This window comes from Planococcus sp. APC 3900 (genome assembly GCF_030407735.1).
Classification (GTDB): domain Bacteria; phylum Bacillota; class Bacilli; order Bacillales_A; family Planococcaceae; genus Planococcus; species Planococcus notacanthi.
The window spans coordinates 403,701-446,326 of the sequence record NZ_JASDCT010000004.1; the positions used below are offsets into that span (position 1 = coordinate 403,701).

The following is a 42,626-nucleotide window of genomic DNA, read 5'->3' on the forward strand; positions in this document are numbered from 1 at the left end:
CGCGCTGTTATTGCCGGACATGTGGATGGTGTCGAAGGGCCCGCAATTTTCTGGGACCTTTCCGAGCTCCAATTAGGGGACGAGGTATTGGTGCAGGATGAAGACCGAACCTTGACTTTTAAGGTTCACACAATGGAATCCGTACCGTTGGACTTGGCGGATGTTTCGGCAGTCTTCGGTTATACATCATCTCCGGAACTGGTTCTGATCACTTGTTCAGGCACCTACGATTTTGACCGGGGGACACGGGAAGAGCGTTTGATCGTTTATGCCAGCCTTATAGAAAATGAATAGAAAAGATGCTCCGCTTTCCTGGTTAGGGAAAGCGGAGCATCTTTACATTAAAATGGGTTTTCCAGTTTAAAGATGGAATCCGTTTCTGCTCTTGATGTCTGGTAAAACAGGATGTGAATCAGCTGGTCTGCCATCTCTTGAGGAGTGAACTTGAAATCGCCATTCACCCATTCAATGATCAAGCCGAAAAGGGCGTAGGCATTATAGCTGCTTAGCAAGCTCGGATCAATATCAGGATTCGGCAGGGGGGTGAGCAGGTCTTTCTGGACTAGTTCCTTCAATACCTGGCATATCCGGTTTTGAAATCCGGGAAGAACATTGGAGTTGATGATGATGGTATAGAAACGGGAATAGCGTTCGACATGATCAAAAATTTTGATCGAAGAGGAGGAAAGTTTGCCAACTTTGAAGTCTTTTATTTTTGCGTACGGTTCGCGGTAGGAATGGATCAGGTCGATTAAGACATCGTCAATCAATTCATTCAGAAGTTCTTCCTGTGTCTGGTAATGCTTATAGAAAGTTCCGCGATTCAGATTAGCGGACTGGACAATTTCTGTAATGGTGATGCTTTTGAATTCTTTTTCATCCATTAAGAAAATCAATGCTTCTTTCAAAGCAGATTTTGACTTGTCGATTCTTCGGTCTTTTTTCATCGAGCATGACCTCACTTTCGTCATTTGTTTTGCAATACTGCACAAAATCAAACGCGGATGTTCGTTAATCAACATTTAGAGGTTGATTTGCTGATTGCTAACTAAATTATAGGACAATATACTGTGACTGTATAGGTGAGGACATCTGTTCATGCCAGAAAATAATCGATGAAAAGAGGAACTGAAAAATGAAACTTGAAGGAAAAGTAGCTATCGTAACAGGAGCAGCATCCGGTATGGGGAAAGCAATTGCAGAACTTTACGCGAAAGAAGGCGCAAAAGTAATCGTTTCCGATATTAACGAAGAAGGTGCACAAACAGTAGTTGCCGGCATCAAAGAAAATGGTGGTACTGCAGTATCGGTGAAAACCAATGTAGGAGATCTTCATGAAATCGAAGCGATGATCGACTTGGCAGTAAGCGAATATGGAACTTTGGATATTCTCGTAAACAATGCAGGCATCATGGATAATTTTGAGCCTGCTGGAGAAATTGAAGATGAAAAATGGGAACGGATTTTTTCTATCAATACAACGAGTGTCATGCGTGCAACACGTAAAGCATTGCCAATTTTCCTTGAGAAAAATAAAGGCATCATCATTAATGTCGCTTCAGCAGGCGGATTGTATGGCGCTCGTGCAGGCGCTGCTTACACAGCTTCTAAGCATGCTGTTGTCGGCTTTACGAAAAACACTGGTTTCATGTATGCAAATGAAGGAATCCGTTGTAACGCCATCGCACCAGGCGGCGTAGAAACCAACATCAGCTCATCGATGACTTCCATCAGCGAAATGGGAATGGGACGCATAAGAAATGGATTGGCTTTAAACCCACGCAACGGAAAATCCGAAGAAATCGCAAAAGTAGCTTTGTTCTTGGCTTCTGATGATTCAAGTTTCGTCAATGGTACAGTAATTACGGCTGATGCCGGATGGACGGCTTACTAATCAATAGAAACCACTCAGCCCGCTGCATGAAAATGCAGCGGGTATTTTTATTGCATGCATGATGGCTGTTGTGCAATATGTGTTTAAGGTGGGGGCGTTTAGGCTATAATGAGGTGGAAGTGAAACAAGAAAGAACGGCTGGAACCACCAATTCACTGAAAGGGCGTGCGTTTGATGAAAGTGGCAATTATTGGAGCAAACGGAAAAGTGGGCAGCAAGTTAGGGAGGATTTTGGCAGAAAACGGCGATGAGCCTATCGGGTTCATCCGTAAGGCAGAGCAGGCGAAGCAATTGGAAGCACAAGGGATTCAAACGGTAATAGCTGATTTGATCGAGACGGATATTGAGGAGTTTACTCGTCTGCTGAAAGCATGCGACGCTGTAGTGTTCACTGCAGGTGCCGGTGGGGCAGGAGACGAGCTGACCACTGCTATTGATGGGGAAGGCTTAGTGAAAGTCGCCAAGGCTGCTGAAATGGCAGATGTCCGCCGGTTTTTACTCGTATCGGCATTTCCAGACGCAGGACGGGGAAAAGACATGCCGGCTAGTTTTGAACATTATATGAAAATCAAACGCCAGTCGGAAGTCGATTTAGTGAAAACAGCTTTGGATTGGACGATTTTGCGGCCGGGCACTTTAACGGATGATGCTGGGAACGGAAAAGTGAATCTAGGCTATACATTGATGTATGACACGATTGCCCGTGAGGATGTGGCCGCAGTATTGGTGGAATTGCTCAATTACCCGGAAACAGCTGGGCAGATTCTGGAAGTGGTGCAAGGTGACGAGCCGATTGCATCTGCTGTAAAAATAAAAGCAGGCAAATAAATAGGAGGAGGCAGCCGGTCTAAGCGAAATGGCTGCAACCTTTTGGCTAACAGAGCGTTCTAGTAGATTCAGGACTTATTTTATTATAGAAAGCAGGATTAATGGACATGGATTGGTTTGATTTGCTTAAGGCATTAATTTTAGGGTTTGTAGAAGGCATGACAGAATTTGCACCGGTTTCTTCTACGGGTCACTTGATCATCGTTGATGATATGTGGTTAAAATCGCAGGAATTTCTAGGGAAATACCCTGCTAATACATTTAAGATTGTCATCCAGCTGGGGTCGATTCTGGCGGTTGTCGTAGTATTTTGGAAACGATTGTTTAGTTTGGTCGGACTTTATAAAATTGAAGGGCAGCAGGCAAGCTCAAGCTTTAATCTCCTGCATGTCATCATTGGAATGTTGCCGGCAGTGGTTTTTGGATTTGCTTTCAAGGACTTGATAGATGACCATTTGTTTGGTGTAGAGACCGTTATCTATGCATTGGTGGCCGGAGCAATCTTAATGATCGTTGCAGATAAGTTCGGACCTAAAAAACCGACCGTCAACTCGTTGGATGAAATTACATATTTTCAGGCGTTGAAGATCGGCCTCGTGCAATGCCTTTCCCTATGGCCTGGATTTTCACGCTCAGGTGCAACCATTTCAGGTGGGGTGCTCTTCGGCTTGAACCACCGGGTTGCAGCTGATTTTACCTTTATTATGGCGGTTCCGATCATGTTCGGAGCGAGTCTCGTCTCGGTATTGAAGAACTGGGATACCTTGTCAATGGACTATCTATCTTTCTACATTGTGGGATTCGTATCCGCCTTTGTGTTTGCATTGATCTCCATCCGATTCTTCCTGAAACTGATCTCACGCATCAAGCTGATGCCGTTTGCCATATACAGACTAGTATTGGCAGCTGTGCTGGCAATTATTGTTTTCCTATAATCAGTAAAAGGAGCTTCCATTGGAGGCTCCTTTTGCATTACACGAATTTATTGTTTTTAATGAGTTCAAGTGCGATATCCGCTTTTTTAAGATCATGTTCAATTTGCTCATCGACATTATAGGCATGGTACATTTCATTTTTGATCATGTATTGGGCAATTTTATCATGTGTATCGATGGCGGTATCCAATTCGCGGCGCAATAATTTTTTCACTTCGGGAGTTGCGGTTTCCGTGATGGCAACGGCAAGATTTCGCACAGCTGCTTTTGCTGTTATCAGGAAATCTGTGGCAATGGCCATATCATCAAGCATCGATCCGGGAATCGCTAAATTATCCTTTTTGGCTTTTTTCTTTATCGCGCTATTCTTATCCGTTGCTTTCTTTGTTTTGGTGTCATTTTTCTTTGCCATGAGATCCATCCTTCCACATTGAATGCTGTCTGTTATTTCTCTGAATCGGCCAATAGTTTGCGGAAATCTTTAATGGCTTTTTTGGATAGTTCCAAATCTTCTTCCAGAATCGCTTTTAATTCCGGATCTTTTACAAGTCCACTGAATACTTTATTTTTAGCCACACAGGCTGTTTTAAAGGTCAATACTTCATGGACTTCCAGTTTTTCGTGCATTGCCAATTGCTTCGCCATGTTTTTCCTCCTCCATAAATGGATAATGGTAAATGCTAATTACCCTTTACCCGTTTACTCATTTTTAAATCATCAGAAGCCGTCTTGTGAAACCGGAGCTTTTGACATGATCTATTCGAGAAAGTTGTCTACAACTGCAAGAAACAACTGGGCTTGTTCTACATTTGGGCCATGCCCGGATCGCTTAAATTCCATAAAAGTGGCATCAGGTATGGCGACCGCTGTTTCACGCCCTTTTTCGGGCGGATTCAACCCGTCAAATTTCCCGCTGATGACTAAGGTTTCAGCAGTAATTTGAGAAAGCTGATTGCGGAAGTCGAATTCCTTCAACGCTTCAGAAGCGGTGATCTGCTCCTGCATCGTCAGTTGGCGGCTTTGTTCAGCTGTTTTGCTGAGCCACTCATCAATCAGCGGTTGGTTATGGTAAATGTAACTGGAGGAAGCAGCGAATTTCTCCAACATGCTCAATCCTTCGAAAATCTCCTTGTGGCGTTCAAAAAGCTCAGCCATGGATGATTGCCTTCCGTGGGATTTTGTGGCGACCAGTATCAGTTTACTTACTTTTTCTGCATATTTGATAGCTAACCCCTGTGCGATATAGCTGCCCATCGAAACCCCTAAAACGTCAACAGTCTCCAGTTTTAAATAAGACATGAGGGCGTAGGCATCTTCTATATGATCTTGTAATGTATAAGAGTCTTGGCGGCTCGAATTTCCATGGCCACGCGAATCCATTGCTATGATGCGTTGCTTATCTTTGAAAAATTCAATTTCACGGTAAAACATCGCAGAGTTGCTGGTCAATCCATGCAGCAGCAAAAGCGGCCGTCCTTCACCAATATCTTCATAATATAATTCAATCCCCTTACGTGTGAATGTAGGCATAAATAATCCTCTTTTCCTCAAACAGTTTGAACTTCTCTTGTAACGTTATACCCTGTACTGAAAGAAATTAACTTTAGGGAAAAATAAAAAGCACAACAAAGAGTTGTGCTAAAAATTTTCGGGGGTTCAGTAACAGTTCGTTGACATGAACGCTTTTTATTCAATTGGACTGTGTCCTGGAATTTTGCCATTTCTCGATAAAGCTGAAGATGGCGGCAAGCAATAGGAACATGCTGACAGTCGTGTACCAGGGGAATTCCGAGATGGCTTGGCCGAAAGCCGTGTAAAGTATGGCTGGGGCGATCAGCCCTAAAGCAGAGATTGCCATATATTCTTTCCGAGATTTGGTCATTTCAATCAAATACAAGGACAGCAAGTGAAAGTGAACAAACGGCATGATGCGCAAAATCATGACTTGCGCGACCGACAAAGTGCGGTCAGGAAAAATCTTCTCTTTCAGCCGTGACATTTTCCCGCGGAATTTCGGGAATTTATTGACCAGCAGGTAAGAGATCCAGCTCATTAATGTCAATCCGATAAAGGATAAGAAAGCGCCTTCGAGAAAACCGAAAAGGTAGCCGCCTGCAATACACACAGCAATAACCGGCAAAAACAACAAGGGACGCAATAAATGCAAGAGAATAAAGAGAAACGGTGCCAGCCAGCCGACATTGTCCATAAATACTTCGAGGGATTGATCGAATTGCTCCATACGGTTCCGACCTCTCTAAATGTGATTACTAATAAGGAAGGATAAGCCAAAAAGACTTTAAAAGCAAGGAGTATGACAGACATCTCTTGAATTTTGGGTTTATGCTTTAAACAGACGGGGAAAGAGAAGAAGTGGCTTTATTTGAAAATAAGGAAATAGCTTGAATGAGAGCGATTAGAAACGCGCTATTAAAAATGAAAGGAAGAGATGATGAATAGAAGTTTAAAGATTGCAAGTGCTTTTATCGGTATTGTAGTAGGAGCAGGTTTTGCTTCCGGGCAGGAAATCCTTCAGTACTTCACAAGCTTTGGTTATTGGGGATTGGCCGCAGTTTTGGTTGCCGGAGCCCTGTTCGGTTATATAGGAATGATTTTGACGCGCCTTGGCAGCCGGATGAATACAAAATCCCATGAAGATGTAATCTATGCCATAAGCGGAAAAACACTTGGAAAAGTGATTGATTATACCTTGATTCTTACCTTATTCGGAATCCTTGTTGTGATGATAGCCGGAGCAGGTTCGATTTTCTCCCAGCAATTTGGTCTCGCACCAGCATTTGGCCGAAGCATTATGATCACCCTCGTTGTTCTCACCATCATGCTGAATGTCAAAAAAGTTATTACAATCATCAGCAGCATCACCCCATTTTTGGTCTTATTGGTCGTTGGAATTACCATCTACAGTTTGTTTACTATGAATTCAAGTTTTGCCGAGCTTGAACCGGTTGCCAGAGAACAATTGTCTTCAACACCTCATTGGCTGCTATCTGCCATCAACTACGTTGCATTAGCCATCGCGCTTGGCGCTCCCATGGCCTTGGTAATGGGCGGGGCAGAGAAAGACGAAAAAGTAGCGGCACGCGGCGGCTTGCTCGGCGGACTTGGCTTTGGAGCTTTGCTGCTGCTGAGTTATTACGCGATTTTCTCAAAAGTCGATGTGATCGGCAGTTCGGACTTGCCGATGCTGGCGCTGGCAGATACTATTTCACCGATTTTAGGGATCGTTATGGCAATTGTCATATTCGCGATGATCTACAATACGGCCGTTAGTTTATTGCTGTCATTTTCAGCTCGTTTCATGAAGATGGGCACAGGTCGTTTCCGTCTATTTGTCATCATTACAGGAGCTGCCGCATTTTTGTTGAGCTTTCTCGGATTTACCGCACTTGTCAACTGGTTCTATCCGGTCGTCGGCTACTTGGGCTTATTGTTAGTGGGAGCCCTGATAGTCGCAAATATCCGCGAAGTCGGAAAGAAGTAAGTTTCTAAACCAGCTGCTCGGCTATGGAGGCAGCTGGTTTTTATTGTGCTCGCCATCAGAAGAGATGATGAAAAACCCCCTGATAGTATGGTATATTCAAGCTAACCGGCAGTAGTGAAACTGCCTGAAAAGAGGGGTTCTATGAAAATACTGGTGATTGGTGCAGGGGCCATGGGTTGTTTGTTTGCTGGCCGCTTGAAAGCACAACAAGCCGACGTTCTTCTATATAATAGGTACAACACGCATGTGGAGCAGATCAATCAAAGCGGATTGGTGATTGTCGAGCGCGACGACAAGGAAACAACCATACCCTTAAAAGTTGTACAAGCTGTTGCCAAAGAAGATGGCTATGATGTTGTCTTGGTGCTGGTGAAAGCACATGCCAATAAAGCCGTATTAGAACCTATGAGAGAGTCCTTTTCTCCGGATGCCTTGTTTATTACGATGCAAAACGGCCTTGGAAATCTGGAAACGATCAAAGAACTTTTCCCGAATAATCCATCGGCGGCAGGGACGATGGGCTGTGGTGCCAGTGTTGAAAGTGACGGACGAATCCTTCATCGGGGCTGGGGGAAAAACTACATCGGCCCGGTTGAAGAGACGGCTGCACAGGAAAAGCTGTTGGACTTTATTGCCTTGCTGAATCGTTCAGGGCTGCAGACAGATGTAGCAGAAGATGTCCAAACCGTCATCTGGAATAAATTATTCGTAAACCTTGCTTATAATTCGCTGACCGCATTGACACGGTTGCGAAACGGTGACATCCTCAATACCGATGAAGGACAGGACTTGTTGCGGAATGTCGTGAGAGAAGCGGCACAAGTAGCGGAAAGGATAGGCGTTACGGTGGATGCAGAACAAACTATCGCCAATTGCCTGCGGATGGGCAGGGAAGATATTGGCGCCAATAAATCGTCGATGCTGATGGACGTCCTGCATAAACGGAAAACGGAAATCGATGCCATCAACGGAGCTGTAGCAAAACTAGGCAAGCGGCATGGCGTTGAAACGCCTTACAATGATTTGATAACAGGAATCATAAAAGTCATTGAAGCGAATTATGATCTTCAAGTCGACTAACTGCCAACAAATTCTGCTATACTTAAGGGATATTGTCCTGCACAAAAGGGCAGATAAGGACGGGATGAATTGAATCGATTAACTGCAACAGGTGATTATCTTTATACGTATGCCTACACAAATGATGAAGAAGCTTTATGCCAATTGGAAATGCGGTCTTTTTTCGGAAAAGACACGACTGAAAAAATCATCAAAAGCGGAGTGGCCATCAATCCCAGCCGAAGCCCGTTCATTAAAGAACGCATCGAATTGTTTTTTGAAGCCGATAGTCTTCAGGCGATCATTGAAAAATCCACGGAAATAGACATGAGCGAAACGACGTTCAAAGTGATTTTTCTAAAGATCAATGGATTGTCTGAACAGGACCAAGTCGATTATTCAGGGAAACGGGATGTTGAACGGCAGATCGGTTCGGCTATTACAGGAGAGGCGGATGTTCACAATCCGGATGTGACATTCGGTTTGATTCCTTTTGAAGGGCGTTGGTATTTCGGGCGTTATCTTCAAAGTGAACCGATTTGGTTTAAGCATATGAAAAAGCCAAGGGAATATTCAACGGCACTCAGTACACGGGTTGCCAGGGCTGTGGCAAATATTGCAGTGCCGGAACCGAAAGGCGTTAAAGCGATCGATCCATGCTGCGGCATCGGCACGGTTTTGGTGGAGGCATTATCGATGGGCATTGACATTGTTGGTCGTGACATCAATCCGCTGGTGGTTGAAGGATCACGTGAAAATATCGCTCATTTCGGTTTGTCAGGCGACGTCAATCTCGGTCCGATCGCGGAAGTCGAAGAGCGGTACGATGTAGCTATCATCGATATGCCCTATAATTTATACACACATGCAACCCCTGCAGACCAATTGGCGATCTTGAAAGATGCCCATCCGTTTACGGAGAAACTGCTGGTCGTCACGATTGAGACGATGGACCATATGGTGGAAGCGGCTGGATTTGTGGTCACAGACCGCTGCATCGCAAAAAAAGGGATGTTCCTGCGTGAAATTCTGGTCTGCCAGAAAGCAGTTTAACGGAATGAAGGCAACGCCGCGATTTGCGGCGTTTTTTTGTTGACTGAATGGTGATGGAATCAGCTGTTATATGCATTGGACTGTATTTAAGCTTAAACGGACTGTATTTCAGGCCCGATGGATCGTATTTGGTATCGAATCGATTGTATTTCATCCTGAATGGATCGTATTCTGTAAATCATCCAAAAATAAAGGAGATTCGAATGGAAAATTGAATACGTTAACAGTAACTTAATCAAAAAGGAGCTGCAAACAATGAAATCCACCAAAACGACTTTTCCAATCACCAAAGTTCGGGAACAATTCCCGGCTTTGTCCAGAACGTATAAAGGGAGACCCGTAGCTTATTTTGATGGCCCAGGAGGATCACAGGTCGTCAAGTCAGCAATCGAGGCAATTGCCGGCTATATGGAAAGAGGGGGCGGCAATCTTCATGGTACATTCCCATCCAGCTGGGAAACCGAGGAAATCATTTCAGAGGCAAGGTCGGCGGTCGCTGATTTTCTCAATGTCCAAGCAAAGGAAGTGGCCTTCGGTGCCAACATGACGACTTTGACGATTGCCATTGCCAATGCACTCGGCAAAAAATTCAAAGCGGGTGACGAAATCGTCGTCACCGAAATGGATCACCGTGCCAATGTAGATCCGTGGATTATGATGGCAGAAGACCGCGGATTAACCGTTCGTTGGGTCAAAGTCGATACCGAAACAAAAACCTTGGACCTGACGGACTTGGATAATTTGATTAATGAAAAAACGAAAGTTATTGCGGTCGGAATGGCTTCCAACGCCATTGGCACGGTCGTCGATCTCCAGCCTTTCGCTGAACGGGCGAAAAAAGTCGGTGCCTTGATGGTAGCGGATGCTGTACATGCGGCTCCGCATCTGCCGATTGACCGGGACCAGCAGGCGATTGATATCTTATTGTGCTCCGCCTATAAGTTCTTCGGTCCGCATATCGGCATTGCAGCCATCAAAGAAGAAGTTTTCGAGGACCTCGAACCTTCTAAACTGACTACTTCGCCGAGCTATTATCCGGACAAATTGGAAACCGGTACGCAAAACCACGAAGGCATCGCAGGTATCCGTCCGGCCATTGAATTTTTTGCAGGATTCGGTGAAGGTGAAACCCGCAGAGAACGAATCTTAAGTGGAATGGAGCACATTGAAGCTTATGAAAATCGGTTGGCGAATCAGTTGAGGCACGGATTGGCAGCGATTCAAGGGGTGACGGTCACCCAAGCGGGAGCCGATGTGCCAAAAACACCGACAGTCGCTTTCCAGGTAACCGGCATTGAACCTGGAGAAGTTTGCAGGAAGTTAGCTGAAGAGTACAGTATTTTTGTTGCGTCCGGCCATTTTTATGCCTCGACTTTGGGGGATGTACTGGGCGTCCATGACAGCGGCGGTTGGGTACGGGCTGGACTTGCACCTTACAGTACAGAAGAGGAAGTGGAGCGGTTGATTACTGGAGTTGAAGAACTAGTCAAACTGTAGTATGAATAGTCGACCTTTTTCTTTTTGCCTCAATTGGTGGTATACTGGTGGGAACTTGTTCCGTCAACGGAGAGCATTACACCATTTCCCGCAAAGGGAGATGAACAAAGGAGAATGAAATTTTTGAAACAACCGAACAAAAACACACCGAATTTACCACCGAATTACGACGAATTGAAAAAAGCGGCGAACCGGACAGCCAACTGGAAAGAGCGTTTGGCTGCGGTTGAAGAGCTTGGCAACTGGAAAAGCGATCCAACGATCGACCTTTTGACACATCGCATGAACCATGACCCTGTCTATCAGGTGCAAGAAGCAGCTTATGCGAAATTAAAAGGCTTCGGCGAAAATGTCCATATGCCGGAACGAAAGAAATTTGATTTGATCAAAGATACTTCCAAAGTGCTTGTACGCATCAAAAAAAGCTTGCCTGCAGACCACAGCTATGAAGACTTCAAAGTGAAACTGCAAAAAATGCGTGTGGATATCTACGACACGTATAAAGGCGATAAAGGCGAAGATTTCGAAAAATGGTTGGAAGACCAGTGGAAATCTGCACCAACTAAATAAACAATAAAAAACCGGAGGCCTCAAGGGCCTCCGGTTTTTTCTATCGATATTTTTGGATGATCGGCCGTAAGCGGTAGCCAAATAATCCAGCGAGTACTGCCAGTATCAAATCTTTTGGAAGCGGCACGGCCATCCAGGCCCAAGCCAGTTGATACGTGAAGCCTTCAGGAGCAGCAAACCAGAGCTTATAGGCTGCATACATCCAATTGGTGCCAAATAAATAATTGATGGCTGTTCCGGTCAGCGCCGCAATAATGAAGCCTTTTTTGGAAGGCCATTTCTCCACAATCAATCCGACAACAAAAGCGGCGAAAATATAAGAAAGAATAAAGCCGAATGTCGGGCTGATCAAGGTATCCATGCCGCCTGAGAATTTTGCGAAGACGGGAACGCCGGCAAGGCCGATAAATGCATACACAATCATAGAGATGGCACCAATCCGGCTGCCGAGCAAAATACCTGCCAAAATGGCAAAGAAAGTTTGAAGCGTAATCGGAACGCCGCCAATAACTAAGAATGAAGCGATATTTGCGCCAATAGCCATCAAGGCTGCGAACATGGCGATATGTACCAATTGCAAAGTACGGGAATGGTTGGCTGATCGGACTGTTGTGGTTGTCATCAATTTGCCTCCTGCTATTTATTATAAATTGAGTATAATCAGATAAAATATTTAAGTCAACCTATTTTTTATTTTAGTTAACACAAATCAAACACAAAAAAAGCTGACCCCTTGAGGTCAGCTTTTATTTATTACATTAAAATCCAGGTTTGTTCAATAGTTTGAAGATGTTGTTCTTGTAATCTTCTACTCCTGGCTGATCGAACGGGTTGATATCGAGCAGATAGGCACTGTAGGCACATGCCAGCATATAGAAATACAGCAAGTGGCCTAGGTGATATTCGTTGATTTTAGGAATCGTCAGACTGAGTTGAGGGACGCCGCCGTCCAAATGTGCGCTTGATGTGCCTTTGTAGGCTACATGATTGAATTCCTGCAAGGAAAGTCCAGCCATATAATTCAATTCGTCATCATCATTTTCAGCTTCAAAAATTGTGAGGTCTTCATTTGCTTCCTGGACCAGCAGGAAAGTTTCAAACAAATTGCGTTTGCCATCTTGGATGTACTGTCCCATAGAATGAAGATCTGTTGTAAAGGAGACGGAGGCAGGGAAAATCCCTTTGCCTTCTTTGCCTTCACTTTCACCGAACAATTGCTTCCACCATTCCTGAACGAAAGAAAGTTTTGGTTCGAAAGTTGCCATCACTTCAGTGGTATAGCCTTCCACGTAAAGCTGGTGACGGATGGCTGCGTATTGCAGTGCAGGATTTTCATCCGCATCCGTGTTGTTGTACAGTTCTTCAGCATTGGCAGCTCCTGCGATCAACTCGCGGATGGAATAGCCAGCCGCCGCAATCGGCACCAATCCGACAGCGGTGAAAACAGAATAGCGGCCGCCCACATCTGCAGGTACCACAAAACGTTCATAGCCATTTTCTTCAGCAAGTGTCAGCAATGCGCCTTTTTCCGCATCAGTTGTGACGATGATCCGTTCAGCTGCTTCCTGGCCGTAACGTTTTTCCATATAATCCTTCAGGAAACGGAACGCAATAGCGGGCTCTGTCGTTTTTCCTGACTTGGAAATGACATTCACCATGACGCGTTTGCCTTCAAGATGTGCAAGCAATTGTTTTAAGTATTCACCGCTGACCTGATGTCCCGCAAATACGACGTCCAGCCCCGATTCCTTCTTGAAATAAGGATCCAAAGCTGATAACACGGCTTTGGCGCCGAGGTACGAACCGCCGATGCCGATAACAACGAGTACATCCGCATTGTCACGGATTTGGGCAGCTGTTTTCTCGACTTTTGCCAAGAATTCCTCATCGAGTGTACTTGGCCAATCCAGCCAGCCAAGGAAATCTGAACCTTTTCCTTCTTTCTTATAAAGGTTTTCATGAATCTGTTTTAATTGCGCTCTTTTTTCAAGTGTCAGTACAGAGCCGATAGACTCTGAAAATGTAACTTTAACCATATTCACCCTCCTGTCTTTTGTTAATCAGTTTACCATATTAAAACCGGAAATAGCGGAAGTTTTATGCTATGAAAAGCGCGTTCAAAGATCTCTTTAAGAAAAATCGACTGCCCAGTACTCAGATGGATTGGCAAATAATCTGCTTTTTCTTCTTCCACTTTTGAATTAAAGCTTTTATTCTTTCACCTTGCTGTTGTTTATTGGTAAAATAAAGAAAACAACTGGGGGTTATTGTATGGCGAAGAAATTTTCAATCATCCTGGCGTTAGCTGTCCTGCTTTTTTTGGCTGGTTGCCAGCAGCAGGCGACACCTGAAGACAGGCTGAAGGAATACATAGAGCATTGGAACAATGGAGAGTTTTCGGAGATGTACACCGCTTATTTAAATAGCGGTACGAAAGAAGCCTATGCTTCAGAAGATTTTGTCGAACGGCAGCAAAAGCTTTATGAAGATCTGGCAATTGAGAATGTTGAAGTGACTTATACAAAACCGGATGAGGATGCAAAATGGGATACGGAAAAACCAGCAGACTTTCCTGTGCAAGTGAAGATGGATACACTGGCAGGGCCGGTTGAATTTGAGAAGTCGATGACATTGTTATTTGAAACGAAAGAAGAAACTGAAGATTGGTTTGTTGAATGGGATCCGTCCTTTATCTTTGAGCAGTTGGAAAAAGGAGATGAGGTTCAAGTATCTACAACAAAATCGGTGCGCGGAGAAATACTGGACCGCAACAAGCAGCCGATTGCCATCAACGGAACCGGCTTTAATATCGGGGTGGTTCCTGAGAACTTTACGGAAGCCTCTGCCAAAGAAGACCTGGCAAATGTACTAGGGGTTTCGGTGGCTTCTATCGATGAGAAACTGGGGCAAAGCTGGGTTCAGGACAATCAGTTTGTTCCGATTTCGAAAGCAGCTAAAAACGATACGGAGTTATTGGAAAAAGCTACAGCGATTCCAGGCGCCACTTATCAGGAAACCGCGATGCGTGAATACCCATACGGGGAAGCTCTCGGCCATTTAAGTGGTTACATTGGACCTATCACTGCTGAAAAGTTAGAGGAATTGAAAGAGCAAGGGTATACAGATACTGACTCGATCGGCAGAAGAGGCCTCGAGCAAATCTTGGAAGAGCGTCTTCATGGGGCCAACGGCGTAAAAATCGTCATTGCCAAGCAAGGGGAGAACGGGGAAGAGGTGACGGTCGCTGAAACGCCGGCTGAAAACGGGGAAACAATCATCTTGACGATTGATGCCGAACTCCAGAAATCGACCTATGAGTCGATGAAAGGGGAAGCAGGCACCAGTGCAGCGGTCAATCCGGAAACGGGAGAAACGCTTGTATTGGTCAGCTCACCGGCTTATGATCCGAACGAATACATGTTGGGCATCAGTGAAAGCCGCTTCAAGGAATTGAGCGAAGATCCCTTGAATCCGCTTTTCAACCGTTTTGGAGCAGCATATGCCCCAGGTTCGACCATCAAACCCGTGACAGCCGCTATCGGCATGGAAGCGGGGGCGCTTGATCCGGCGCAAGGTCTGCAGATTGACGGAGCAACCTGGCAAAAAGATGGTTCTTGGGGAGATTACCGGGTATCCCGACTGCATCCGGAAGCACCGAATCCCATCGATTTGAATAAAGCATTGGTGTATTCGGACAATATCTATTTTGCCCGCCAAGCGCTCGAAATGGGCAATGAAACATTTGTAGCAGGTTTGAAGAACTTCGGGTTTGGTGAGGAAATTCCCTTTGCCCTGGAATTGCAGCCTTCACAGATTTCCAATGAAGGCACTTTAGGATCTGAAGGCCAACTGGCCGATACTTCTTTCGGCCAAGGACAGATGCTGACGAATATTCTTCATCTGGCTACGATGTATCAGCCCTTCCTGACAGACGGCATCATGTATAAGCCGCTGCTGTATATGGAAGAGGAGAAAGGGCAGGTATGGAAAGAGGGAGTGCTGAGTGCAGAAAATGCTGCGATACTGCGCAAAGGGATGCGTAATGTTGTAGTGGACGGCTACGCCCAGTCAGCCAATAGTTCTTCTGTTAAAATTGCCGGTAAAACCGGTACTGCTGAATTGAAAGGTGCAATCGGAGAAGAAGGTCAGGAAAACGGCTTTTTCGTTGCGTATGATTCCGATCAGCCGGACTTTATTCTCGCAATGATGATTGAATCTATTGAAGACAATGGCGGAAGTGATTATGTCGCCGGATTTGCAGCGAAAGTCTTTGAAGAGTATAAGCAGAATCGATAACCGCAGCAGCTACCCTTTCTTCAGGTAGCTGTTTTTATTTTACGAAGCAAAGTATTTGGAATTATCCGATAAATAAAAGGGTTAATTGCAGGAATTCCCATATGAATATTGAATAGAAAAGGTAAAGGAATTGCTGCGGAATTACGGACCATATTCGTTAGGGGGGATTGGGTGGAATACAGACATTTAGGGGAAACGGGAATGAAGGTTTCAGCGATAAGTTTGGGCACCATGGCTTTTGGGCGTTGGATAGATGAACAGGCTTCATTTGAAATCATGGACGTAGCGATGGATCGAGGAATCAATGTAATCGATACCGCCAATTTTTACGGCAAGGGACAGGATGAACCGTTTAAATATGGGACAGGAGAATGCGAAGAAATCGTCGGCAAGTACTTGAAAGGAAAACGGAATCAGACAATTCTAGCCACAAAAGTCGGGTTGCCGATGGGCCAAAGCCCGAACCAACAAGGGCTTTCAAAGCTTCATATCATGCAGCAGGCAGAAGAGTCGTTGAGGCGTCTACAAACCGATTGGATTGATTTGTACCAAGTGCACCGCTTTGATGAAACGACTCCATTGGAAGAAACCTTGTCTGCGATGACGGATTTGGTTAGACAGGGCAAAGTCCGCTATATCGGCTGTTCGAATTTTGCTGCCTGGCAAATGGCGAAAGCAAAAGGAATCAGTGATTTTCATGGTCTCGAGCATTTCGTTTCGAGCCAGTCCGAATATAATTTATTATCGCGCGAATTGGAAAGAGAGGTAGTTCCTTATTGCGCAGCTGAGAAAACGGGTCTGCTGGTCTACAGCCCTATGGCACGCGGCATGCTGTCCGGAAAATATAAAGCAAAAGGCGATATGCCTGAAGGCAGCCGTGCAGCAAAAGGAGAAGATCTTATTCAGCGTTATTTTACGGAAGCTAATTTTGAACGGGTAGCTGCCTATAAAGAATTGGCAGCTGAGCAGAATTGTCAATTGTCTCAGTTTGCATTGGCATGGACGCTGAACCAGCCGGCAGTTACTTCTGCAATCGTAGGTGCAAGCAAGTCGCATCATGTCTCAGAGGCGGCGGACATCAGTGGTTGGAAATGGCCGGAAAATTTGAAAGCACAAGTGGCAAAAGTAAATTAGAAGCTGATCAGGAAAAATGAACCGATAATAGCGATTTCCAATGTTAGGAAGAGGGAGAGGAACTTGAAAAAAACCTGGTGGAAAGAAGCCGTAGTCTATCAAATTTATCCACGGAGCTTTAATGATTCAAATGGGGATGGCATCGGGGATTTAAATGGCGTGACAGAAAAACTGGATTATTTAAACGACTTGGGCATCAGCATCATCTGGATTTGTCCAATGTATAAATCCCCAAATGTAGATAATGGGTATGATATCAGTGATTATCAGGCCATCATGGAAGAAATGGGAACAATGGAGGATTTTGAACGCCTGCTCGAGGAAGTCCATAAAAGAGGAATGCGGCTTATCATTGATCTGGTCATTAATCATACAAGTGACCAGCACCCGTGGTTTGTGGAATCGCGCTCTTCTAAAGACAGCACAAAACGCGATTGGTATGTCTGGCGGGACCAGCAAACCAATTGGGAATGTATTTTCGGGGGACCAGCATGGACTTTTGACCCGAAATCCAATCAATACTATCTCCATATCTTCACCAAAAACCAAGTGGATTTGAATTGGGAAAATGAAGATATGCGCAAAGCCGTCTATGAAATGATCCGCTGGTGGCTGGATAAAGGAGTTGATGGTTTCCGTGTAGATGCTATCAACCATATAAAGAAAGAATACAGCGATATGCCAAATCCTAAAAACCTTCCGTATGTTCCAGCTTGGGAAAAATTCACGGAAGTGGAAGGTCTGCAGGAAATGCTGGCAGAATTGAAAGAGAAAGCTTTTTCGGGTTATGATATTGTCACAGTTGGCGAAGCAAACAGCGTTAAATCACATGACATGGAACAATGGATCAGTGAGCATGAGGGAAAATTCAATATGATTTTCCATCGAGAAGCCTTGGAAGCAGCCAGTGATGAAGTTAATGGCGGATTGGACGTAGAAGATTTAAGAGAAGTTCTGGACCGCTGGCAAAAAGCAGCCCACGGTGTCGCGTGGAACTCCCTGTACCTTGAAAACCATGACCGCCCAAGAACGGTTTCCATTTGGGGGAATGATCGGGATTATTGGTTTGAAAGCGCAACGGCATTGGGATGCATGTACTTTTTCATGCAGGGCACGCCATTCATCTATCAAGGGCAGGAAATCGGGATGACCAATGCGCCGTTTGATGATATTGATATGTACAATGACATTGAAACCAAAAATATGTACCGGTACAACCGCAAAGAAGGCGTTCCCCATGAAGATTTGATGAAAATCATCAAAACAATCAGCCGGGACCATGCCCGTACGCCGATGCAATGGAACAGCAGGAAATACGGTGGCTTCTCAACTGCCGAACCATGGCTGGCAGTAAACCCAAATTATAAATGGCTGAATGTAGAAGCTCAGAAAGACGACCCGAAATCCATTTGGTCTTATTATAAAAAGATGATTCACCTGCGGCAAAACTGGGATGTGCTGGTCTACGGAACGACCAATTTGACGGATTCCGGTTGCCCCGATGTCTATGCTTATGTACGGGAAGACCGCTATACCAAAATGCTGATTGCTTCCAATTTAAGCGAACGCCCTTGCACATGGAATACGCCGTATGATGCTGAACTTCTTCTGACCAATTACGAAAAACGGGTTAAAGGGGTGCTTCAACCTTATGAAGCATGCATCTATTTTATGAAAAAAGAAATTTATGGATAGCATAGCAGGTAAATTAAGCCTCCTCATTGTTTTACTTAACAATGAGGAGGTTTTTGATGTGGAAAATAAATAGGTACAAATGTATGAGTATATAAGCTCATAATCGTTTTATGGCCGGAATTTTCTTGAGAATTTCCCAATTACGGAAAAGCAGATGTTCTGCTAACGTAAGTGTATGGCAGGTTCACCAACCGGGATTACGTTAAGGTGCGGGACGCCGCTCCTGGATCCTAACAGCCATATACCATATTGGAAAAGGGGATTGAACGATGAAGAAATCAGCAAAATTCATTACGACGGCAATGTTGGCAGCTACTTTGCTAATACCGGCAATGGGCGTCAGCGCCAACGGGGAATCCACTGAAAAAGCGAACGGCAATGAGAAATTCCGTGTACTCGTCGATTCGGCGAATCAACAGGACCTGAAAAATGCTAAAAACCAATACGGGGTCCAATGGGATTTTAAAGGTGAAGGATTCACCACCAATATGAACGCAAAGCAATATGAGGCTCTCCAGAAAAACAAAAACATAAAAGTAGAAAAAGTTCCTGAATACAGCATTGAAGCGACATCTTCTGAACCGCTTGCTAAATATTCAACAATGGCTGCTTCTCAAGCAACACCATGGGGCATCAAAGCAATCTACAACAACTCAAGCCTGGCCAAGACATCAGGTGGTGCGGGCATCAATATCGCCGTTCTGGATACGGGAGTTAACGTCAACCATCCTGATCTGTCGGGCAATGTTGAACAATGTAAAGACTTTACTCTCAGCGCGAGCATCACAAACGGCACCTGTACCGATCGTCAGGGGCATGGTACACACGTAGCCGGTTCGGCTCTTGCGAATGGCAATGGAGGATTATATGGAGTTGCTCCTCAATCCGATCTTTGGGCTTATAAGGTATTAGGCGACGATGGGTCAGGTTCTTCCGATGATATCGCTGCAGCGATTCGCCACGTTGCAGACCAGGCCACTGCTTTAAAAACAAAAGTAGTCATCAATATGTCTTTAGGATCTTCTGCGGAAAGCAGCTTGATTTCAAACGCAGTCAACTATGCATATAACAAAGGGGTATTGATCATTGCAGCAGCCGGTAACTCAGGTCCTGCACAAGGGTCAATCGGCTTCCCGGGCGCATTGCCGAATGCCGTAGCAGTTGCGGCACTTGAGAACGTTATCCAGAACGGCACATACCGTGTAGCGGATTTCTCTTCACGCGGCTATAGCTCTACAGATGGCGATTACTCCATCGGCAAATACGATGTTGAAGTCTCAGCTCCTGGAGCAGCGGTATACTCTGCTTGGTATACAGGCGGCTATGCAACAATCAGCGGAACTTCAATGGCTTCGCCGCATGCAGCAGGCCTTGCAGCAAAAATTTGGGCAACAACTCCAAATTCTTCAAACGTCCAAATTCGTACAAACCTGCAAAATCGTGCAAAAGCATATGACATCCTTTCTGGATCAGGTGCTGGCGTTGGCGATGATTATGCATCAGGCTTTGGTTTCTCACGTGTACAATAAGCAGTTACAACTTTAAATGCCAAACAATCCCTTCAAAAATGTAGGGATTGTTTTTTTATGGTATATTTCTTTTAATCTGTAAAAAAGGGTGAAATTATGAACGTCGGCTCGATTATCAAATATTACCGCTCGAAAAACAATTTAACGCAATCTCAATTGGCAGATGGCATCTGTTCGATTTCTCATTTGAGCAAAATCGAATCCAATGCTTATTTGCCGCACGAATCCACTATCAAGGCATTGTTGTTGAAAATGGGCGTCCAATTGAACAAAGAACTGGAAAAGCATAAGCGGCTGGAAAAACTGCTCGGGAGATTTGTTGACTGCTCTCTTCATTACGATCTTGAAACCATGCGCAATTTGTACCAGCAGCTTGAAGTGGAAAATGATTATATACAATCCACCGGGTTGGTGAACCAGTACGAATTGTATAAATTCCGTTTTTATATTTATGACAATGACAGAGTCAAGGCAGAGCGGCAAAAAAAGCTGCTGGAGCGCATGAAAGCCTCTTTCTTGGCAGCAGAGCTTTGGGTACATCAGTTTTTTCAATCGCTGTACTTCTCGATGTTGGGAGACAACAGCCGTTCGCTCGAATTCCTAAACAACCTGGATTCGGGGATCCAAAGCATTCCTCAAAAGTTTGAAGGAGAATTTTATTATCAGAAGGCACGCATGCTGGTGCTGGCTGACCGCTATGAGTTGTCTGCGCATTACGCAGAACTGGCGGTACGATTTTTCCAGCTTCACCATAATTACATCCGGCTCCTGCATGCGCAAATGCTGTTGGCCATCAATTATACCCGGAGAAACTTGCTGGTACAGGCAGAAAGCATTTACGAAGTGCTGATCCGCAATACTCATTTGACTAAGCAATTGGAATTGCACAATCAAACACTCTACAACTACACCGAACTGTTGAAAACTAAAGGTGAGCATGGGGAAGCGCTGGAAATTCTGCATGCATTAAAAGACAAAATCACTCCTGACAGCTATTTCTACAAAGCCGTATTGTTGAGCCTGTTGGAAGCGATGGTTGAAACAGGTCAGAATGCCGCCTTGCTGATCGAGGAACTGAAAGCGATCAGCAATCCATTAGAGGATAAATACTTTCATATTTATGCCAATTACTTTGATAAAAGAAATTTTTCCCAACCAGATCTTTTGACCTATTCTGAGGAAAAAATGTTTCCATTTTTCAGAAAACATGGTTATATAAAGGAAACCAAAACTATTGCAGCTGAATTAGCAGCTTATTACCAAAAGCAAGAGGATTGGGAAAAAGCTTATTTTTACCAATCTTATCGGGAAGAGAATGGCGGTGAATTGAAATGATGAGAACAAAACTGTTTCTGCTATCAGCCCTGTCCACTGGTTTATTGGGTGTGATGGTCATCGGCGGTCCAAATATCCTGCCGCCAATTTAATCGATTCAATAAATAGCAGCTCAACTTTGAGCATTTTTCAGGCTACAGGCAAACTCATTCTAACTGAGTTTGCCTGTAGCTATTTTCATGGGAAAGCTCCCGCTGCCAGGAAGCATGGTGGTTTCTGTAACCAGCGATATCGTATGATGGAGGTAAGAAAGGGGAGAGGCATGTGTATAGCAAGAAGCAATATGTCTTTGACAATGAAAAGCCGGTGAAGGCAGAGATTCGTAATTATGGAAAGGCTGATTTTCCGGATTTGATTGCCGTTCAAAAGGAAAGTTTTCCGCCCCCATTCTCTTCAGATCTCTGGTGGAATGAACAACAATTAGCGAGTCATGTAGCTCTGTATCCCGAAGGAGCACTGTGCATTGAAGTTGAAGGAGAAGTAGTGGGTTCGATGACGGCATTGTTGACGGATTTTGATCCTGCTTATCCGGAGCACACATGGCAAGAGGCGACGGACAACGGCTATATACAAAACCATAAGGCGGATGGTGCGACATTGTATATCGTTGATATCTGTGTTCATCCGAAATACCGGTCGTTGAAATTGGGGCAGCTTCTGATGCAGGCGATGTATGAGCGAGTGGTGCACGATGGGCTGGAACGTCTGCTTGGCGGGGGCAGAATGCCCGGATACCATAATTATTCTGACCGGTTTACAGCCGAACAGTACGCAGAACAAGTCATCGGCGGAAAGCTGAAAGATCCCGTGATTTCGTTTCTTCTGCGTTGTGGGAGAACGCCGGTAGCAGTGGTGTCCAATTATGTAGAAGACAAAGAATCTGCCGATTACGCATTGCTGATGGAGTGGAAAAATCCATTTCGCCAGTAAAACTGGGTAGCTATAAAAAACAAGCCATAGAAATTATGGCTTGTTTTTTTATAGCTATAGATTATAACGAAACGCTTGAACGACAATGCCGTCATCAAGAGGAGCAAAGTCAAGTTGAGGTACACGCTGGAATCCCATTTTTTCATAAAGTGCAATGGCGTTTTCCATAAAACTGCCGGTATGGAGACCCACGAACTTTTGCCGGCGAATTTTAGAAATATCGATGCAATGCTCGACTAAAGTTTTGCCGACGCCTCGGGAACGGAATTCTGCACTGACAGCCAACATGCGGATTTCAGGATATTCAATCTTTTGGGTATCCCATCCATATGCAATGGACTCAGCTGGAAACAGGGCCACACTGCCAGCAATGTGGCCATCAATTTCTGCGACGAATACTTCAACACCAGGATCCTGGTCGTTGGTGGAAGCTAAATTGGCTTTCAGCATTTCCCAATGTTCTAGTGTAAGGACTTCTTTATATGGCTGATAGTAAGACAATCGTTGTTCTTTCAATAAAAAAAATTCACTGCTTTTAGCTTGTCGGATCAACACATGATCATCTCCTTTAGCTTGCACTTCTGATTCTTTTAAATTGTTCGGGGAATAACGTGATTCCAAGTGTGTTCATAAAAACGCGGATTCACTAATGCTTCAGGCAGTGAATGAAACTATATTGCTTTCATAAAGTTATTGTAGACAAGGTAATTATAAAGAAATATATTGCATACAGCAAGAAAGAAATTTAGAAGCTATTGATGAAACCGCATACATGTGTAAGTTATTTGACGATTATAAAAATAATGAAATTATTATTTTTTTATTCGTTGAATTCTGACAAATGTGCTCTATAATAAATAGAAAAGAAAGGATAGGATAATTATGAAAAAAGATTTGCGCATCAACAGTAAGGTTTTTAGTGAAGGGGCAATGAAAGCACCGAACCGTGCCATGCTTCGTTCAGTGGGTGTAACAGATGAAGATTTCAAGAAACCGATGATTGGTGTCGCGAGCACATGGAGCGAAGTGACACCGTGTAATATACATATTGACGACTTGGCGATCAGTGCAAAAAAAGGTGCTAGAGAAGCTGGGGGTGTCCCATTCATATTTAATACGATTACAGTGTCTGACGGAATTTCCATGGGAACCGAAGGCATGAAATATTCTCTTTCAAGCCGCGATGTGATTGCCGATTCGATTGAAACTGTAGTAGGGGCGGAAAGTTTGGATGGTTTAGTGGCCATCGGCGGATGTGATAAGAACATTCCGGGTTGCTTGATCGCCATTGCCAATTCAGAGGTTCCAGCTGTTTTTGTGTACGGTGGTACGATTGCGCCTGGACGCCACAATGGGCAGGATATCGACATTGTTTCGGTATTTGAGGGTGTCGGCCAGCATAATAATGGAGACATCAACGATGACACGCTTCGCAATATTGAATGCGGTGCTTGTCCAGGAGCAGGATCATGCGGCGGCATGTATACTGCAAATACTATGGCATCTGCGGCTGAAGCGATGGGCATGAGTTTGCCAGGGAGCGCTTCGAATCCGGCAGTATCTGCTGAAAAGCTGGCAGATTGTGAAAAAGCTGGAGCAGCAGTACATAACTTGCTTGAACTGGGAGTTTATCCGAAAGACATTATGACGAAAGAAGCGTTCGAGAACGCCATCACCGTTGTTATGGCGCTTGGCGGTTCAACAAATGCTATCTTGCACTTACTGGCTATTGCGCATGCTGCGGAAGTTGATTTGACAATCGACGATTTCAACCGCCTGCAGAAGACGGTTCCGCATTTGGCCGATTTGAAGCCGAGCGGCAAATACGTCATGCAGGACTTGCACGAGGTCGGCGGAGTTCAGGCAGTCATGAAAATGCTGCTTGAAGCAGGCTATATTCATGGGGATTGCATGACGGTCACAGGCAAAACAGTGGCTGAAAATCTGCAGGAGTCGCCTGGATTGCAGGAAGGGCAAAAAGTCATCATGCCTTTCGATAATCCGAAACGTAAAGATGGTCCACTGATCGTCCTGAAAGGAAATCTTTCGCCGAACGGCGCAGTAGCGAAAGTGTCCGGCGTAAAAGTGAAACGCCACACAGGTCCTGCTCGCGTTTATAATAACGAAAAAGAAGCAACGGCAGCCGTTATGGCCAATGAAATCAACGATGGAGACGTATTGGTCATCCGCTATGTAGGACCAAAAGGTGGTCCGGGAATGCCGGAAATGCTATCGGTATCTGCAATTCTGGTTGGTAAAGGCATGGGCGCATCCGTCGCTTTGCTGACTGATGGGCGTTTTTCAGGGGGAACCCATGGCCTTGTCGTTGGACATATTGCACCTGAGGCACAAGTTGGCGGGCCGATCGCCTTTTTACAGGAAGGCGATCTGGTGACAATCGATTCGGAGTTGCAGGAAATTTCCATGGATGTTTCCGAAGCAGAACTGGAAGAGCGACGTAAACAATGGGTAGCGCCACCGCTTCATAAAAAAGGCGTTCTTGGAAAATATGCACATAACGTGTCATGTTCTTCAAAAGGAGCAGTTACAGATTATTTGAATCGATAAGTTTACTCGGTGGGAGTTCACATTCCCGCTGAGTTATTCTGATCTAAATAGACGAAATATTGAATAAAATATTGTTTTGGAGCTGTGCTCTTATCATAGGCCTATCTTGCTTAATCTAATGATATTTCTGCTGGAAACTGAAGAAGTCAGCAGGATTATGAAATTGCTGATTACCAGTTAAATTAAAAAGCTCTATTCTGCAGGGGTTTATATTCCGCAGAAATGTAACGCACCATATGGACTTTCACGAGGAATGGATGCCCAACTTCCATAAGAGCATTCAATTCATCGGTAAAGCGCGATAAAAAAGGGGGAAGCAAAAGTATGGCAAAGAAGAAGTTCGGATTTATTTCGGTGATGATGGCCAGTGTTTTAGCATTAACGGCATGTGGAGGTTCCGATAGCAGTTCATCTTCAGAAGAAGGAAGCTCAGGAGAAACCTATGTCCTTCAAGCTGGACATTCGCTGCCAGATGACCACCCTTACCATATCGGCTTTTTAGAGATGGCTGAAGCGGTAGAAGAACGTACAGATGGCCAAGTGACAATTGAAGTGTTTGCGAACAGTGAGATTGGTGCGGAACGTGAGTTGACTGAAGGAATGGGACTGGGGACAGTCGATTTGGTGGTCTCTTCAACCGCACCAGTCACTAACTTTGTGCCGGAGTTGGGCGTATTGGATGTGCCATTCCTTTTTCAAGATCGTGAATCCGCAGTAGAGGTTCTCGAAGGCGACATTGGAGACGAGTTATTCGCCAAAATGGAGGAAAACGGCATTATCGGCTTATCATGGGGAGAAAATGGCTATCGCCACATCACCAATGCAGTACGTCCAGTTGAAACTCCTGAAGATTTGAAAGGCCTGAAGATTAGAACACAAGAAAATGAGATCCATCTAGCTGCTTTTGAAGCATTAGGTGCGCAACCGACACCGATGGCTTGGACTGAAGCGATTACAGCTTTGCAACAAGGGGTTGTTGATGCACAGGAAAATCCGGCAATTGTCGCAGATCAGTTCAGTCTTTACGATGCCAATCAGAAATATATGAGTTTAACAGGACATGTTTATTCCGTTGCCATCTATATGATGAGCCAGCAAACATACGACGAACTGCCTGAAGATTTGCGTGACATCGTTGTCGAAGAGGGGCAAAAAGCAGGAGCGAAAGAACGTGATTTGATTGTCGAAATGGAGAAGGAATCCATTCAGAACTTGAAAGATAACGGCGTGGAAATCATCGAAGACATCGACACTGCACCTTTCCAGGAAGCGGTTCAACCGGTTTATGAAACCATCGAGCACCAGGATCTGCTCAATGAAATTCTGGAAGCCCAATAACTGAACGAGGAAAACTTTTAACAGAAGTTTTCTTTATCTTTATTGTTCGTTAAAGCAAGGGGATATAAGGAAATCTGAAAAAGAGAGAATCCATTCTCTCTTTTTTCTATCGGGGGAAAGGCGATGAATAAATTAGTCGATTACATGAACTGGGGCATTAAGCACATATTGAACCTTTTGATGGCTTTGTTGGTCGTTGTGGTTTTTCTGCAGGTGATTTTCCGCTTTGCACTTGATTCACCGCTTGCCTGGACTGAAGAATTGGCACGTTACAGCTTGATTTGGCTGACTTTTTTAGGAGCAGCTTATGCAATGTCTTCAAAGGCGCACATCGGGATGGAATTTTTTGTGAATTTATTTAGCCTCTCTATCCGCAAAGCACTCTACATCATCGCGACATTTGCCAGTCTGCTTTTTTTCCTGTTGATGGTAATAGAAGGCTATGACTTGGCGATGCAAGGGATGTCACAATTATCGCCGGTGTTACGAATTCCTATGGGGATGATTTATATGGTCATTCCAGTGAGTGGTGCGATTTTAATTATCAATATGGCCTCGCAGTTTTCAAAAGACTTTAAAAGCGGGGGTGTCTGAAGATGGCATTGGTACTGTTTATCTTATTGATGGTGTTATTTTTAATAAATGTTCCAATTGCAGTAGCTCTTGGGCTTGCTTCTACTCTTGTCTTCTTTCTCGATGGCAATGTATCGTTGATTGTGATCATTCAACGGATGTTCAACTCTGTAGATTCATTCCCTTTGATGGCTATTCCCTTCTTTATTTTGGCAGGGAAATTGATGGAAAGCGGAGGGATCTCCCAGCGTTTGATTCATTTGGCCAATGTTATTTTCGGCCGTGTCAAAGGGGGACTAGGCATTGTCTCAATTGTCGCTTGTGCGTTTTTTGCGGCTATTTCAGGTTCGGCTGCTGCCACTACAGCAGCAGTCGGAGCATTGATGATTCCGGCAATGGTCAATAAAGGCTACGACAAAAGTTTTGCAACAGCAATCCAAGCTGCAGGGGGAACTATCGGCATTATGATTCCGCCGAGTGTGCCGCTCGTCCTTTATGGAGTAGCAGCCGGTGTTTCGGTGAGTGACTTATTTATCGCTGGAATTGTTCCTGGACTGTTCGTTATGGTGTCGCTCATTCTGTTGGTTTATTTGATCTCTTTGAAAGAAGGGTATGGCGGAGGCGAAAAATTCGGCTTCAAAGATTTCTTTAAAGCGTTTTTCGATGCTTTCTTGGCCTTGATGATGCCGGTCATCATATTAGGCGGGATTTATGGGGGGATCTTCACTCCGACGGAAGCAGCCGTTGTGGCAGTTGTCTACGGATTGATTGTCGGGATCTTTATCTACCGGGAAATCAAATTTAAAGACCTTATCCATATATTTTCTTCCTCCGTCGTGGTGACAGCGGTCATTATGTTCATCATTGCGGGAGCTTCCGTATTCGGCTATTACTTGACGCGGCAACGGATTCCAGCTGAATTGACCGAGCTGATGCTCGGGGTTACCGAGAATTGGATCATCGCTTTATTGATCATTAACTTGTTATTGCTGATCTGCGGCGTTTTCCTTGAAACTTCAGCTGCCATCATCATTTTAACGCCGATTCTCGTGCCGATCGCCAGTGCCCTGGGCATTGACTTGGTCCATTTCGGAATCATTATGATTGTCAACCTTGGAATTGGATTCATTACACCGCCAGTAGGCGTCAATTTATTTGTTGCAGCCAATATCGCAGGAACAAAATTCGAAAGTCTCTTGAAAGCGATTGTTCCGTTTATTCTGATCATGATTGTAGATGTCATTATAATTTCGTTTATTCCAGGGATCAGCTTATTCCTTCTTGGAGATTAACTAATTGGGGGAGAGTTTATGACAACGTATAAAATAGCGGTTCTTCCGGGGGATGGAATCGGACCGGATGTAACTGCCGAAGCTATCAAAGTGCTGGAAGCGCTGAAACAGCAGGATCCTGATTTTAAAATCGAATTTCGGCCATTCGAATGGGGCAGTGAGTATTATTTGGAACACGGTCGGATAATGCCGGAAGATGGGTTGGATCAATTGAAAAGTTTTGATGCCATTTTATTTGGAGCAGTGGGAGATAAGCGGGTGCCGGATGAAATCACCATTTGGGAATTGATTATGCCCATTCGGAAAAACTTTCAGCAATATGTCAATATGCGCCCCATCAGACGCTTGGCGGGTATTGAATCTCCTTTGAAAAATGAACAGCCCATTGATTTTATGGTATTTCGTGAAAATGCGGAAGGAGAGTATTCAAATATCGGGGGACGGCTTTATCAACAGCAGTCCCAAGAAATGGCCATTCAAAACACTGTCATTACGAAGCAAGGTGTAGAACGCATCGCTAAATATGCCTTTGAATATGCCAGAAAAAACAATAAATCAAAAGTGACAAGCGCCACGAAATCCAATGCCATTATCCATTCGATGAAGTTATGGGATGAAGTCGTGAAGGAAGTAGCAGAAGACTATGGCGAGATTGAACTCGAAAGCAATTTTATCGATGCGCTGGCAGCTTATTTCGTGATGCGTCCGGAATCGTTTGAGGTAGTGGTGGCGTCGAATCTATTCGGAGACATATTGACGGATCTTGGAGCTGCTTTAGTAGGGGGCTTAGGTGTTTCGCCGTCAGGCAACATCAATCCGGACCGGACATTTCCTTCCATGTTTGAAGCGATTCATGGATCAGCACCGGATATTGCTGGAAAAGGAATCGCTAATCCGATTGCACAAATTTGGTCAGCCGCTCTAATGCTGGATCATCTGGGACGGCCGGATCTATCCACGGCAATTGTCGATGCCATTGAACAAGTATTGCAAGAAGGCCGGGTACTGACGCCGGACTTAGGCGGAACTTCAACGACGCAGGAGCTTGGCTCGGCGATCGCGGAAAAGGTTCAACAGCTGATTGTTAAATAGAAGCGGAGGATATCAAATGAATGTAAATGAGAAAGTGGCGATTGTAACAGGCGCAGGAGGCGGAATGGGAAAAGTGGTTGTCGAACAATTTCTTGAACAAGGCGCAAAAGTGGCGGGAATCGATATTCAAACTGCCGGCCTAGCCGAACTGGAATCTCGATATCCTGAACAATTGCTGGTTATACAAGGAAATTTGGCAGACGAGGAAAGTGTCGAATCGGCTATAAAAAAAACAGCGGAAACTTTCGGTCAGATTGACGTATTGGCCAATGTCGCCGGCATTGCCCAAGCGGCAACAGATATCGAAAAAGTTTCATTGAAAGACTGGGAGCGTATCATGTCCATCAATTCGACAGCGGTCTTTTTAACTTCCCGAGCGGTTGTACCTTATATGAAACAGCAAAAAAACGGATCCATCATCAACATCGCATCGGTGTCCGTGGATCGGCCAAGACCAGGATTGAATGCATATGTAGCTTCTAAGGGAGCAACGATTTCTTTGACGAAAGCGCTGGCGATTGAATTGGCTCCGTATAACATACGGGTCAATGCCATCAATCCAGGGCCAGCCGATACTAAAATGCTGGGTGAATTCACCACAGCCGGCGGCAATGAAGGCGAAGCAAAAGAAAATATTTTCCGTAAAAGTGTGCCCCTCGGTGAATTGATTACACCTGAGGCTATTGCCAATTGTGTTCTATACTTAAGTTCTGATTTGGCGAAAATGATGACGGGCAGCGTAGTGAACGTTGATGGAGGACGCGGAATTTAATTGGAAAGAGGTGAAAAACGTGAAAAAACAACAGATGTATATCAATGGCCAGTGGCTGGACAGTGCCGAAGAGGAATATTTTGAAACAATAAATCCGGGTACCGGCGAAGTGCTGGCGCAAATTCCAAGAGGCAAAAAACAGGACGTGGACGCAGCGGTCCAAGCGGCACGCAACCGGTTTGAATCAGAGGAATGGCAATCCTTTCCACCGATTGAAAGAGGGAGGATTCTGCATAAAGTGGCTGACGCATTGAGGAGAGATGCGGAAGAAATCGCTTTGCTGGAGACCTTGGATACCGGAAAACCATTAACGCAGGCGCGTAAAGATGTAGAGGCATCGGCGCTGTATTTCGAGTACTATGCAGGAATGGCGGATAAAATTTTCGGGGAAACCATACCAGTTCAACCGGGGATTCTGGATTATACCTTGCGGGAGCCGATTGGCGTTACTGCCCATATCATTCCTTGGAATTATCCGCTGCAGATCATTTCCCGCTCAACGGCGGCTGCGATTGCAACCGGCAATACCGTTGTTGCCAAACCAGCGGAAGATACCCCGTTGACTGCCATTAAACTGGCGGAGATCTTTGATAAAACTGCTCTGCCGAAAGGCGTATTCAATTTGGTGACAGGTTATGGTTTTGAAGCAGGGTCGGCAATTTCCGAACATCCGGATGTTGACCACATTACCTTCACGGGTTCTGTCCAAACAGGATCGGCCGTCATGATGGGTGCGGCTAAAAATGTAAAGCCGGTGACGTTGGAGTTGGGCGGGAAATCACCGAACCTCATCTTCGAAGATTGTGATCAGGAAGAAGCGGTGGATTGGGTTGTGCGGTCCATCATTCAAAATGCGGGACAAACCTGTTCAGCGGGCTCACGTCTTCTGGTGCAGCAATCGATTAAGGATGAATTCCTGAAAAAAGTTGTAGCAAAAATGCAGGCGATCCAAATCGGAAAAGGAGTAGATGACCCTGACTTGGGCCCGATTTTAAATGAAAAACAATTCAACCGAATTCTGGAGTTCATGGATGTCGCCAATAAAGAAGGGGCAACTTTCCTAACAGGAGGACAGCGGCAGGAAACTGCCGGCCTTGAAAACGGCTACTTTTTCCAGCCGACCGTCATCGATGGCCTGGCTCCGAAAAGCTATGTCGCGCAGGAAGAGATTTTTGCGCCGGTGGTTGCTGCCTTTTCATTTGATACAGAGCAGCAGGCGATTGATCTGGCTAATGGCACAGACTATGGATTGGTAACAGGAATTTGGACAAAAGATGGAGCGCGGGCCCATCGTATAGCCAGCAAAATTCGTGCAGGCCAGGTGTTCATCAATAATTACGGTGCAGGCGGCGGGGTTCAAATGCCATTTGGCGGCTATAAGAAAAGTGGATTTGGCCGTGAAAAAGGGCTCGAAGCTTTGCGCAATTACACCATCTTGAAAAATGTAGCGCTGAAGTACTAACGCATGGAATTGGAAAAGGGATGCCCTCTGTGTAGAGGACATCCCTTTGTTTGTTTAAGGTAACTATAATTTATTTTGACTCAATTTTTCAACCCGTGTTATCGGGGAATCATTTCCATTGAAAGTGTTACTTCCAGTACCGCGGTCATTGTTCCACTGGTTGCTTTCTAACTTAAGCAACGTAAACCCTACCTTCTTTTACGTCCTTGCGATCCTTAAATCGCGCCAGTGTGAATAAGTATTCTCAAAAACTTCTATAGTAGAATGCCAGATTATCAAAATTTACCAGTTACCTTTGTGTTAACTAGTTCAGTATCTCACATTTATTCATGGGTGTCAAAGAGTTAGTCTGCAGGATGCTTACCAAAACTGTATAACACGAAATCGATTGCCTTTTGGTCATATGCCCTCAAACCAATTAAAAAGCAGGCAAATAGCTTTTATTTATTGTCACACCAGTATTGGTGTATAATTGTAGGCATTACGGATGCGGAAGAAGGAGATTCTTATGGATAAGCATTATACGGATGACAGTTTGGCGCTACATACAGATTTATATCAAATCAATATGTCGGAAGCTTATTGGGCAGATGGCATGCACAATCGGAAAGCGGTATTTGAATTGTTTTTCCGCAAATTGCCGTTTGGCAATGGCTATGCACTTTTTGCTGGGTTGGAACGTGTGCTGGATTATTTAAAGAACTTCAAGTTTACAGAAAGTGATTTGAAATATTTACACGAAGAGCTGGGCTATAAAGAAGATTTTATTGCGTATTTACGTACCATTCGATTTACGGGTACTGTTTATTCGGTTGTTGAAGGTGAATTGGTTTTCCAAAACGAAGCGTTGATTCGTGTGGAAGCTCCGCTTGTCGAAGCGCAGTTGATCGAAACGGCCTTATTAAACATCGTCAATTACCAAACTTTGATTGCGACGAAAGCGAGTCGCATCAAGCAAATTGTGAAAAAAGAAAAGGTAATGGAATTTGGAACAAGACGCGCACAGGAAATGGACGCGGCTATTTGGGGAACGCGTGCAGCTTACATTGGCGGTCTTGAAGCGACCAGTAATGTACGTGCAGGGAAAAAATTCGGAATTCCGGTAGCAGGAACGCATGCCCATTCAATGGTGCAGGCTTACAAAGATGAATACGAAGCATTCCATGCATACGCAAAGCGACATAAAAACTGCGTCTTTTTAGTCGATACATACGATACCTTGAAATCAGGCCTGCCCATTGCCATAAAAGTGGCACAGGAACTTGGCGACCAGATCAACTTCCAGGGAATTCGCCTGGACAGTGGAGATATTGCTTTCTTATCTAAAGAGGCAAGAAAAATGTTGGATGCGGCCGGTTTCCCTGACGCTGAAGTCGTAGTATCCAATGATTTGGATGAATACACAATACTGAACTTGAAAGCGCAAGGCGCACGTGTTGATGCATGGGGAATTGGGACAAAGCTGATCACTGCTTATGACCAGCCGGCTCTGGGCGCTGTTTATAAACTTGTGGCTATTGAAAATGAAAACGGCGAAATGGAAGATACCATTAAAATTTCGGGAACTGCAGAAAAAGTTACTACACCCGGATTGAAAAACGTTTACCGAATCATAGATAGGGAAAATGGGAAATCAGAAGGTGATTACATTGCCATGCAAGATGAAGATCCTGCTTCTGAGGAGCGCTTGAAAATGTTCCATCCAGTCCATACATTTGTCTCGAAATTTGTAACGAATTTCGATGCAGTCAACATTCATCAGAAAGTCATTGAAAATGGTGAAGTTATCTATGACAATCCAAGCCTTAAGGAAATGCAGCTCTACGGGATTCAAAACATGGAACTGTTATGGGATGAATACAAGCGCTCATTGAACCCTGAGGAATATCCAGTAGATCTCAGCCAGAAATGTTGGGACAATAAGATGAAGAACATTCAAGAGGTTCGGCAGGCGGTTCATGACTATATCGGAGACTGAGGAGGAGTCAAATGTCTACTTTACAGCAGCAAATCATTGAAGAGCTGAAAGTTCAGCCTTCCATTCAAGCAAAAGAAGAAATCGAGCGTACCGTTTCATTTTTGAAAGAATACCTGAAGCACCATTCGTTTTTAAAAGGATATGTATTGGGGATTTCTGGTGGACAAGATTCTACATTAGTTGGAAAGATGGCTCAGATGGCTGTCGATCAGTTGAATGAAGAAACAGGAGATAATACGTACGGATTTTACGCAGTGCGATTGCCGTACGGCGTCCAATTCGATGAACACGATGCGAAAGATGCGCTGGAATTTATTCAGCCGACGAAAGTGTACACCATTAATATCAAAGAAGCTGTTGATGCCAGTGACCGCGCGTTGGAAGCGGCCGGTATTGAATTGACCGATTTTATTAAAGGCAACGAAAAAGCGCGTGAACGGATGAAAGCCCAATATTCAGTAGCGGCGATGCATAATGCAGTTGTATTGGGAACTGATCATGCAGCGGAAGCCATCACTGGATTTTACACGAAATTCGGAGATGGCGCTGCTGACGTGACGCCGTTAGTCCGTCTAAATAAACGTCAAGGGCGGGCAATGCTGAAGGAACTCGGTTCTCCGGAACACCTGTACACGAAAATCCCGACTGCGGATCTGGAGGAAGACAAACCCGCAATTCCAGATGAAGTGGCTCTTGGATTAACCTACGACATGATCGATGATTATTTGGAAGGCAAAAAGATCCCAACAGATGCTCAGGAAAAATTGGAAGGTTATTATTTGAGAACGCAGCATAAACGTCATTTGCCGATTACAATATTTGATGATTTTTGGAAAAAGTGAAGAACAGCAGGGATCCTTTGGGAGTCCCTGCTTTTTCTTTGGGAAAAAGGTCCGATGAAACAATCCGTGTAGTTGAGTTCTTGTCCATTATTCGTTATGATTACGATAAGATTGTGACAATTCAAACATTTTCTGATTTATATTGGGGGAACCATAGATGAACGCAAAAGAGCGATTGGAACAGGTAATTGATAATATCGAAAAAGTCATCATCGGCAAACGCAATATTGCTGAACTCAGCATTGTCGCGATGCTGTCGCATGGCCATGTCCTGCTTGAGGATGTTCCCGGTGTTGGAAAAACGATGTTGGTCCGTGCATTGGCAAAATCTGTAGGAGCAGATTTTAAGCGCATACAATTCACACCCGATCTTCTTCCATCGGACGTAATCGGTGTCTCCATTTATAACCCGAAAGACATGGAATTCCATTTTAGGCCCGGTCCAATTATGGGCAACATCATTTTAGCCGATGAAATCAACAGAACCTCCCCGAAAACACAATCTTCCCTACTCGAAGCGATGGAAGAAGCTTCTGTGACCATTGATGGTGTCACAATGCAGATTCCTAAACCATTCTTTGTCATGGCCACACAAAACCCTATCGAATATGAAGGGACCTATCCGTTGCCGGAAGCGCAGCTCGACCGCTTTTTGCTGAAAATCAAGATGGGGTATCCTACGCCTAAAGAAGAAATGGAAGTGTTGAACCGCGCGCAGTCTGCTGCTCCGATTGAAGAACTGACTTCCGTCATTTCGCTCAATGAATTGCTGGAACTGCAGGAACAGGTGAAGACGATCAAAGTGGACGAAACCATCCGCAGCTACATTGTTGATTTGTCCAGACAGACCCGTCAAGATTCCTATGTTTATTTGGGGGTAAGCCCGCGTGGATCCATCGCACTCATGAAAGCTTCCCAAGCCTATGCTTTATTGAAAGGACGAAATTACGTAACGCCTGATGATGTGCAATATTTGGCGAAGTTTGTTTTCGGCCATCGCATCATGCTGCGGTCGGAAGCCCGTTATGATGGAATAACCGCCGAAGAAATTACTGAACGTATTTTAGCGAAAACCCGTGTGCCTGTCCAAAGGCTTGTTGGCCAATGAATCGGTTGAAAAAAATTACGGGTCTTTCAGGCCGGCTGATTCTTGTGGTGTTCTTTCTTTTCCTTACTTTTTCTTTTGCCATGTTTCAAGGAGGATTTGTCAGCTGGTTCATTTTTTATATGGCGCTGCCATTTATTGTGTATTCAATTTTGCTTACTTTCTATCCTTTGCAGGACGTTGAAGCCAATCGGGAAATACATACTGCCCAGGTTAGACAAGGGGGGGATTTTTCCGCCACTACCACGATTTACCGAAAGTACCCTTTCCCTTTGCTTTATACAGTGGTAAGCGAACAAACCAATTCGCCTTCCTTGAATAAGAGGTTGGCTGGCCAACAGCAAAAAATGATTGTCCCTGGATTTCGGAAAAAGGTTTCCTGGACATATGCTGTGGAGCAGATGCCGAGAGGTGAGCATGTGTTGGAGGGTGTTCATCTGGAAATTGCTGATTTTTTTGGGTGGGTGAAAAAAAGCCGCCTTTTGCCGATTCAACAAACGGTGCTAGTGTATCCAAATACTGTAGAAATCGCTTATCGTCCCATGGAATCCCGTTATGATCAAGGATCGACGGCTGCTCCTTTTACGCTGGTAAAAGATACCACCATGGCAAGCGGAATCCGTGATTATCAGCCAGGGGACCGAGTGTCCTGGATTCATTGGAAATCATACGCGCGTACCCAAACTTTGCGGACGAAAGAATTCGAAGACCGCCAGTCGCAGGACTTATTTTTGCTGGATGACCGCAGAAATTCAGAAAAATTCGAGTCGCAGGTGGAGCTTGTGGCATCAATCCTGCAGTCAATCGTCCGCGCCAATTCGAGCGTCGCGTATCTATCGGTCGGACACACTCGAAATTATTTCCCGATTATCCAAACCGAAGAGCATTTGCAGCGGGTCATGTATCATTTAGCCAAAGTACAAGATGACTTGGATAAGCCGGCAGAACAGGCCATTGGCCGCGAGCTTCAGCGGATGAATACATCAAGTTTGCTCTACGTGACCAGCGAATTGTCGGTAGATATGGTTCAGGCCATCCGAAAAAATGCGAAAAGCCTCAGCAATTGTACCTGTCTGGTCATCGCCAATAAAGGTGAACCTTTAAGTAAAAAAGATGAAGACGTGCACCAGTTTGCCCGCTCGAAAGGATTTATTGTCAGGCGTGTGAGTCCAGAGAACTTTGCAGCGGTGTTTACGGAGGTGAGCAGACAATGACTTCCATAAGAAAAAACAAACTGTTCATGGCTGTTTTGTATGTGCTGGTTTTTCTGATGCTTGCCGAATGGCTGACGCCCGTCATTGTGCTGACTGAAACGGGCCATAAAGCATTGTTTCTGTTTTTCATCGCTGTCGGTTTATTAATGGCTTTCTTGAGAGCGCCTTGGTGGTTTTCAGGACCCATCAAGATTCTCTATATTCTCTGGTTCATTGTCTACGTCTATACAGGGGATTTGTTCTTTACCGGCGAAGCCATTTCATTTCTCCGAACGGATTTCAGTGTTAATTTTACTGCTCTGATGTCTCAAAATTGGGCACAGACAACGGATGTTTTCCGTACGGTATTATTTTTCACTTTATTATGGATGGCTATTTATTTGATTCATTACTGGGTAAGTTTCAGATTAAGCATCTTTTTATTTTACTTGCTGACGGTCATTTTCATAGCAGTCCTGGATACGTTCAGCCCTTATTCCGGAGACGCGGCAATTGTCCGCATCATGGTGATTGGCCTGCTTTTAGCCGGATTATTGCATTTGGCCCGTTGGATGGAAGGGCACCGCATTCTGGAGCGGACAGATAAATTGGCCGCCTTTGCCGTGCCCCTGGTTTTATTGGTGGCAGTATCGACGGCTTTAGCCTTGTACCTGCCTAAAGCCGGACCGATTTGGCCTGATCCTGTGCCGTTTTTCACTTCATTCTCCGGACAAGGAGGTGCGGGGATGGGTGGCAATGTCGGCCGTATCGGATACGGAGTCGATGATTCGCGTCTCGGTGGATCCTTTATTGGTGACGATACTGTGGCTTTTCATGCAGAGGTATCAGAAGGGCAGTACTGGAAAGTCGAGTCGAAAGATGTGTACACGACAAAAGGATGGGAATTAACCGAAAACGTAGATGAGTCCATCTTCTATGGCAATGACGAAACGGTTGATACCGGCTTTGATCCGGCTGAAGAAGAAATGGATTTGGCTATCTTGTCGATGGAGCAAGATTTTCCGTTTGTTCTTTATCCTTATGGGACTGCTTCTTTTTTCATGGAAGAATCACCGGATTATCAATACAGCCCGGCAGATCAACGATTTGAAACCTATCAAAATGGACGGGAATTCGAGCCTGAAGTTTATGAAATAGCTTTCAATGAGCCCAGTTATAGCTTAACTGCATTACGGGAAACGAGCGATGAAGATTTAGCGGAGCTGTCGGGCGATTTCGACCGTTTCCTGCAATTGCCCGATGAACTGCCGGAACGCGTCAGAGATCTGGCTGCTGAAATTACGGCAGGGGCAGAAACTGTCTATGATAAAACACGTGCTGTAGAACGTTATTTCAGTATCTCCGGATTTGAATACAGTCAATCCGATATTCCTGTACCTGAAGCTGATCAGGATTATGTAGATCAGTTCCTATTTGAAACCAAAAGAGGGTATTGCGATAATTTTTCCAGTTCCATGGTAGTGATGCTGCGTTCTTTGAATATTCCTGCCCGTTGGGTCAAAGGCTTCAATGAAGGAGAACTGATCGGTACCACTGGCGAGATTGATACGTATCAAGTGACGAACAATAATGCCCATTCTTGGGTAGAGGCCTATATGCCTGGGGTCGGGTGGATGCTGTTCGAACCAACTATCGGCTTTACTGGCGCTGCTTCCATCGATTTCGATTTAGAGCTGGATGCGGAAGATCCGGTACAGCCTGAACCAGAAGAACTTCCCCTTGAAGATAATCCTCAAACAGCTGAGGAAGAAGAAACGGCTGTTGCAGCCGGTCCTTCATTTGGAGATCGCGTTGCAGATTTCATTTCAAAAAATCGCGGGAAATTGATTTGGGGATTGCTTGGAGTGAGTGTTGCTGCATCCGTTCTCTTTAAAATTCGTCGTAAATGGATGCCCAAGCTACTGGTTTCCTATTACCGGAAAAGCGGCGGTGGGAGTGGGCAATTTGAAAAAGCGTATTTGCGGCTTTTGAAGCAATTGGATTTGTATGGCATCCATAGAAATCCGGGCCAAACCTTGAAATCCTATGCCGCATACATTGATTCGTTTTTTGGGACACGGGAAATGACTGAGCTGACCGAAGCATATGAACGTGCAGTTTATGGAGACAATGCTGAATCTGTTGACTGGCTTGAGTTAAGGGAAAGTTGGGAAAATTTAATCAATCGGACAAGCGGTTGATTTTACAGCATGTAGCTTGTACAATTGAGAAAATTAAAGATTACAGGTGCCCTCATATATGTCCGGTGATATGGATCGGATGTCTCTACCAAGTCCCCGGAAATGACTTGACTATGAAGGTGGATGACGCATGCTTTTTGACATGTGCATTCGCCTTTTTGATGTAGAGCAGAAGAACGCGAGGTCCAATTTTCGCGTTCTTTTGCTATTTTGAGACCTGAATTGAATAGAAGAGGTGAAGGTTTTGCCAGTTAGTCCAATGTTGAAAGAACAGAAAAAAATCGTCGTTTTGGATTTCGGAAGTCAATACAATCAGTTGATCACTCGCCGCATCCGTGAAATTGGTGTTTATAGTGAGCTGCATCCACATACTGTCACAGCTGAAGAAATCAAAGATATGAACGCTACGGGGATCATTTTCTCTGGCGGCCCGAATTCTGTTTACGATAAAAACGCTTTTTCTATCGATGAAGCGATTTTTGAAATGGGCTTGCCGATTTTGGGGATTTGCTATGGCATGCAGCTGATGGCGTTGCACTTGAAAGGAAATGTGGAGAAATCCCAAAACCGCGAGTACGGTAAAGCAGAGCTTAAGTTGACGAAAGAGAGCAAGATTTTCAAAGACCTTCCGGAAGAGCAGATTGTCTGGATGAGCCACGGTGACTTGGTCACTGCTGCACCTCCGGGATTTGATGTGATTGGAACAAGTGCTGGCTGTCCGATCGCTTCAATGGCTGACGAAAGCCGCGGATTCTACGGTGTTCAATTTCACCCGGAAGTGCGTCACTCGATTTATGGAAACGATCTTCTGCGCAAGTTCGTCTACGACGTTTGTGGCATGACTGATGACTGGTCGATGGAAAATTACATCGATTTGGAAATTGAAAAGATTCGTGAAGAAGTCGGCGACAAAAAAGTTCTTTGCGCACTTAGTGGTGGAGTAGATTCATCCGTAGTGGCTGTGTTGATTCATAAAGCGATTGGTGATCAATTGACGTGCATGTTCGTGGATCACGGTTTACTTCGCAAAGGAGAAGCCGAGAGCGTTATGAAAACTTTTGCTGACGGATTCAACATGAACGTCATCAAAATCGATGCACGCGACCGCTTCATGAAAAAACTTGAAGGCGTTACGGATCCAGAGAAAAAACGCAAAATTATCGGCAATGAATTTATCTATGTCTTTGATGACGAAGCTTCGAAGTTGGAAGGCATGGATTTCCTTGCACAAGGAACTTTGTACACCGATATCATCGAAAGTGGAACAACAACTGCACAAACCATCAAATCTCACCACAACGTAGGCGGATTGCCTGATGACATGCAGTTTAAATTGATCGAGCCATTGAATACATTATTCAAAGATGAAGTACGTGTTCTAGGGACAGAGCTCGGCATGCCGGACGAAATTGTTTGGCGCCAGCCATTCCCAGGTCCTGGCCTAGGCATCCGCATCATGGGGGCTGTCACTGAAGAAAAATTGGAGATTGTCCGTGAATCCGATTGGATTTTACGCGATGAAATCAGCAAAGCTGGTCTCGATCGTGATATTTGGCAATACTTTACTGTGTTGCCGGATCTGCGCAGTGTAGGTGTTATGGGCGATGCCCGGACGTACGATTACGCTATCGGTATCCGTGCAGTCACATCAATTGACGGAATGACTTCTGACTGGGCACGCATCCCTTGGGAAGTGCTTGAGAAAATCAGTGTCCGATTGGTCAACGAAGTCGACCACATCAACCGTGTACTGTATGACATTACGAGCAAGCCACCTGCAACTATTGAATGGGAATAAACTACAAAGGATGTCAGCTAACTAAGCTGGCATCCTTTTTTTACGAACTTTATTTGCATATTTTATATAAATGTTCGTGTTTAATCTTGTTAATTTATTTTATACATGATATATTACAAATGAAATTAAATAAGCTTGTCGTATAATGTCGGGGATATGGCCCGAAAGTTTCTACCGAGTTACCGTAAATGACTCGACTACGATTTTAATCCGCTCAAGTGAAGAGTAGGGTGCCTTTCAGTTTTCAAGTGAAAGGATAAATCGAACGCATACGGCAATCTGCTGTATGCGTTTTTCTTTTGTAGAATTTATACGCAGGCATTCGGAGGAATCAGAATGAAAAAGTATTTTCAGTTTGAAGAACTGGGGACGAATTACCGCCGCGAAATTATCGGAGGTTTAACAACATTTTTAGCGATGGCTTATATACTTGTCGTCAACCCGTTGACGTTAACGCTGGAATCAGTTCCGGATCTTGATGATGCTTTACGGATGGATTACGGCGCTGTCTTTATGGCGACAGCTTTGGCTGCAGCGATTGGTTGTCTGGTTATGGGGATCCTGGCAAAGTATCCAATTGCGCTTGCTCCAGGAATGGGTTTAAATGCATTCTTTGCTTATACGGTTATTCTGACTTATGGGATTCCATGGCAAACAGCTTTGACAGGCGTACTGTTTTCCGGTCTTATATTTATTCTCATTACGTTAACCGGTCTTCGCGAATTGATCATCAATGCTATCCCTGCTGAATTGAAATATGCGGTAGGTGCCGGCATTGGGCTTTACATTACATTTATCGGGTTTCAGAATGCGGGAATTATTGTGGGCAATCCCGATACCTTGGTCGGGCTCGGAGATCTTTCGGCTGGCTCAGCGTTGCTGGCGATCTTTGGTTTGGTGGTCACAGTCATTTTTATGGTCCGCGGCGTTCAAGGCGGAATCTTTTTTGGAATACTGATTGCAGCAATAGTTGGAATGATTTTCGGAGTCGTCAATTTGCCGAGCGCTATTGTAGATTTCAACGTACCGAGCATGGCGCCGACTTTTGGTGTAGCGCTTGAGCCGATTTTCAACGACTTCGGTTCATTGATGAACATTCAGTTCCTTGTAGTAGTATTGACTTTCCTCTTCGTCGATTTCTTTGATACAGCTGGCACATTAGTAGCTGTAGCCAATCAGGCAGGGTTAATGAAAGACAATAAACTGCCGAGAGCGGGCAAAGCGCTGATGGCTGATTCAATTGCTACAGTAAGTGGAGCAATTTTCGGAACGTCAACAACAACTTCCTATATTGAATCCACTTCAGGAGTTGCGGCTGGTGCCCGTTCAGGATTCGCCGCTGTTGTTACTGGCCTGCTTTTCCTGGTTTCGATTTTCTTTTACCCACTGCTTGAAGTGATCACAAGTGCAGTCACAGCACCAGCATTAATCATTGTAGGTGTATTGATGGTTTCGGCTTTAGGGAAAATAGATTGGACGAGATTTGAAATTGCCGTTCCAGCGTTTCTGACGATGATTGCTATGCCTCTTGGTTATAGTATTGCCACAGGGATCGCAATCGGTTTTATCTTCTACCCGATTACGATGATTGTAGCTGGGAAAGGGAAGCAAGTTCATCCTATTATGTATGGGTTGTTTGTGATTTTCATTCTCTATTTCATTTTCATAGCGTAAGCAAAAAAAGTCTGCCGGTTTTAACGGCAGGCTTTTTCTTTTTAAGTTGACTGAATTTCTGAGCTTTCTACTATATAGAAGGAGCTTTAAATCTATTGAGGTTTTAATTGAGGAAAGTTTATTGGAAAATAGGTTTGAAGACTTAGAAGCTGAAGATTTTAGAGGGCTTTCTATAGAAGGAATTTCAATTGCGGACCAGCTGTGGGAAGCTATTGAAAGTTAGGGGGAAGATTGAATGTAAAGAGTGGATTTCCTTTCAAATTTGTAACGTTTTTGTAATCTTTTTATTAAGAATTTTCTGTTATAATAAAGTTGTGCGAAAATCTATTTTATAGTGTTGACTCTTAAATGCAAGCATGGTATATTAATTGAGTCGCAAGTGAGCGCGACAAACTGAACCTTGAAAACTGAACAGCAAAACGTCAACATACAGCAACGGCCGTTGAACGCGGCCCGCGCAAAACTTACTGATCAGCTCAAG

General features: G+C 44.6%; 37 protein-coding genes and 2 riboswitches (1 of these 39 only partly in view). Of the genes, 29 read left to right on the top strand and 8 right to left on the bottom strand.

Annotation, left to right across the window (positions count from 1 at the left end):
• A protein-coding gene (locus QMA04_RS10950; RefSeq protein WP_225218572.1) for a class F sortase crosses the window boundary here: on the top strand, positions 1 to 294 show its final stretch. The gene continues 363 nt to the left of window position 1, outside the view; the window shows 294 of its 657 coding nt (coding positions 364–657); its start codon lies beyond the left edge, outside the window; its stop codon occupies positions 292 to 294.
• A gap of 47 nt (positions 295 to 341) precedes the next feature.
• On the opposite strand, the gene QMA04_RS10955 is transcribed toward QMA04_RS10950, so the two are convergent.
• Positions 342 to 947 (bottom strand): TetR/AcrR family transcriptional regulator, encoded by a 606-nt coding sequence (locus tag QMA04_RS10955; RefSeq protein WP_203340795.1) that lies wholly within the window; start codon positions 945 to 947, stop codon positions 342 to 344.
• Between the two features lie 188 nt (positions 948 to 1,135).
• Here QMA04_RS10955 and QMA04_RS10960 point away from each other — a divergent pair, with 188 nt between their 5' ends.
• The 3 genes from QMA04_RS10960 to QMA04_RS10970 all read left to right on the top strand — a co-directional run bounded on the left by QMA04_RS10960 (position 1,136) and on the right by QMA04_RS10970 (position 3,657).
• Positions 1,136 to 1,894 (top strand): SDR family oxidoreductase, encoded by a 759-nt coding sequence (locus QMA04_RS10960; protein WP_290185747.1) that lies wholly within the window; start codon positions 1,136 to 1,138, stop codon positions 1,892 to 1,894.
• A 174-nt stretch (positions 1,895 to 2,068) separates the two neighbouring features.
• The gene (locus tag QMA04_RS10965) at positions 2,069 to 2,722 is read left to right on the top strand and encodes an SDR family oxidoreductase (RefSeq protein WP_225218571.1); all 654 of its coding nucleotides are present in this window, start codon (positions 2,069 to 2,071) and stop codon (positions 2,720 to 2,722) included.
• A 107-nt stretch (positions 2,723 to 2,829) separates the two neighbouring features.
• Complete coding sequence (locus QMA04_RS10970; RefSeq protein ID WP_191716109.1) at positions 2,830 to 3,657, top strand: undecaprenyl-diphosphate phosphatase; 828 nt, start codon at positions 2,830 to 2,832, stop codon at positions 3,655 to 3,657.
• A gap of 37 nt (positions 3,658 to 3,694) precedes the next feature.
• Here QMA04_RS10970 and QMA04_RS10975 read toward each other — a convergent pair whose 3' ends face one another.
• From QMA04_RS10975 to QMA04_RS10990, 4 genes are all read right to left on the bottom strand, one after another.
• The gene (locus QMA04_RS10975; RefSeq protein WP_191716450.1) at positions 3,695 to 3,970 is read right to left on the bottom strand and encodes a spore coat protein; all 276 of its coding nucleotides are present in this window, start codon (positions 3,968 to 3,970) and stop codon (positions 3,695 to 3,697) included.
• A 131-nt stretch (positions 3,971 to 4,101) separates the two neighbouring features.
• Positions 4,102 to 4,302, bottom strand: a complete 201-nt coding sequence (locus QMA04_RS10980) for a YvdQ family spore coat protein (RefSeq protein WP_191716108.1) — start codon at positions 4,300 to 4,302, stop codon at positions 4,102 to 4,104.
• Between the two features lie 111 nt (positions 4,303 to 4,413).
• The gene (locus tag QMA04_RS10985; protein ID WP_191716107.1) at positions 4,414 to 5,187 is read right to left on the bottom strand and encodes an alpha/beta fold hydrolase; all 774 of its coding nucleotides are present in this window, start codon (positions 5,185 to 5,187) and stop codon (positions 4,414 to 4,416) included.
• Positions 5,188 to 5,347: 160 nt separating this feature from the next.
• Positions 5,348 to 5,899, bottom strand: a complete 552-nt coding sequence (locus tag QMA04_RS10990) for a TVP38/TMEM64 family protein (protein ID WP_191716106.1) — start codon at positions 5,897 to 5,899, stop codon at positions 5,348 to 5,350.
• Between the two features lie 210 nt (positions 5,900 to 6,109).
• On the opposite strand from QMA04_RS10990, the gene QMA04_RS10995 reads away from it, so the two are divergent.
• The 5 genes from QMA04_RS10995 to QMA04_RS11015 all read left to right on the top strand — a co-directional run bounded on the left by QMA04_RS10995 (position 6,110) and on the right by QMA04_RS11015 (position 11,338).
• Positions 6,110 to 7,159 carry a YkvI family membrane protein gene (locus QMA04_RS10995; protein WP_290185752.1) on the top strand — a complete coding sequence of 350 codons (1,050 nt, stop codon included), beginning with the start codon at positions 6,110 to 6,112 and terminating at the stop codon, positions 7,157 to 7,159.
• Positions 7,160 to 7,300: 141 nt separating this feature from the next.
• Positions 7,301 to 8,239 (top strand): ketopantoate reductase family protein, encoded by a 939-nt coding sequence (locus QMA04_RS11000; RefSeq protein WP_290185754.1) that lies wholly within the window; start codon positions 7,301 to 7,303, stop codon positions 8,237 to 8,239.
• Between the two features lie 69 nt (positions 8,240 to 8,308).
• The gene (locus QMA04_RS11005) at positions 8,309 to 9,271 is read left to right on the top strand and encodes a TRM11 family SAM-dependent methyltransferase (RefSeq protein ID WP_290185756.1); all 963 of its coding nucleotides are present in this window, start codon (positions 8,309 to 8,311) and stop codon (positions 9,269 to 9,271) included.
• A 255-nt stretch (positions 9,272 to 9,526) separates the two neighbouring features.
• A complete protein-coding gene (locus QMA04_RS11010; protein WP_290185758.1) occupies positions 9,527 to 10,768 on the top strand; it encodes a cysteine desulfurase-like protein in 1,242 nt (413 codons plus the stop codon).
• Positions 10,769 to 10,891: 123 nt separating this feature from the next.
• Positions 10,892 to 11,338 carry a HEAT repeat domain-containing protein gene (locus QMA04_RS11015; RefSeq protein ID WP_290185759.1) on the top strand — a complete coding sequence of 149 codons (447 nt, stop codon included), beginning with the start codon at positions 10,892 to 10,894 and terminating at the stop codon, positions 11,336 to 11,338.
• 40 nt (positions 11,339 to 11,378) lie between these two features.
• Here QMA04_RS11015 and QMA04_RS11020 read toward each other — a convergent pair whose 3' ends face one another.
• Together QMA04_RS11020 and QMA04_RS11025 are read right to left on the bottom strand one after the other, a co-directional pair.
• Positions 11,379 to 11,960: a biotin transporter BioY gene (locus QMA04_RS11020; protein WP_290185760.1), complete on the bottom strand. Its 582-nt coding sequence runs from the start codon at positions 11,958 to 11,960 to the stop codon at positions 11,379 to 11,381.
• Positions 11,961 to 12,096: 136 nt separating this feature from the next.
• Positions 12,097 to 13,374, bottom strand: a complete 1,278-nt coding sequence (locus tag QMA04_RS11025) for a glucose-6-phosphate isomerase (protein WP_290185761.1) — start codon at positions 13,372 to 13,374, stop codon at positions 12,097 to 12,099.
• A gap of 235 nt (positions 13,375 to 13,609) precedes the next feature.
• On the opposite strand from QMA04_RS11025, the gene QMA04_RS11030 reads away from it, so the two are divergent.
• From QMA04_RS11030 to QMA04_RS11055, 6 genes are all read left to right on the top strand, one after another.
• A complete protein-coding gene (locus tag QMA04_RS11030) occupies positions 13,610 to 15,634 on the top strand; it encodes a penicillin-binding transpeptidase domain-containing protein (protein WP_290185762.1) in 2,025 nt (674 codons plus the stop codon).
• A 171-nt stretch (positions 15,635 to 15,805) separates the two neighbouring features.
• A complete protein-coding gene (locus tag QMA04_RS11035; RefSeq protein ID WP_290185763.1) occupies positions 15,806 to 16,768 on the top strand; it encodes an aldo/keto reductase in 963 nt (320 codons plus the stop codon).
• A 63-nt stretch (positions 16,769 to 16,831) separates the two neighbouring features.
• Positions 16,832 to 18,463: a glycoside hydrolase family 13 protein gene (locus QMA04_RS11040; RefSeq protein ID WP_290185764.1), complete on the top strand. Its 1,632-nt coding sequence runs from the start codon at positions 16,832 to 16,834 to the stop codon at positions 18,461 to 18,463.
• Positions 18,464 to 18,732: 269 nt separating this feature from the next.
• On the top strand, positions 18,733 to 19,992 hold the full coding sequence (locus tag QMA04_RS11045; protein ID WP_290185766.1) for a S8 family peptidase: 1,260 nt from the start codon (positions 18,733 to 18,735) through the stop codon (positions 19,990 to 19,992).
• 96 nt (positions 19,993 to 20,088) lie between these two features.
• Positions 20,089 to 21,327, top strand: coding sequence for a helix-turn-helix domain-containing protein (locus QMA04_RS11050; RefSeq protein ID WP_290185768.1), 1,239 nt, complete (start codon positions 20,089 to 20,091; stop codon positions 21,325 to 21,327).
• A 264-nt stretch (positions 21,328 to 21,591) separates the two neighbouring features.
• Entirely contained in the window at positions 21,592 to 22,257 is a 666-nt protein-coding gene (locus QMA04_RS11055; protein ID WP_290185771.1) for a GNAT family N-acetyltransferase, read from the top strand.
• A 54-nt stretch (positions 22,258 to 22,311) separates the two neighbouring features.
• On the opposite strand, the gene QMA04_RS11060 is transcribed toward QMA04_RS11055, so the two are convergent.
• Entirely contained in the window at positions 22,312 to 22,812 is a 501-nt protein-coding gene (locus QMA04_RS11060) for a GNAT family N-acetyltransferase (protein WP_290185773.1), read from the bottom strand.
• A gap of 327 nt (positions 22,813 to 23,139) precedes the next feature.
• Between QMA04_RS11060 and ilvD the strand changes: the two genes are divergently transcribed.
• The 14 genes from ilvD (at position 23,140) to QMA04_RS11130 (ending at position 42,145) form a co-directional block, all read left to right on the top strand.
• Positions 23,140 to 24,825, top strand: coding sequence for a dihydroxy-acid dehydratase (gene ilvD, locus QMA04_RS11065; protein WP_290185775.1), 1,686 nt, complete (start codon positions 23,140 to 23,142; stop codon positions 24,823 to 24,825).
• A gap of 324 nt (positions 24,826 to 25,149) precedes the next feature.
• The gene (locus QMA04_RS11070) at positions 25,150 to 26,163 is read left to right on the top strand and encodes a TRAP transporter substrate-binding protein (protein ID WP_290185777.1); all 1,014 of its coding nucleotides are present in this window, start codon (positions 25,150 to 25,152) and stop codon (positions 26,161 to 26,163) included.
• Between the two features lie 123 nt (positions 26,164 to 26,286).
• Complete coding sequence (locus tag QMA04_RS11075) at positions 26,287 to 26,757, top strand: TRAP transporter small permease (protein ID WP_290185779.1); 471 nt, start codon at positions 26,287 to 26,289, stop codon at positions 26,755 to 26,757.
• Between the two features lie 2 nt (positions 26,758 to 26,759).
• Complete coding sequence (locus tag QMA04_RS11080) at positions 26,760 to 28,028, top strand: TRAP transporter large permease (RefSeq protein WP_191716089.1); 1,269 nt, start codon at positions 26,760 to 26,762, stop codon at positions 28,026 to 28,028.
• 18 nt (positions 28,029 to 28,046) lie between these two features.
• Positions 28,047 to 29,120, top strand: a complete 1,074-nt coding sequence (locus QMA04_RS11085; RefSeq protein ID WP_290185780.1) for a tartrate dehydrogenase — start codon at positions 28,047 to 28,049, stop codon at positions 29,118 to 29,120.
• Positions 29,121 to 29,136: 16 nt separating this feature from the next.
• Positions 29,137 to 29,892 carry an SDR family NAD(P)-dependent oxidoreductase gene (locus tag QMA04_RS11090; RefSeq protein WP_290185781.1) on the top strand — a complete coding sequence of 252 codons (756 nt, stop codon included), beginning with the start codon at positions 29,137 to 29,139 and terminating at the stop codon, positions 29,890 to 29,892.
• A 19-nt stretch (positions 29,893 to 29,911) separates the two neighbouring features.
• Positions 29,912 to 31,354, top strand: a complete 1,443-nt coding sequence (locus tag QMA04_RS11095; RefSeq protein WP_290185782.1) for an aldehyde dehydrogenase family protein — start codon at positions 29,912 to 29,914, stop codon at positions 31,352 to 31,354.
• 508 nt (positions 31,355 to 31,862) lie between these two features.
• Positions 31,863 to 33,332 carry a nicotinate phosphoribosyltransferase gene (locus tag QMA04_RS11100; protein WP_290185783.1) on the top strand — a complete coding sequence of 490 codons (1,470 nt, stop codon included), beginning with the start codon at positions 31,863 to 31,865 and terminating at the stop codon, positions 33,330 to 33,332.
• Between the two features lie 11 nt (positions 33,333 to 33,343).
• Positions 33,344 to 34,174 carry an ammonia-dependent NAD(+) synthetase gene (nadE, locus tag QMA04_RS11105; protein ID WP_191716084.1) on the top strand — a complete coding sequence of 277 codons (831 nt, stop codon included), beginning with the start codon at positions 33,344 to 33,346 and terminating at the stop codon, positions 34,172 to 34,174.
• Positions 34,175 to 34,331: 157 nt separating this feature from the next.
• Positions 34,332 to 35,282 (top strand): AAA family ATPase, encoded by a 951-nt coding sequence (locus tag QMA04_RS11110; protein ID WP_191716083.1) that lies wholly within the window; start codon positions 34,332 to 34,334, stop codon positions 35,280 to 35,282.
• Positions 35,279 to 36,493 carry a DUF58 domain-containing protein gene (locus QMA04_RS11115; RefSeq protein WP_290185784.1) on the top strand — a complete coding sequence of 405 codons (1,215 nt, stop codon included), beginning with the start codon at positions 35,279 to 35,281 and terminating at the stop codon, positions 36,491 to 36,493. Before QMA04_RS11110 ends, QMA04_RS11115 begins: the two co-directional genes overlap by 4 nt.
• Entirely contained in the window at positions 36,490 to 38,673 is a 2,184-nt protein-coding gene (locus QMA04_RS11120; RefSeq protein WP_290185785.1) for a DUF4129 domain-containing transglutaminase family protein, read from the top strand. The genes QMA04_RS11115 and QMA04_RS11120 overlap by 4 nt, the downstream gene beginning before the upstream one ends.
• Positions 38,674 to 38,705: 32 nt before the next feature.
• A riboswitch (purine riboswitch) is annotated at positions 38,706 to 38,807 on the top strand.
• 125 nt (positions 38,808 to 38,932) lie between these two features.
• Complete coding sequence (gene guaA, locus QMA04_RS11125; protein ID WP_191716448.1) at positions 38,933 to 40,471, top strand: glutamine-hydrolyzing GMP synthase; 1,539 nt, start codon at positions 38,933 to 38,935, stop codon at positions 40,469 to 40,471.
• Between the two features lie 118 nt (positions 40,472 to 40,589).
• Positions 40,590 to 40,691: riboswitch (purine riboswitch) on the top strand.
• Between the two features lie 116 nt (positions 40,692 to 40,807).
• Positions 40,808 to 42,145 carry an NCS2 family permease gene (locus QMA04_RS11130; protein ID WP_191716080.1) on the top strand — a complete coding sequence of 446 codons (1,338 nt, stop codon included), beginning with the start codon at positions 40,808 to 40,810 and terminating at the stop codon, positions 42,143 to 42,145.
• Positions 42,146 to 42,626: the final 481 nt, after the last annotated feature.

What these genes read in the sequence shown, in the direction of transcription:
- QMA04_RS10955 (WP_203340795.1), bottom strand. Translation starts at nt 947, where the DNA reads ATGAAAAAAGACCGAAGAATCGACAAGTCAAAATCTGCTTTGAAAGAA.
- QMA04_RS10960 (WP_290185747.1), top strand. Translation starts at nt 1,136, where the DNA reads ATGAAACTTGAAGGAAAAGTAGCTATCGTAACAGGAGCAGCATCCGGT.
- QMA04_RS10965 (WP_225218571.1), top strand. Translation starts at nt 2,069, where the DNA reads ATGAAAGTGGCAATTATTGGAGCAAACGGAAAAGTGGGCAGCAAGTTA.
- QMA04_RS10970 (WP_191716109.1), top strand. Translation starts at nt 2,830, where the DNA reads ATGGATTGGTTTGATTTGCTTAAGGCATTAATTTTAGGGTTTGTAGAA.
- QMA04_RS10975 (WP_191716450.1), bottom strand. Translation starts at nt 3,970, where the DNA reads ATGCTTGATGATATGGCCATTGCCACAGATTTCCTGATAACAGCAAAA.
- QMA04_RS10980 (WP_191716108.1), bottom strand. Translation starts at nt 4,302, where the DNA reads ATGGCGAAGCAATTGGCAATGCACGAAAAACTGGAAGTCCATGAAGTA.
- QMA04_RS10985 (WP_191716107.1), bottom strand. Translation starts at nt 5,187, where the DNA reads ATGCCTACATTCACACGTAAGGGGATTGAATTATATTATGAAGATATT.
- QMA04_RS10990 (WP_191716106.1), bottom strand. Translation starts at nt 5,899, where the DNA reads ATGGAGCAATTCGATCAATCCCTCGAAGTATTTATGGACAATGTCGGC.
- QMA04_RS10995 (WP_290185752.1), top strand. Translation starts at nt 6,110, where the DNA reads ATGAATAGAAGTTTAAAGATTGCAAGTGCTTTTATCGGTATTGTAGTA.
- QMA04_RS11000 (WP_290185754.1), top strand. Translation starts at nt 7,301, where the DNA reads ATGAAAATACTGGTGATTGGTGCAGGGGCCATGGGTTGTTTGTTTGCT.
- QMA04_RS11010 (WP_290185758.1), top strand. Translation starts at nt 9,527, where the DNA reads ATGAAATCCACCAAAACGACTTTTCCAATCACCAAAGTTCGGGAACAA.
- QMA04_RS11020 (WP_290185760.1), bottom strand. Translation starts at nt 11,960, where the DNA reads ATGACAACCACAACAGTCCGATCAGCCAACCATTCCCGTACTTTGCAA.
- QMA04_RS11025 (WP_290185761.1), bottom strand. Translation starts at nt 13,374, where the DNA reads ATGGTTAAAGTTACATTTTCAGAGTCTATCGGCTCTGTACTGACACTT.
- QMA04_RS11030 (WP_290185762.1), top strand. Translation starts at nt 13,610, where the DNA reads ATGGCGAAGAAATTTTCAATCATCCTGGCGTTAGCTGTCCTGCTTTTT.
- QMA04_RS11045 (WP_290185766.1), top strand. Translation starts at nt 18,733, where the DNA reads ATGAAGAAATCAGCAAAATTCATTACGACGGCAATGTTGGCAGCTACT.
- QMA04_RS11050 (WP_290185768.1), top strand. Translation starts at nt 20,089, where the DNA reads ATGAACGTCGGCTCGATTATCAAATATTACCGCTCGAAAAACAATTTA.
- ilvD (WP_290185775.1), top strand. Translation starts at nt 23,140, where the DNA reads ATGAAAAAAGATTTGCGCATCAACAGTAAGGTTTTTAGTGAAGGGGCA.
- QMA04_RS11070 (WP_290185777.1), top strand. Translation starts at nt 25,150, where the DNA reads ATGGCAAAGAAGAAGTTCGGATTTATTTCGGTGATGATGGCCAGTGTT.
- QMA04_RS11075 (WP_290185779.1), top strand. Translation starts at nt 26,287, where the DNA reads ATGAATAAATTAGTCGATTACATGAACTGGGGCATTAAGCACATATTG.
- QMA04_RS11080 (WP_191716089.1), top strand. Translation starts at nt 26,760, where the DNA reads ATGGCATTGGTACTGTTTATCTTATTGATGGTGTTATTTTTAATAAAT.
- QMA04_RS11085 (WP_290185780.1), top strand. Translation starts at nt 28,047, where the DNA reads ATGACAACGTATAAAATAGCGGTTCTTCCGGGGGATGGAATCGGACCG.
- QMA04_RS11090 (WP_290185781.1), top strand. Translation starts at nt 29,137, where the DNA reads ATGAATGTAAATGAGAAAGTGGCGATTGTAACAGGCGCAGGAGGCGGA.
- QMA04_RS11100 (WP_290185783.1), top strand. Translation starts at nt 31,863, where the DNA reads ATGGATAAGCATTATACGGATGACAGTTTGGCGCTACATACAGATTTA.
- nadE (WP_191716084.1), top strand. Translation starts at nt 33,344, where the DNA reads ATGTCTACTTTACAGCAGCAAATCATTGAAGAGCTGAAAGTTCAGCCT.
- QMA04_RS11110 (WP_191716083.1), top strand. Translation starts at nt 34,332, where the DNA reads ATGAACGCAAAAGAGCGATTGGAACAGGTAATTGATAATATCGAAAAA.
- QMA04_RS11115 (WP_290185784.1), top strand. Translation starts at nt 35,279, where the DNA reads ATGAATCGGTTGAAAAAAATTACGGGTCTTTCAGGCCGGCTGATTCTT.
- QMA04_RS11120 (WP_290185785.1), top strand. Translation starts at nt 36,490, where the DNA reads ATGACTTCCATAAGAAAAAACAAACTGTTCATGGCTGTTTTGTATGTG.
- guaA (WP_191716448.1), top strand. Translation starts at nt 38,933, where the DNA reads ATGTTGAAAGAACAGAAAAAAATCGTCGTTTTGGATTTCGGAAGTCAA.
- QMA04_RS11130 (WP_191716080.1), top strand. Translation starts at nt 40,808, where the DNA reads ATGAAAAAGTATTTTCAGTTTGAAGAACTGGGGACGAATTACCGCCGC.